At 58.8% G+C, this 57671-nt stretch carries 37 protein-coding genes; 10 read left to right on the top strand and 27 right to left on the bottom strand.

Features of this window, described 5'->3' with window-relative positions; translation table 11 throughout:
• The first annotated feature begins 167 nt into the window (after positions 1 to 167).
• The 6 genes from OK411_RS18260 to OK411_RS18235 are packed head-to-tail and all read left to right on the top strand — an operon-like array spanning position 168 to position 6120.
• The gene (locus tag OK411_RS18260; protein ID WP_016775291.1) at positions 168 to 1262 is read left to right on the top strand and encodes an ABC transporter ATP-binding protein; all 1095 of its coding nucleotides are present in this window, start codon (positions 168 to 170) and stop codon (positions 1260 to 1262) included.
• On the top strand, positions 1262 to 2374 hold the full coding sequence (locus tag OK411_RS18255) for an ABC transporter ATP-binding protein (protein WP_041477087.1): 1113 nt from the start codon (positions 1262 to 1264) through the stop codon (positions 2372 to 2374). The genes OK411_RS18260 and OK411_RS18255 overlap by 1 nt, the downstream gene beginning before the upstream one ends.
• Entirely contained in the window at positions 2371 to 3237 is an 867-nt protein-coding gene (locus OK411_RS18250) for a carbohydrate ABC transporter permease (RefSeq protein ID WP_007912484.1), read from the top strand. The genes OK411_RS18255 and OK411_RS18250 overlap by 4 nt, the downstream gene beginning before the upstream one ends.
• A gap of 9 nt (positions 3238 to 3246) precedes the next feature.
• On the top strand, positions 3247 to 4047 hold the full coding sequence (locus OK411_RS18245) for a carbohydrate ABC transporter permease (protein ID WP_003192012.1): 801 nt from the start codon (positions 3247 to 3249) through the stop codon (positions 4045 to 4047).
• 10 nt (positions 4048 to 4057) lie between these two features.
• A complete protein-coding gene (locus tag OK411_RS18240) occupies positions 4058 to 4330 on the top strand; it encodes a DUF2160 domain-containing protein (protein WP_125927402.1) in 273 nt (90 codons plus the stop codon).
• A gap of 47 nt (positions 4331 to 4377) precedes the next feature.
• Complete coding sequence (locus OK411_RS18235; protein WP_016775286.1) at positions 4378 to 6120, top strand: ABC transporter substrate-binding protein; 1743 nt, start codon at positions 4378 to 4380, stop codon at positions 6118 to 6120.
• Between the two features lie 154 nt (positions 6121 to 6274).
• Here OK411_RS18235 and OK411_RS18230 read toward each other — a convergent pair whose 3' ends face one another.
• From OK411_RS18230 to OK411_RS18215, 4 genes are read right to left on the bottom strand one after another with little or no spacing between them, the layout of a single operon-like run.
• Positions 6275 to 8956 carry an RHS repeat domain-containing protein gene (locus tag OK411_RS18230; protein ID WP_264365481.1) on the bottom strand — a complete coding sequence of 894 codons (2682 nt, stop codon included), beginning with the start codon at positions 8954 to 8956 and terminating at the stop codon, positions 6275 to 6277.
• Positions 8953 to 13584, bottom strand: coding sequence for a SpvB/TcaC N-terminal domain-containing protein (locus OK411_RS18225; RefSeq protein WP_264365480.1), 4632 nt, complete (start codon positions 13582 to 13584; stop codon positions 8953 to 8955). Before OK411_RS18225 ends, OK411_RS18230 begins: the two co-directional genes overlap by 4 nt.
• Positions 13581 to 18419, bottom strand: a complete 4839-nt coding sequence (locus OK411_RS18220; protein WP_264365479.1) for a neuraminidase-like domain-containing protein — start codon at positions 18417 to 18419, stop codon at positions 13581 to 13583. The genes OK411_RS18225 and OK411_RS18220 overlap by 4 nt, the downstream gene beginning before the upstream one ends.
• 9 nt (positions 18420 to 18428) lie before the next feature.
• Positions 18429 to 22064, bottom strand: a complete 3636-nt coding sequence (locus tag OK411_RS18215) for a Tc toxin subunit A (RefSeq protein ID WP_264365478.1) — start codon at positions 22062 to 22064, stop codon at positions 18429 to 18431.
• 442 nt (positions 22065 to 22506) lie between these two features.
• Between OK411_RS18215 and OK411_RS18210 the strand changes: the two genes are divergently transcribed.
• Complete coding sequence (locus OK411_RS18210; RefSeq protein WP_136493744.1) at positions 22507 to 26136, top strand: hypothetical protein; 3630 nt, start codon at positions 22507 to 22509, stop codon at positions 26134 to 26136.
• 133 nt (positions 26137 to 26269) lie between these two features.
• Here the strand turns inward: OK411_RS18210 and nuoN are convergent, their stop codons facing one another.
• The 22 genes from nuoN to OK411_RS18100 all read right to left on the bottom strand — a co-directional run bounded on the left by nuoN (position 26270) and on the right by OK411_RS18100 (position 52495).
• A complete protein-coding gene (gene nuoN, locus OK411_RS18205; protein ID WP_024013420.1) occupies positions 26270 to 27733 on the bottom strand; it encodes an NADH-quinone oxidoreductase subunit NuoN in 1464 nt (487 codons plus the stop codon).
• A gap of 7 nt (positions 27734 to 27740) precedes the next feature.
• Complete coding sequence (nuoM, locus tag OK411_RS18200; protein WP_016775285.1) at positions 27741 to 29273, bottom strand: NADH-quinone oxidoreductase subunit M; 1533 nt, start codon at positions 29271 to 29273, stop codon at positions 27741 to 27743.
• Positions 29274 to 29312: 39 nt separating this feature from the next.
• Complete coding sequence (nuoL, locus tag OK411_RS18195) at positions 29313 to 31166, bottom strand: NADH-quinone oxidoreductase subunit L (protein WP_024013419.1); 1854 nt, start codon at positions 31164 to 31166, stop codon at positions 29313 to 29315.
• Positions 31163 to 31471, bottom strand: coding sequence for an NADH-quinone oxidoreductase subunit NuoK (gene nuoK, locus OK411_RS18190; RefSeq protein ID WP_003180046.1), 309 nt, complete (start codon positions 31469 to 31471; stop codon positions 31163 to 31165). Before nuoK ends, nuoL begins: the two co-directional genes overlap by 4 nt.
• Positions 31472 to 31474: 3 nt before the next feature.
• Complete coding sequence (gene nuoJ, locus OK411_RS18185) at positions 31475 to 31975, bottom strand: NADH-quinone oxidoreductase subunit J (protein WP_007951462.1); 501 nt, start codon at positions 31973 to 31975, stop codon at positions 31475 to 31477.
• A 9-nt stretch (positions 31976 to 31984) separates the two neighbouring features.
• The gene (gene nuoI, locus OK411_RS18180; RefSeq protein WP_016775283.1) at positions 31985 to 32533 is read right to left on the bottom strand and encodes an NADH-quinone oxidoreductase subunit NuoI; all 549 of its coding nucleotides are present in this window, start codon (positions 32531 to 32533) and stop codon (positions 31985 to 31987) included.
• A gap of 11 nt (positions 32534 to 32544) precedes the next feature.
• Entirely contained in the window at positions 32545 to 33552 is a 1008-nt protein-coding gene (nuoH, locus tag OK411_RS18175; protein WP_016775282.1) for an NADH-quinone oxidoreductase subunit NuoH, read from the bottom strand.
• On the bottom strand, positions 33549 to 36263 hold the full coding sequence (gene nuoG, locus OK411_RS18170; RefSeq protein ID WP_264365477.1) for an NADH-quinone oxidoreductase subunit NuoG: 2715 nt from the start codon (positions 36261 to 36263) through the stop codon (positions 33549 to 33551). The genes nuoH and nuoG overlap by 4 nt, the downstream gene beginning before the upstream one ends.
• Positions 36264 to 36399: 136 nt before the next feature.
• Positions 36400 to 37755, bottom strand: a complete 1356-nt coding sequence (gene nuoF, locus OK411_RS18165) for an NADH-quinone oxidoreductase subunit NuoF (protein WP_024013417.1) — start codon at positions 37753 to 37755, stop codon at positions 36400 to 36402.
• Positions 37752 to 38249, bottom strand: a complete 498-nt coding sequence (nuoE, locus tag OK411_RS18160; protein WP_003223804.1) for an NADH-quinone oxidoreductase subunit NuoE — start codon at positions 38247 to 38249, stop codon at positions 37752 to 37754. The genes nuoF and nuoE overlap by 4 nt, the downstream gene beginning before the upstream one ends.
• A 2-nt stretch (positions 38250 to 38251) precedes the next feature.
• The gene (nuoC, locus tag OK411_RS18155; protein WP_264365476.1) at positions 38252 to 40036 is read right to left on the bottom strand and encodes an NADH-quinone oxidoreductase subunit C/D; all 1785 of its coding nucleotides are present in this window, start codon (positions 40034 to 40036) and stop codon (positions 38252 to 38254) included.
• Between the two features lie 69 nt (positions 40037 to 40105).
• Positions 40106 to 40780 carry a NuoB/complex I 20 kDa subunit family protein gene (locus OK411_RS18150; protein ID WP_016775278.1) on the bottom strand — a complete coding sequence of 225 codons (675 nt, stop codon included), beginning with the start codon at positions 40778 to 40780 and terminating at the stop codon, positions 40106 to 40108.
• A 10-nt stretch (positions 40781 to 40790) separates the two neighbouring features.
• Positions 40791 to 41204 (bottom strand): NADH-quinone oxidoreductase subunit A, encoded by a 414-nt coding sequence (locus OK411_RS18145; RefSeq protein ID WP_003223812.1) that lies wholly within the window; start codon positions 41202 to 41204, stop codon positions 40791 to 40793.
• Between the two features lie 647 nt (positions 41205 to 41851).
• The gene (gene aceA, locus OK411_RS18140; RefSeq protein ID WP_016775277.1) at positions 41852 to 43177 is read right to left on the bottom strand and encodes an isocitrate lyase; all 1326 of its coding nucleotides are present in this window, start codon (positions 43175 to 43177) and stop codon (positions 41852 to 41854) included.
• Positions 43178 to 43652: 475 nt separating this feature from the next.
• Positions 43653 to 44414 (bottom strand): secretin N-terminal domain-containing protein, encoded by a 762-nt coding sequence (locus OK411_RS18135; protein WP_073471299.1) that lies wholly within the window; start codon positions 44412 to 44414, stop codon positions 43653 to 43655.
• A gap of 233 nt (positions 44415 to 44647) precedes the next feature.
• Positions 44648 to 45073 carry a GNAT family N-acetyltransferase gene (locus OK411_RS18130; protein WP_016775275.1) on the bottom strand — a complete coding sequence of 142 codons (426 nt, stop codon included), beginning with the start codon at positions 45071 to 45073 and terminating at the stop codon, positions 44648 to 44650.
• Positions 45066 to 46235, bottom strand: coding sequence for a cupin domain-containing protein (locus OK411_RS18125; RefSeq protein ID WP_125918069.1), 1170 nt, complete (start codon positions 46233 to 46235; stop codon positions 45066 to 45068). Before OK411_RS18125 ends, OK411_RS18130 begins: the two co-directional genes overlap by 8 nt.
• Before the next feature lie 86 nt (positions 46236 to 46321).
• A complete protein-coding gene (purB, locus tag OK411_RS18120) occupies positions 46322 to 47692 on the bottom strand; it encodes an adenylosuccinate lyase (RefSeq protein ID WP_003223822.1) in 1371 nt (456 codons plus the stop codon).
• 126 nt (positions 47693 to 47818) lie between these two features.
• A complete protein-coding gene (gene hflD / locus OK411_RS18115; protein ID WP_016775273.1) occupies positions 47819 to 48442 on the bottom strand; it encodes a high frequency lysogenization protein HflD in 624 nt (207 codons plus the stop codon).
• On the bottom strand, positions 48439 to 49563 hold the full coding sequence (mnmA, locus tag OK411_RS18110; protein WP_264365475.1) for a tRNA 2-thiouridine(34) synthase MnmA: 1125 nt from the start codon (positions 49561 to 49563) through the stop codon (positions 48439 to 48441). The genes hflD and mnmA overlap by 4 nt, the downstream gene beginning before the upstream one ends.
• A 59-nt stretch (positions 49564 to 49622) precedes the next feature.
• Positions 49623 to 50069: an NUDIX hydrolase gene (locus tag OK411_RS18105; protein WP_016775271.1), complete on the bottom strand. Its 447-nt coding sequence runs from the start codon at positions 50067 to 50069 to the stop codon at positions 49623 to 49625.
• Positions 50070 to 50269: 200 nt separating this feature from the next.
• Positions 50270 to 52495 carry an NADP-dependent isocitrate dehydrogenase gene (locus OK411_RS18100; RefSeq protein WP_264365474.1) on the bottom strand — a complete coding sequence of 742 codons (2226 nt, stop codon included), beginning with the start codon at positions 52493 to 52495 and terminating at the stop codon, positions 50270 to 50272.
• 481 nt (positions 52496 to 52976) lie between these two features.
• Between OK411_RS18100 and icd the strand changes: the two genes are divergently transcribed.
• Complete coding sequence (icd, locus tag OK411_RS18095; RefSeq protein WP_024013414.1) at positions 52977 to 54233, top strand: NADP-dependent isocitrate dehydrogenase; 1257 nt, start codon at positions 52977 to 52979, stop codon at positions 54231 to 54233.
• A 77-nt stretch (positions 54234 to 54310) separates the two neighbouring features.
• Here icd and OK411_RS18090 read toward each other — a convergent pair whose 3' ends face one another.
• The gene (locus OK411_RS18090; protein WP_016775267.1) at positions 54311 to 54592 is read right to left on the bottom strand and encodes a cold shock domain-containing protein; all 282 of its coding nucleotides are present in this window, start codon (positions 54590 to 54592) and stop codon (positions 54311 to 54313) included.
• Between the two features lie 224 nt (positions 54593 to 54816).
• Between OK411_RS18090 and clpS the strand changes: the two genes are divergently transcribed.
• Together clpS and clpA are read left to right on the top strand one after the other, a co-directional pair.
• Positions 54817 to 55200 (top strand): ATP-dependent Clp protease adapter ClpS, encoded by a 384-nt coding sequence (clpS, locus tag OK411_RS18085; RefSeq protein ID WP_011334948.1) that lies wholly within the window; start codon positions 54817 to 54819, stop codon positions 55198 to 55200.
• A gap of 30 nt (positions 55201 to 55230) precedes the next feature.
• Positions 55231 to 57501 (top strand): ATP-dependent Clp protease ATP-binding subunit ClpA, encoded by a 2271-nt coding sequence (gene clpA, locus OK411_RS18080; RefSeq protein ID WP_016775266.1) that lies wholly within the window; start codon positions 55231 to 55233, stop codon positions 57499 to 57501.
• Positions 57502 to 57671 lie beyond the last annotated feature (170 nt).

Below are 57671 nucleotides of genomic sequence, written 5' to 3'. Positions count from 1 at the left end.
TATTGTTCATTGTCAATCACCCCGACTGTTCAAAAGTGTTCAGCTGTGAACGCCGCTTGCCCCCGTAAACACTGCTTCTCAAGACAAATCAAGCACTTGCCATTTCTGGCACGAATGTCGCTCTGTTGCTCCGGTCGCTTGACTCCAAAAATAACAAAGGCCGAGCCATGTCACTCACCCTGGAGCACGTCAGCCGTACCGTCGAGGGCCAGATCTGGATCGACGATGCGTGCCTGAAATTCGAACCCGGATCCTTCAACGTTCTGCTCGGGCGCACCCTGTCCGGCAAGACCAGCCTCATGCGCCTGATGGCCGGCCTCGACAAGCCCGACAGCGGCCGAGTGCTGATGAACGGCGTCGACGTTACCCAGCGCCCGGTGCGGCTGCGCAACGTGTCGATGGTCTATCAGCAGTTCATCAATTACCCGACCATGACCGTGTTTGAGAACATCGCCTCGCCACTGCGCCAGGCCGGCATCTCGAAAGAGATCATCCACAGCAAGGTGCAGGAAACGGCACGCATGCTGCGCATCGAGAAGTTCTTGCAGCGTTATCCGCTGGAGCTCTCCGGTGGGCAGCAGCAGCGCACGGCCATGGCCCGCGCGCTGGTCAAGGATGCTGAACTGATCCTCTTCGACGAGCCGCTGGTCAACCTCGACTACAAGCTGCGCGAAGAGCTGCGTCAGGAAATGCGCGAGCTGTTCAAGGCCCGCCACACCATCGCCATCTACGCCACCACCGAGCCCAACGAAGCGCTGGCCCTCGGCGGCACCACGACCATCCTGCACGAAGGCCGGGTGATCCAGAGCGGGCCGTCGACCGAGGTCTATCACCAGCCGCAGTCGGTGCTCGCCGCTGAATTGTTCTCCGAACCGCCGATCAACCTCATGCCGGGACGCATTGCCGGCAACGAAGTCAGCTTCGCCAACTTCGTACACTTTCCGTTGAACGTCGATCTGCGCCCGGTGGGCGAGGGTGAGTTCCGCTTCGGCGTGCGCCCAAGTCATATCTCGCTGGTGCCGAGCAACGATGACGATCTCGAATTGGCCGTGACCGTCGAGGTGGCCGAGATCAGCGGTTCGGAAACCTTCCTGCATGTGCGCAACGAGCATTTCCTGCTGGTGCTGCACTTGCCGGGTGTTCACGAATACGACGTCGATGCGCCGATCCGCATTTATATCCCGACCCACAAACTGTTCGTTTTCGATGCGCAGGGCCGTCTGGTGCAAGCACCGGGCCGGCGTGTCGCGAGGGTTGCCTGATGGCCGAAATCCGTTTGCAGCACCTCGCCCACAGCTACAGCAAAACCCCGAGCGGCGCCGAGGATTATGCGATCCGCGAGATGGATCACGTCTGGGAGCAGGGTGGCGCCTACGCCTTGCTCGGCCCGTCCGGTTGCGGCAAGTCGACCTTGCTCAACATCATTTCCGGCCTGCTCAGCCCGTCCCAGGGCCATGTGTTGTTCGACGGCAAAGCGGTCAACGACCTGACCCCGGAGAAGCGCAACATCGCCCAGGTTTTCCAGTTTCCGGTGGTCTACGACACCATGACGGTGTTCGACAACCTCGCCTTCCCGCTGCGAAATCAGGGCATGGCCGAGGCGAAAGTGCACAGCAAAGTGCAGGAAATTGCCGAGGTGCTCGACCTGCAGAATCTGCTGAGCAAGAAGGCGCGCAATCTCACCGCCGACGAAAAACAGAAAGTCTCCATGGGCCGTGGCCTGGTGCGCGACGACGTCTCGGCGATCCTCTTCGATGAGCCGCTGACGGTGATCGACCCGCACTTGAAGTGGAAACTGCGGCGCAAGCTCAAGCAGATCCACGAGCAGTTCAATATCACCATGGTCTACGTCACCCACGATCAGCTCGAAGCCTCGACCTTCGCCGACAAGATCGCGGTGATGTACGGCGGCCAGATCGTCCAGTTCGGTACGCCACGGGAGTTGTTCGAACGGCCGAGCCACACCTTTGTCGGCTATTTCATCGGCAGCCCGGGGATGAATCTGATCGAGGTGCAGCCGCAGCCCGGTGGCGTCGGTTTCGCTTCGACGCACTTGCCGTTGTCCGACGCCTTGCAGCGCCATATCGAGCACGGCCAGTGGAAAAATCTCAAGGTCGGCATCCGCCCGGAGTTTATTCACGTGTGGGACGAGCCGTTTGACGATGCGATGCAGGCCAAAGTCGTACATGTCGAAGACCTCGGCACCTACAAGATCATGACCCTCAACCTCGACGGCGCACCGTTGAAGGTGCGTCTGGCTGAAGACAAACCGGTGCCTCAGGGCACGGCTTACATCAGTTTCCCGGCGCAATGGCTGATGGTCTATGCCGATGAATTTCTCCTGGAAGTCAGCGACGAGGAGGTGCAGCCATGAACAAGGTGCAGAACAACAAGGCCTGGTGGCTGGTGTTGCCGGTGTTCCTGCTGGTGGCGTTCAGTGCGGTGATCCCGATGATGACCGTGGTCAACTATTCGGTGCAGGACATCTTCGACCAGTCCAGCCGCTACTTCGTCGGTGCCGATTGGTACAAGCAAGTGCTGCTTGATCCGCGTCTGCATGACTCGCTGCTGCGCCAGTTCATCTACTCGGCGTGCGTGCTGCTGATCGAAATCCCGCTGGGCATCGCCGTCGCGCTGACCATGCCGACCAAGGGCCGCTGGTCTTCGGTGGTACTGATCATTCTGGCGATTCCGCTGCTGATTCCGTGGAACGTGGTCGGCACCATCTGGCAGATCTTCGGCCGCGCCGACATCGGCCTGCTCGGTTCCAGCCTCAACGCGATGGGCATCAGCTACAACTACGCGGCCAACACCATGGACGCCTGGGTGACGGTGCTGGTGATGGACGTCTGGCATTGGACTTCTCTGGTCGCGCTGTTGTGTTTCTCCGGCCTGCGGGCGATTCCCGACGTCTATTACCAAGCGGCGCGGATCGATCGCGCCTCGGCCTGGGCAGTGTTCCGCCACATTCAATTGCCCAAACTGAAAAGCGTACTGCTAATCGCGGTGATGCTGCGTTTCATGGACAGTTTCATGATCTACACCGAGCCTTTCGTGCTCACCGGCGGCGGGCCGGGCAATGCCACGACCTTCCTCAGTCAGACGTTGACGCAGATGGCTGTAGGGCAATTCGACCTCGGTCCGGCAGCGGCTTTTTCGCTGGTGTACTTCCTGATCATCCTGTTGGTGTCCTGGCTGTTCTATACCGCCATGACGCACTCCGACGCCAACCGTTGAGGCCCGGCCATGAGCAAGAGAAAGCTTATTCCGTTGCTGGTGTACATCCTGTTCCTGCTGGTGCCGATCTACTGGCTGCTGAACATGTCGTTCAAGAGCAACACCGAAATCCTCGGCGGCCTGACGCTTTTCCCACAGGATTTCACGCTGGCGAACTACAAGGTGATCTTCACTGATCCGAGCTGGTACACCGGCTACTTGAACTCGCTGTATTACGTCAGCCTCAACACGGTGATTTCCCTGAGCGTGGCGTTACCGGCGGCTTACGCGTTTTCACGCTATCGTTTCCTCGGCGACAAGCATCTGTTCTTTTGGCTGCTGACCAATCGCATGGCGCCGCCGGCGGTGTTCTTGCTGCCGTTCTTCCAGTTGTATTCGTCGATCGGCCTGTTCGACACGCATATCGCCGTGGCCTTGGCGCACTGCCTGTTCAACGTGCCGCTGGCGGTGTGGATTCTCGAAGGTTTCATGTCTGGCGTGCCCAAGGAGATCGACGAAACGGCCTACATCGACGGCTACAGTTTCCCCAAGTTCTTCGTGAAGATTTTCATCCCGTTGATCGGTTCCGGTATCGGCGTCACGGCGTTTTTCTGCTTCATGTTTTCCTGGGTCGAGCTGCTGCTGGCGCGCACGCTGACCTCGGTCAACGCCAAGCCGATTGCGGCGGTGATGACGCGCACGGTGTCGGCGTCGGGGATCGATTGGGGCGTGCTGGCAGCAGCGGGGGTGTTGACCATCCTGCCGGGCATGCTGGTGATCTGGTTTGTACGCAACCACGTGGCCAAGGGCTTTGCCCTCGGTCGAGTCTGAGGAGCTGATGATGGAATGGATGAGCTGGACGACACCGACCGCCGCGTTCTTCATCGGCATCGGTCTGATTCTGGTGGGCATGACCACCTGGGAATTGCACTCGCCGAGCATTCTGCGGCGCGGGTTTCTGCCGATTGCCACGACCCGTGGCGATCGCTTGTTTATCGGTCTTCTCGGCAGCGCCTACCTGCATTTGCTGGTAATCGGCGTCACCGACTGGAGCATCTGGGTGGCGTCCGCGTTGTCCCTGGTGTGGCTGTTGGCTGTGATGCGTTGGGGCTAGTCGAATCGTTCGGCAACGCGGCTCCACAACTTAAACAGGAGGTCTCTATGTTCGATAAAAACAATAAGCTGCGACATAGCATTTCATTGGCAGCCATGCTGGCACTCAGCGGTTTGAGCGCATCTGCCTGGGCCGACGCCTACGAAGATGCTGCAAAAAAATGGATCGGCAGCGAGTTCAAGCCCTCGACCCTGACGGCCGAACAGCAGCTCGAAGAACTGAAGTGGTTCATCAAGGCCGCCGAGCCGTTTCGCGGCATGGACATCAAGGTCGTTTCCGAAACCCTGACCACCCACGAATACGAGTCCAAGGTGCTGGCCAAGGCCTTCAGCGAAATCACCGGGATCAAACTCACCCACGACCTGCTGCAGGAAGGCGACGTGGTCGAGAAAATGCAGACGGTGATGCAGTCGGACAAGAACATCTACGACGGCTGGGTCAACGACTCCGACCTGATCGGCACGCACTTTCGCTACGGCAAGACCGAATCGATCACCGACCTGATGGCCAACGAAGGCAAGAACTTCACTTCGCCGACCCTCGACATCAAGGACTTCATCGGCATCTCCTTCACCACCGCGCCCGACGGCAAGATCTATCAACTGCCCGACCAGCAATTCGCCAACCTGTACTGGTTCCGTGCCGACTGGTTCGAACGCGCCGATCTGAAAGCCAAGTTCAAGGAAAAATACGGCTACGAATTAGGCGTGCCGGTGAACTGGTCGGCCTATGAAGACATCGCCAAATTCTTCAGCGAAGACGTCAAGGAAATCGACGGCAAACGCGTCTACGGCCACATGGATTACGGCAAGAAAGACCCGTCGCTGGGCTGGCGCTTCACCGATGCCTGGTTCTCCATGGCCGGTGGCGGCGACAAGGGACTGCCCAACGGCTTGCCGGTGGACGAGTGGGGCATCCGCGTCGAAGACTGTCATCCGGTCGGCTCCAGCGTGACCCGTGGCGGCGACACCAACGGCCCGGCGGCGGTGTTTGCCACCACCAAATACGTCGACTGGCTGAAGAAATACGCGCCACCGGAAGCGGCCGGCATGACTTTCTCCGAGTCCGGCCCGGTGCCATCGCAGGGCAACATCGCCCAGCAGATCTTTTGGTACACCGCGTTCACCGCCGACATGACCAAACCCGGCCTACCGGTGGTCAACGCCGACGGCACGCCGAAATGGCGCATGGCGCCGTCGCCTAAAGGCCCGTATTGGGAAGAGGGCATGAAGCTCGGCTATCAGGATGTGGGGTCGTGGACGTTCATGAAATCCACGCCTGAGAAACAGAAACTCGCGGCGTGGCTGTACGCGCAGTTCGTCACGTCGAAAACTGTTTCGCTGAAGAAAACCATCGTCGGTCTGACACCTATTCGCGAGTCGGACATCAACTCGCAGGCCATGACCGATCTGGCGCCGAAACTCGGTGGTCTGGTCGAGTTCTATCGCAGCCCGGCCCGCGTGCAATGGTCGCCGACCGGTACCAACGTGCCGGACTATCCACGTCTCGCTCAGCTGTGGTGGAGCCATATCGCCGAAGCCGCCAGCGGCGAGAAAACACCGCAACAAGCGCTCGATGGCCTGGCCAAGGATCAGGACCGCATCATGGAACGCCTCGAACGCTCCAAGGCCCAGGCCACTTGCGCACCGAAAATGAACCCGGAACGCGATGCGCAATACTGGTTCGATCAACCGGGCGCACCGAAGCCGAAACTGGCCAACGAGAAGCCGAAGGGTGAAACCGTGAGCTATAGCGAACTGCTGAAATCCTGGGCGGATGCGCGCAAATGATGTTGGAAATGTGAGAAGCGAACGGCACCGGAAGGTGCCGTTTGCTTTTTCTCCCCATTTATTTGAATCGACAGCGGTCTGGCTCTCTTGTGTTTTGTGGTGCGCGCATTTCGCACACCGCGAATTCCCATCGAAGATTTGCGGGGGATTGCAATCAGCGTTTTACGTTGTTGGCAAATTGCTTCAGCAACGTAGTTTTCTTTCGTTCGTATACGTCTATCGAATACTGAGCAAGCTCAAAAGGGTGCGCCTCCATATCGACGGGGTAAACTTTAGTATCTTTCTCGGACCAGAGGAAATTATGGTCCTGTACATCCTGGTGATATAGGTCCTTTGCTTCCATTTCATTAAACATCTCCAAAAGTGCATTAGCGCCGTTTGCCGGAATGGAGCCTCTCTTGATGTCACCGAGGGGGATGCCATCGAGTTTTATCATCTTGAGGTAACTCTGATTGTCTTCAATAAGTGCCGTCGCCGAGCCTGCTCCATAGTAAGCATTGAAGCTCTCGGCTTCGGATTTTACATATTCCGGAATATTGTTTTTCTTGTTGGCTCCTCTGAACTTTTTATAGACATGTTTTCCGTCGGCGCTTTCGTATATTTCTCCTTCGCCCCCGCCGGCTATAGCAGGGCGACCACCAATATCATCTGCAATCGGGGTCGACTTATTCTTCAGCGAAGAATCTGTCAATTGCACTTTCTCCATCAACACTTCGATGGGGTGGCTTGCGCCCGGGACTTCTGGAGACAATGGTGGTGTCTCAGGAAATCTGAATCTCGTACTGTCATCAAATACCGAGTGTGCTGAAAATGGCGTTGATGATAACGGCGAAGGCGACGATCCGGGGGGCTCTTCAATCGGATAGTCCTTATTGACGCCTTCACGAATTCGCCCATCAATGTCGAAATAGGTCAACGGATTGTTTTTCACCATGCTGAACAGATTCAGACCATCAATCACCCCGGCCGGATCCGGATTCAGCCACCGCTGCCAACTGGCCATGTAATACCTGAACCCATAATAATAAAGCCCGGTCGCATCCCGCTCTTTGCCCGAATAGCGCAGCGTTTTATAACTTGCCTCGATTTCGCTGCGTCCGGCAAACCACGCGGTAGTGCCGAAAGGGTGGTATTGCTCCTGACTGATGAGCTGGCCTGTGGTGTCGAGCTCCATGGTGCAGGAACCCAAATGGTCGTTGAGGTTGTAACGCGGCTGATCGTTGTCATTACCTTTGGGCGGTTCGGATTCCCAGTGCAACACCTGCACGCTGCTGCGCCCGGCTCGAACACTGATTATTTGCAGCATTTCCCCCGTACCACTGTGGGTACGGATTTGCAGATTTGGCAGATAACGCACTTCGGCCATCAGCGTTTTAGCGTTGGTCTGTATCAGCCGCATTTTTTGCACGCGCATGCCGTCTGCGGCGTATCGGTATTGCTCGTTATCATCCGAACGGTCTTCACGCAAAACCAGCCGAACTTCACGCAATTGGTTACGCAAGTCCCAGTTGAAAGTCTGTCCTGGTTGCAAGCCAAGCAGATTGCCATTGGCATCGAAGCCGTTGCGCAAATCTTCCTCGCCTGGTTCCAAGCCATCGCGCACCGGCAAGCAGCGGTTACTGTGCTTGGCAGCGAGCAGGCGCTGACCGTGGCGTTGCGGGCCGTTGTGAGTCAATTCGAGCAGATTGCCAGCGCGGTCATAGCGATAGGTCTGGGTGTAATTGGCGATGGCTGCAGGATCTGCAATCAGTGAAAACTTCGATGTCTGACACGCCTCCCAACCCGTGGCCTCGATCAACTGATCGAGACTGTCATAACGGTAGCGGTTGACCGGCTCGATGCGCTGGTTGGCGAAGTATCGAATCGGGAGGGCGGCGTCTTCAACACTCAGCACATTGCCTACCGGGTCGTAGGCATAACGCAAGTCTTGCAGGATGTCGTTGCCGCGCTGGCGTAGCAGACTGATCAGCCTGCCATCCTCGGCGGCGTAGTCGAATGTGGTGAGCACGCCGTTGCCAGCGGTTTCCCGAAGGGTATGTCCTTGGGCATCGTACTGGATGGCGCCGACCAGCGTTTTCGGCGCGGAGCCCTTCAATTGCAGTCCAACCTCTCGCAACTGCCCGTCCACGGTCTGGCTGAAAAGCTGTCGGTGTTCTCTGGCGTCGATTTGTTCGATGATTTCCGAGAGCGGGTTGAAACGCGTGTAGCTCGTGGCGGCATGCGCGTCTTCGAGCAATTTGTCACGCTCGCTGAGCGATACCGGCCAGTCAGGAGAGTCGAATGAGCACAGAAAGCGTCGAGACTGCGTCCGGATTCCACCGGTCAGTCCGAACTGTTCGAACAACTGCGTGCCAGCCGGATCATCATGACGGATGAGCTGCCCGCACTGGTTACGCACGGCAAATGTCGGATCGCTGCCGGCATAAGCATATCGCTCCGCACACAAAGGTGCGCCGTCGCCGGCGTGTTCGAACACCGCCTGTGGTCGCAGCTGTTTGTCATATTCGATGCTGCGCAGGCTGCCCCGGCCATCCCAACCGTGCAGCGGTTGACGCGCCTCGCCCCACAGAGTGACGCGCCATCCGGCATCGACGCTGAGGGTGATCAGCACCTGACCGGTCAGTGAGTAAATGGTCCTGAGGTTGGCGGGGGCTGAGGCATCGGCGAACAATCGTGGATCGCGCTGCGCCACCGGTCGTCCACCAACGTCATGTTGAACCGCGGTGATGCGCGCTTCAGATTCGCTGCCATCTTCGCGCCAGTAGGCGACCTGCCGCACCGGCAAGCCTCGGGAGTCCGTGACGCTCAGATGGGGCGTCTGCGCATGCCTGCTCACCTCCCTGTCCACCAGTTGCGTCGTCGTTGTTCCGGCGGTGGGTCGAACAGATCGTTTTCATCGAAGGCGACGTTACACCAGATCCAGTACCAGACTTCCCGGCGCAAAGGTTTCAGCATCGGCGGATTGCCTTGCAGCATTTGTTTCGCCAGTACGGTTTCCGTCGGTCGGCCCACCGCGTCGTAGAACTGCTGGTCGTGAAAAGCATGCTTGCGCATCGAGCGATCATTGATATAACGCGGTTGATCGGCGAAGTAGGGTCGGTAAATCCGCACTGTTTGGCCTTTGTTGTTGTATTCGACTGGCTCGCTGACACGCCAGCGTCGCCGGGCCTCGGCGTCTATCGGTTTGCCATTGTCGTCGAGGACCAGCTCGCCGTTGTCATCGACCTGCCAGGCTACGCCGGGGGGGACCTCCTGTTTGGTCTGCAGGGTACGGCCTAAACCGTCCAGACAGGCAATGCTGACTCGCACTTGTAGCGCCGGGTCACCTGGGTAGCGGTCGGCCAGCAGGGCCACCGAATACACGGGCTCACGCTGTGCCGCAGCGATTTGCTGTTGCAGCACGGTTTCGTTCGGGTCGGGATTTTCCAGCTTGGCAACGTATTGCCAGGCGCGGTCGCAAAGGTGTCCGTCGGGCAGGATGAAACCCTGATTTTTCGCCCAGGCCAACCACTCGGGGGAGGGCGGGGACGAACGGGAGATGCGTCCCATCCAGCTGAAGGTGTCCCAGAAACTGGCGCTGGCGAAATTGCCAATCGCTTGTTTCGGATTGGCGATGGCTATGGCCGGGTCGCGGTCTGCGGGCGGGATGTAGGTTTGTAGCGGGTCAAAACCCACCGGCTCTCCAAGTTCGGTGCCATGGAAACTGCTTACCAGCGGTTCACCGAAGGCGTTATAGCGTGCTTCTTGCAGGTTGCGGTTGGCATCTTCGATGGTCGCAGGGAGGAAGGTGCGGTAATCCACGTCCAGGCTGCGGGTAGTGCAACCGTCCGGTAAGGTCACTGCGGTGGTCACACACCAATACGCGTCGTAGGTAATCAGGGTTTCACCGTGACTGCGGGTTTCACGGTATTTCTGCACGTTATGAAAGCCGTCAAGTGTGTGGTAGGTAGGGAACCCTCTGTGCACTGACCACAGATAATTCTTCGCGTCGTCAGGGTCGCCAGTCGGAGCGTGGTCTTGCTCGGGCAAAAACAGCGGCATGATGTGGTAACCCACCTCTGGCGATTCGAGTTTTTCTTTCAGGTTGAAGGGCATGCTGCCATCCACCGCGAGTTTGTCGTAAGCGCTGAGCGCGACAGCATCCAGTTCGGCCGTCTCCATGTAGGCGGGCAAGCCTTCGAAAGTCGACGCGCCCGGATCCAGGGTTGCACCGCTGCGAGGGTCGATGTAGCGCTGCAGCGTCAAAGCAGACAACACCGCGTGCTGCGCCCATTCGCCATCGTCGCGGCCCATTTGCAAGATGTGTTCATGATGGATCGTTGCGGCACTCAGCGCCGCTTTTTCCAGCACCAGAGAATTGCTGCGCAGGCGGCAGGACAATCCAAGGCGCCAAGCCTCGTTATTGGGCAAATGAATCGGTTCTGACTTGAGCTGCGTCAGGTACCATTTTTGTTGCGCATCGTCATGAGCATCCTTCCACCAGTTCTGGTGATGCTCCTCGTTGAACGGCGGCGTATCGCTGCTGGTCTTGCGTCGTGGGTAGTTGACACTGAACGCGTGCACTACGGTCCCGTATTGATCCCATTCCAGATTCAACTGGTGCTGGCACATTGGATCGTCGGCGATAGCGGGTTCGTATTGGTAACTGATGGATTCCACCTCCAAAGGCAATATCACCGCGTAAGGCTGATGCTTGCCCTTGGGACGCAGCACCCGCGCGCCATAGCGATGCTCCTGAACCACGTACGGCACGGCGGTCGCGGTCGCGGGATCGTCATCGGCAGCATGGATTTCCGAGCGCATTACCCGGCCGCTCAGCGTGCGAGCGATCTCCCGGACGCTGTCGTCATCGGCTACGGTAAAGGGTTGCGCGAGGCGATCATTGAAGTGGTAGTTCTGCAGCAGTGAGGGTCTGAGATCGATTGCCTCCGCGTCGCAGGTGTAATACCCGGCCCTCGGCGGGTCGATGGTTTCGCCGGTATGAAACCAGGTCTTGCTGAGGATCGGCGCTGTGAACCCCGCCGTCGCACGTTCGGCGGCCGACGCTTCGGTGTCGCTTTGCAGTAGCAGGCGGAAACCACGGAACTCGCGCTCGAAAAGATCGTAGTAACCGCCCCGGTATTTGAAACTCTGACTCAAGGTGGTGCGGGAAATCTCATCGCATTGGGTTTGCCGGCTGACCAGGTGCATCGCCATTGGCAACGAGGAAACCGGTCTGGCGACACCGGCCGCCTGCAACTCTTGTTTTTCGTCCAGCCATTCCTGAGCGGAGCTGCGGTAGTCCACGCCAGTGCTGGCGCCCATGTTGTTGCAACTGCGGTTGAGCAGATACGGCTTGGCTTGGACAAAGTCGTAGCGCCAGTGCTCTGGCGACATGTGCGGTAGCGTCACGACCAGGCTGGAGCAACCCAGGCCTTGCAGATCAGCGCTGCTGACCTGCCACAGCGGGTCGTAGGAATGGCCTTCGGGCCAGGACAGGTCGACTGAGGTCTGTTGAAAACCGCTGCCGGCATGGTTCATGAACACGCGCAGGCGCTGGGTTTCGAGATAGATCAGATCAGCGGCACCCGAACCGTCGAGATCAGCGAGCAAGACCTGTGACGCATTGAATTCGCTGTCATCGAAGGGCAGGGGGCACAGCACGAAGCCCTTGCCGAAGCGGCCACGGCCAAGATTCGGCCAGCATTTGACCTCGTTATGACGGATGCGTACCAGATGTTGCTGGCCGCTGCCGAGCACATCGGCGAACGCGACGATTTCGCTCGGGTTATTGCTGAGGACAGGCAGGTCATCGTAATCGCCAGAAGCATTTTCCTCTTTATGTGGTACGTCAATACCGTCGGCGAAACCTGCCGCGCGACGGTTGGCGTACAAGCGAACACTGCGCGGCCCGATCAGTGCCAGGTCGCTAAGACCATCGCCTACCAGATCGCTGATCTGTGCCATCGGGTGGAAAAACTCACCGGGAAACGCATCGAATGTCATGAAGCCGGACCAGTTACGATCCGGGTCAAGGGTGAAAAATCCGCACATGCCTGGCGTGGCGAGCACCCAGTCGAGCTTGCCGTCGCCGGTGAGGTCAGTCAGGGACTGGCGCACCGCCTTGCCATGGTCGGCAGGCGGTATTTGCTCAAGGCGTTGCCAGTCGCTGTAGCTAACGTCTTCACTGCCAGTTTCACCGCGCAGCGGCTCGCGGTAATACCAGCCCTGGTCATATCGACAGAGCACACCCGCCAGGCCCTCACCGTACAGGTCGACCAACTGATATTGATGACTATCGTTGAGCCCGGGCATGGCCGGGAATTCTTTCCAGCCCTGCGGTTGCGAGACGAGGTCGAACGTGTTGTAAGTGAACTCCATTGGCGGTCGGCTTTCGATCTGGCCGAGTCCGTCGTACGCCTGCTGATGAGCCGCGCTCAGGTGGTTGTAGCCCAGCGCACTGAGGCGATATCGCAGGAGCAGGCGTTGTACCAGAACCGGATCGTCACCCAACTCCTTGGGGAAGTGATGAAACATCAGCACTTGTCGGCACAGACGTCGATTACCCAACTCGAAACCGTAGGCATAGATCCAGTAAGGATCGCTGCGCTCGGGCCATGGTTGTTGTTCATTGAATGTCGGCACTTGTTCAAGGTCGGTGCTGCGCTCGCCATAGTCGAACACCAGTTGAAAGTGCCATAACTGTTTTTCCCAGCTGCCGGGGTCCCAGGCGTACAGATGCGCGCAGGCTTTTTCGTTGCCGTAACACACTCGTTTGAGATAGCGCTGAGCGCGGTAGTCGCGATACTGCGGAGCCACTGGCAGCTCGGTTTCCGCTTTGTACTCGTAGATGATGTGTTCGCCGCGGGTATTGAGGCTTTCTTCGATCAGCCAGACGCCCACACGCTGCGGGTCGCAAGGGTCGACCCGGCGTGAATTGGTTGTGCTGCCATAGATATGCAGGCTGCCGTCGGCACGGTGAATCAGCCAGAAGCCGGGTTTGTCGGTCTCGTTCGACCAATGTTCGATCAAGGCGAAAGCACCCTCGGTCCGTGGCCAGTGGCGAACGACGTCATACGCTGTCGTCAGGGGTAAGCCGTTGTAATCCTCAGCGGTGCGGGAAATCAGTTCGCCGGTGCTCTCATTGCGTTCGGGCATCCAGACATCGCCGTCAGGTCCCACGATCTGGTCAGTGCCGTCATAAGTCGGCACGCCTTTGACCGTGCGCAGGGTCACCGCGTCAACCGTCAACTGCCAGCCAAGTCCGCAAGGGCTGTTGCCCGTACCGCTGCTGTAAACGAGACCCAGCGGCGGGATAAAACCGCGCCCCAGGGAAATCGGCAACGGCAGTTCCAGCGACGCAGTGCCCTTGGTACCTACGCCGGCCGATCCCTTGCCGATGCTTTGGATAGCACCGCCGCCCTTGGGCAGGCTGGGGGTGTTGATCTGCATTGTCGATGGTTGCGGCTGCTGTTGTTCGCTCATAGCGAACCGCCTTCACATCTGGCGGTGTAGCACACATGCAGGATGATGTTGGAAAGGCGCTTGAGCATGGCCTCCTGGTCAGCATAGTTGGGAAATGTCAGGCTCCAGCGTGAGATTGCCCCGGTGTACTCGAATGGCAGATAGCGTTCATCCTGGAAGTTGAGCTGAAACATGCCGTTGTCTTCCAGTGATGAAGACAGGGCAATCTGCTGGCTCACCCGCAGGTTGTCCTTGGCATTGCCTGGCGTTGTGGCCATTTCAACTTTGCTGTAGGTCTGTTTCAGCACCGCTCGGATATCTTGATAGGGCCCGAGGATAGCCGGTAGCGTTACGCTGATAGTCTTGATCCGACGCAGATAATGATTTTGCCCGGCGTAATCATCGTCGAACATTTTCTGAGTCAGTTCGAACTCACACGTGCCGTTGCTGAGCAGCGATGATTTGATGTCTGCCCACGTTTTATTGATGGTTGAACTCGGGTCCTTGGCCATCAAATCCTGCAGTGACACGGTTTTCCTGATTTCCAGATCGCGGCGGTTGTGCTGCATGTACTGGCTGTACATCTGTTGCAGGCTCATCTTCAACTCTTCCCCGGCGCCGAGGCCGCGGTAGGTGGCATTCCATGCGCCTGGATGGACGAAGGTCTGAGTGAAATTGCCCATTTCGTATTGCCAGCAGGCTTCGGCGGCCTGGCACAGCGATTGTGCGGTGGTGAAGGCGGTGTGGTAGAAACCGGCGAATTTGCTGTTGAGCCAATCGTAGGTCTGTGATCGGCTGAAGCGGTTGTTGCTCAGCAGGAAGTCATGGGTAGCCCTGGCCTGCTCCAGAGCAGTTTGCGCCTGTCGCAGCTGCAGTTGGCTGGCTTTGTGTTGTTCTTCGTAGACGGCGATTTGCGCCTTGATCTGTTCGGCCTCAAGTTTTGCCTGGTCGCGGGCGTGGGTCCATTCCTGGGTGCGACGCCGATATTGTTCGATTCGCTCCATGGTTTGGCCTGCGGCATAGGCCAGTTGCGACCACGTTTGTGCATGGGACGCAAAGCTGAGAGCTGCCCCCTCCAGGCGTGCACCACCAACTGCCATGCCGACTATGTTGGGGGCTACTGTCAATGCGTGACCGACTCCCTGAGCAATGATTGCTGCGGTCTGGCCGAGATTTCCTGCCAGGTAAGCGGCTCCCGTAGCGATTTCCAGCGGGCTGACACCCTCTTTCAACAGTTTCTCGTAATAACCGACACGTCCCGTAATCAGGTCCTGACTCGCCAGCAACGCCTCCTTGTTTTTTTCGTCAATCTTGCCGGCCTGAACCTGTATATCCACTGCCATCTTCGCCAGGTTCCACGCCTGTTGCTGTTGCAATTCCAGATATTGCGCTTGCTCCTTGCGTTCGATAAGCGACATTAGCGTTGAACCGAACTGGATCACGCTGTCCACCGCGTTCTGCGCCAAGGCGAACATGAAACTGAAGCGGTAATCGGGAATTTGCGGATTCAACAGACGGCTGAGCGCCGCACCCGACAGGCCCTGGCCCCATGCGGCGAGCAACGCCCGCGGATCCAGCGGCGTGGCGAACAACGGCAGGTTCAGGGGCGTGCCGGCCATGTCGAGATTATGCCGCAGGTTGTACAAACGGCTCTCGGCGCGCTCCCAATGCATGATCAGTTCGGGATTGAAGGGGCGACGCAGATATTCGATATCAACGCTCGTCAGTAACGGGTCATCGCCCTTTGGCAGCAGGCATAGCAAGGGCGCCGACTCGCAGGCCGCAGCCTTTCCGATGCGCAGTGGCGGGTGTTGCTGAAGCTGCTGTTGCGTGGCGATCAGGCGCTGCTCGAAGTCACGCAATTGCGCATTTTTCGACGAACTCAATTCGTCGAGCGTGAGCGGCAACCAATCGTCGACCTGGCGCACATCCGGGCGCGGCCCCAGCAGGTCCATGATGTGCACGTAGCGCAACTTGGCCTCGGCCAGTCCATCCGGTGTCAGCTCGGCGTACGCCAGATCAGCCTGGCGGCTCTCGATCTCGATGAACAGTTTCCACAGCGCCTTGCGAAAATGCACGGGAAAACTCAGGGCAATCTGATGCGGATCGTCCGGGTACAGGATGCTCAGGCTGGGGTCGACCGGGCCAGGCCACACGGGTAATTCCAGCGGCACGGCCTGCCAGTAACCGGGGTGCCCCGGTTCGGCACTCTGTCGTGTCGGGTCATATAGATAGGCCAGCCACTGTTTCGCCTGATCGTACTGCTGCTCTTCGTTCAAGCGATAGGCCACCAGCCATGGCAAGTACAGAAACAGCTCGAGGAAATACAGATAGTAGGCGCCCGAGAAATCCATGGCTTGCGATCCCTGACCATCAGGGATGGGTGGTTCTGTGCGCTGGGTCTGTGTTTCCCAGCTTAGCAAGGGGGCCATACCGTTCTCGGCAAGGTTGATCAATTGCCGCGCAAAAGTGCTGTTCATGCGCACAGGCGCACGGAATGACTTTTCAGGTTGGCCCCCATCGCTGTACTCGATGCTGGAGCCGCTGAAGTCAATGAATTGGGCTGTGCCCAGCGAGGGATTGTCATCGTTGCTGATGCGCGGCGCGATCTGGTGTTCGGCTTCGAGTGCCTCCCCCCAGGTAATCGATAGCGCTTTCAGAGCTCCGCCGACGGGTGTATAGCCGATCGGACTGTCTCTATGGATCAAGACGCCATACACGAAAGGGATTTTCAGCGCTGCATCGGACTCAGGCCACTCGACCGGCCAGCCGTCGGGCAGATGTCTGACCTTGTCCAGAATCATCATATATCCGCCGCCGCCGTTGTTTTGGTTCAAGCTTTCAACGACGCCCGAGGTATATAAACGACGTATCTGGTCAAGCGATTCAGGAAATTCATCCACCTGTACGTCCAGAGGATGCCCTATGAACAGCTGATATCCGTAAGCCTCGAAAATGTGGTTACGAATGCTCGGTAGCAGACTGGTTGTAGAGCTTTCACCGCCTTTGGGGCTTCGCCAAACGTCGCCGACGTGGATGCTATTCGGGCTATCCCGCAGCAAACCAAGTATGTCCGAGCCGGCGACTTTGCCCGCGAGGGAAACGGTGCCACCCGGCTGTATGCGCGGGACGGTAAATTCCGTTCGGTTGTTGCTGTCGGAATCCGAAATCAGGCTTCTGATGCTGTCTGGAAAACCTCTGAAGCAATACGCTGTGTCCTGCATGTTCATGAATTCACCGACAGACGTGATCTCCGAGCCCTCAAGCAAGGTGCGCCAGCGACTTTCAGCTGTGTGATTGAACACCAGGGTCAAGTGAAAGAGTTCTTTGTCGTCAGCGCTGCCGATAGAAAATTTCAGCGTTGTGACATCTGGAAATCGCTCATCGAGTCTGAGCACCAACTCGAGGCTGGACCGGCCTGGTCGATAGTCAAGGTCGGTACCTTCGCGCATGGTCGCGATGCGCGATTGCCAGCCATTGAAGTTCCAGGTTGGTTTGTCTGCGTGCGGTACTTCGTGTTCTACGGCGCCGAACACAGGTGTAGTGGCGGGCAGCCAATATTGAAAACGTCCAGCAGCTTCCGGTTTCGCGAAGATGTGGCCTATGAGTCGTACGTGCTGTTCGCTTTTTTCGAAGATCCCGGCGGACGACGCTGGGATCATATTGCCGGCTGTTACTACGCCGGATGAAGGAAACAGTGGCGTCACATTGAAGTTCTTGTCGATTCGTATCGTACGCAGAAAATCGTATTTGTCGTTGTTGTGATCATCGCCGCCCTGGTACCCCGAATACATCAGGACTTTCATGGAGTCGGGCGAAGTCGAGTGGTCATACACCGCGATGGTCTGGGTTTGTTCAGCGATTTCTTCCAGAGGTTTCGCGACCAGCGTCTCTGTCTTGCAATAACTCTCGATATAGACCCGCGGAGTGCTCCAGGTGTCGTCGTATTTTTTGTAGCTGGCGTATAGACGGAACCTGGGATTGACCTTGACGCTCGGGTCAGCCTCGCCCGTGACCGGTGACTGTGTGGCGGTTGCATCCTGGAGTTCCAGCTCGGCCCAGATCACGAACAGTCTGTTATTGAACCAGCACGGGCGAACGGTGTGCTCCAGCGCTTTTTCGGAAATGGGCACATTGGCTTTTTGCCAATCCGACCAGGCACTGGGCAGCGGCTTGTCAAATTTTTCCGGGACCTCTTCTGGTTTCCCCGCAGGTACTTTTACCGCGCGCTGAGACATGTCGAGTGAGCGCCAGTACCAGGCATTTTCGGCCGGAGATTTGCCGATGAAATAATAGGTGCTGTTGGCAAAGTCTTCGCCGTCGATGTAGCCATTGCAGATTTTCAGATTGGCGACTTCTTCGAACCGGGCAAGGTAAGCCAGCACGGCGGTCTGTACGGTTTCTGGCTGTATTTGCGCTTGGTTGAGATCGTTCTCCAGTTGCTCGAAACTGGCGCTCTTGGTCAGGCGCAGGGTCGGGTCCAGATAGATGTCCGGGGAGCTCCGCAACTTCTGGAGAGCGCCCCAGATCGAGTAGCGATTGAGGCCATCGCGCCAGGTTCGGGTCTGTAGCGGAGTGAAGCTGTCATCGATGTAACCGGGTTCCAGGCTGAGCATCATGCTGTTGATTTGCTGCTGATAACTGGCGATGGCACAAGCCACAGGACTGGTTGGCACATTCTGGCTGACCAGTACGTCCAGCAACCAGAATTCATAAAGGTCGTTGGCGGTCTTGATCCTATGAGCCAGCCCCTGCTCGATCAGGTAGGGATCGTTGGGTACGGCTTCGTGCAGGTACAGGGCTAGCATCGCGTCACGCAGTGCTTCGTTGAGAGGCGCGTCGAAGGCAGTTGTCATGATCGTTCCTTAACCATTGTCACGTGAAGGGTCAGCGGCAGAGTGGGCGGCCATGACTGCCTCACCGACGGCTTTCCAGGCCTGCAGATCGCTTTGGTCGCCCAGCGCGGTGGCTTGCAATAGCGTCCCGGCAGATAAGCCGCTGGTCTGACAAGCGGCCTGGCAACGACGCACCCAGTCAACGTGAGCCATCGAGGTGGCGCAGTCAGCGGGGAGGGTGCTGGTCAGCGCGATGATTTGCGCTTGCGGCCACTCCAGCAAACGCGCAAGGGCAGCATTGGCCGTTTCACTGGCGAGCTGGCGCAGGACCTTGTTTTTCAATCGGGCCTTGGCTGGATTGGCGCTACTGAAATAACTCAACAGGCTGTCTTCGGAATGGCTCTGGCTGTGGAACCAGTCACTGAAGCGTTCGAGCAGATAGAGATCGGAAAGTGACGGCATGCTGTTGCTGCCTTCCTCGTATTCAGGACCACCCAGCCACATCGGATTGATCACGAACAAGCGCAGAGCGCTATTGCTCAGACGCAGTTCTCTGACGATCTCGGCGTGGCGAGCTACCCGTTGATAATCCTCGATCAACGCTTGGGGCAGAGGGGTCTTGAGCGCTTGCAGCAAGAGGCTGTAGGGCGTGGCCCAGGCCCAGTGGATGACGGCCCGGCAGCAATCCGGCGCCAGCTTGGCGGCTTCCTGGAACAGCCCTTCGAGCAACTGTGCCTGACGGTCATGTACGTCGAGTAGAAACTTGACGAGCTTGTCTGCACAAGCATCTTTGACAGGCTGAGTCAGACCGAGACCCTTGAGCGCTTCAACGACATCGCTCTGTAACCAGGCAACGGGTTCATCCACCAGAGTCAGTGGGCGGTCAAGGCCAGACAGCAGGCCATCAGCATTGATCAGCCTGTGTTCGATCAGTAACTGGAACCAGTCGATTTGTCCTCGCTTGCGTTTGCCATCGCTCTGCAGCGGCAGGCCCAACGCATTTATCTGGGCCTCGGTCACCAGGCTCCGGCGCGTATCGCTTTGCAGCCTCGTCAGACGCGCCCGCAACTCATCGGGCAGGGGAGCTTGCTCAGCCAATCTGATCTGTTGATCATTTTCCGGCTCTTCGTGATTTGGCGGGGCATCGATGCCCAGGCGTTGCAATACCTGAGTCACGGTCTGCTGACTGTCTTTGAGCCAGGTGAAAGCCCAATCCAGTTGCATCAGCACATCGAGGATGTCCGGATTTGCCGCTGTGGACGGTGCACTCAAGCGGCCGCTGGCGAGTGCGGTTTTGTACGACGAGCCTCCGAGAAGTCCCGCCAATGCCAGCAACTCTTCGACCGAGTGCCCGAACAACCTGGCGATCCGTGCCTGGCGGTACAGCGAGGAAATGGTTGGCAAGTCACGCTTGAGCGTGCCCACATGCTTTTCGGTCTGCCGGGCAATCAACAGAAGAGAGTCTTCGGTGGGCTGCACACCGAGCCCGGCACATAGTTGCAGCAGGGTTTTCTGCGTTGCGGCATCGAGGGAGATCAAATCTATGGGCGTTTGATCGAGAATCAGCGGTGTGTCGAACAGTTGCACACGGTTGAACACTTGATCGAACAACGGCACCGCGTCCTTGCCACTGGCATAGGGGCTGAGGTCGTTCATCAGCGCCGCGAACTCTTCAGGTTCGATGCTGTAGCGTCGGTTCAGGTAACGATAGACGCCCAGCGCACGCAAGGTATTTTCGTTCAGCTCCATGCCAAGGTTGGTTTCGCCCTCGGCGCGGATGGCACTGCAGATCAATGTGTCGAGTCTGGCGAAAGGAATGCCGCTCCAGCGTTGCAGGCGGATCATCCGTTGCAGGCGATCGAGACGATCAAGTGAGGTTTTGGTCAGACGCCATTGTTTGTTGTCGCCCGACGCTATCCGTTCCAGTCCTATGGCGTGGTCTGACTCATCGCTCAGGCCTGTTTCCGGGCCCGGTTCCGGCGCGTTGTCGGACAGTTCAGCACCGGGACCGATGCCATTGACGTAGCAGGCACTGTAGTGATTTGGAAAAGGCCCGGTCTGGGGGCCAATCCTGTTCGGGGCCGGCTGCAGGTATGGACAATTGGGCGACAACCGCACCGCAAAGCTGCGGCGGGCTACAAGCTGCTCGACCTGTTCAGCGTTGAGGCCAGTGTGTTGCATAAAGTCAGTCAGCAGGGTCAGTTGCTGCACGGGCGAATCGCTGGTGACTTCGACACCGTAGTTGCTTTTGAAAAAGTTCTTTTCTGTGGTTGTCAGGCGGTACTGGTCATCCAGCGTAAAGGCGAAGCGCTGTCTGGCCAGACGGACCGGTTGGTCCACGGTCCCGGTGGCAGTGATCAGATCGAATCTGGCTGTGTATCCCTGCTCCGTCGGCGGGGGAAGGCGGGCAGCCTGGAAATGCACAACGATGGGTTTATCTGTCGCAGCGTGCAGACGATTTACCAGCCAGCCAGTGCCGGTGAGGTCCGGCACGTTAGAGCTCAGATCGATACTGGCTGGCACGGTCTTGTCGTCTTTGCGAAAGGTCAGTGAAACAACGGTTTTTGCGCCGCCTTGATCTGTTGGTGCGTCCGCTGGCGGAGTCGCGGTCACGTCATCAGGCTGTCCTGACAGCAGCAAGTAACACCTGCTCCGTGTGGTATGTGGCCGCAGGTAGGCGGTGAGGGGGCTTTGCCAGCCGTCGAGGAGATTGCTGCGTGTCAGATAAAAATGGCTGAAGACCGGGGGGGCGATCAGCAATTGCTGTTGTTGTGGGCTCAACCCGCACAGCATCCGTTGTGCCTGTAGCACCGGATGCTGCAATTTCCCATAGTCGTTGATTGCTACCTGTTTGACCGGTAGCAACAGACTGGCCCGGTAATTCAACTCGCCCAGACGCGGCTTATTATCAGCGAGCCCAAGTTGGCATTGGTGATGATAGAAGTTGTAGGGCAGTTCGAAGGGGTAGCTCCGTTCGGCCAGTACCTGATAGGTGGATTTGCTTTTGTCGGGAAGATTGCCATCCAGATAGGTGCGCAGATGACTTTCCAATACCTGCGTGACAATTTCCAGCATTGGCCTCGGTGTGAAGGTGCTCTCCTGGCTGATCAACAGGTCCTTGAGGTCAGGACGGCGTTGATCCATCAACAGCCGCTTGGGATCCTCACTGGTGGCTTCCAGTTGCAGGGAAAATCTCCGCAGTTCAGTCAGGTAGGCCACCGGACTATCGTTGGCGGCAATGGCTCCGACCTTGGTGAACTCGTCCCAGTTTTCATTGAACATGCGTTGATAAGTAGCGCCCAGCGCAACCAGCGAGCTCACGCCACTGCGTTGAGCCAGTTGCTGCATCGCGCCGGAAGAGGTCTGGTATTCCCGATACAGGCGCGCAATCAGTGCCGCATACTTCATTGCATTGTCGTAAGCCCCATCGGCGTTCGCGTCGCTGTATAGGGCGAGCTGGCGAGCGAACGCTGCTTTGGATAGACGGACAATATCGAAGACCGAGGTGAAACCCATTTGCTGCATGGCGGTGGGGAAGTCGCTGCGGTCTTTTTTCAAAGATTCATCAGGTTTCACGAGAGCATTCAACAGTCTGTTGTTATCGGCCATGACTATGGATCTCCTGCTAAAAGGGTAACGGCCCGCAAAGAGGTCGCACAGGAGCAAGCTAACGGTAAATGCTTGTGACGTAACCTGTCAGAGCTGACAGTTGCCGGCGGTCTTATTAGAACAAGTTGCTATGAGTAATATTCTTATTGGATCTATTGGCTTGCTCTGTTTCTTATATCGAATCAGACGTTTAACTTTGAATAATAATTTCTAATTTGTCTAGGTGGCTGTCAGAAGTAACAGTTGTTTGAGTTTTTTTCTGGGCTTACCGTGCTTGGAAGCTGAGCTGGACGTCAATTTGGCGATTTTTTAATTGTTCTTCGAGTTGTTGAACAAGTTGATAGGTTCTTTCAGAAGTCAGCCACTCCGGTAAGTTCTGCTTCTCGGAAAAAGCCATGCGTTTGATGCTTATTCCTACGCAGGGTCGCTTGGCGGAAGATTCCAAAGTGGTAAGCGCTTAGTAAGTATCGAACGCAATAAATCGTCAGGGAGAAAAACAATGAATAATTATAGTTGCATAATGATGAATAGTTTTACTGAGATTGCGGATGGGATGGATAACATCGAAAGCGGACATTGTATCGAGGTTTCGGCAGATGATTTTACTGTTGACAATCTTCATAGCGAAGAAATCGGGACTTATACCAAGGCGGTTTTACAAGTACGCCATGAATTTTTTGGATTGTCAGCTTCTCTTGAGGTGGAATTTTCTTTTAACCCCTATGGTGCCGCATTTACTTGCTATGCAAAGCGCTACGCTGCAGTGAATAACGGTAGAAAAAGCGGGAATGTTATTTTTGACTTTTATTCGCAGTCCTCATTTGGTGAAAAGGAGGTGACTAATGACAACGCCATTCAGGATGGACAGTGGCATGAGATATTTGGCGCCGGAGGCACGGTAGCTGGGGATACCGAAAGAGCTTATATATATTTTAAATTCATATTTGATCTCCCCGGTCCCGATACATGGGCGTCAGTTCGGGTCAGGATTCCATTCTCTGTTGCTAGACCGAGTATCACTAATCCAGGAATAGTGAAGACTACTCGCCCGACGATAACCGGCACGGGTATAGGAGGTGCCAGCATTAAATTGTATGAGCACAATGTCCCTCAAGTCGTTCTGGCAACTACAATAGTGCAAAGCAATGATTTATGGGGCGTACAGCTGGAGCGAACCCTGGCAATGGCCGACCCGTTTCACATGACGGCCACTCAAACCTTGAACGGGTTACCCTCTGGATATACACCGCACGTGAGTTTTGCGGTCCTTTTCAAACCGGTTATCTTCAACGTAACCGTATCCGCTGACGGCAAACCAACAATCAGTGGCGCAGCCGGGCTCAAGGACGCCACGCTTAAAATTTTCAAGCACAATGAAGAGAGCGCTAGTTTAACGACCACTGTCTTAACGGACGGCACTTGGTCAGTTTCTGCCACCACAGCGTGGCCCCCAGGTAAACATGTGATCATGGCGGAACAAACGGCCAAGAACACCGGCGGGCGTTCTGATCGATCCGAGCCCCGATCGCTTGAAGTCAAGCCGCCCAAGCCCGCTATAACTCCGCCACCTAATCCGGCCGCAGTGAAACAGCCGCTGAGCATCACCCTCGTTTTTTCTGATGCCGTCACCCTGCAATTGTTGACTGAGGCCGGCGCACCGGTGGCTGGCAGTTTCACTGGCAGTGGCTCAGCTCGCACATTCATACCGACAGCGAACTGGGATGTAGGCTCCACGAAGGTCAAAGTTGTGCAGAGTGTGGGCGGCGTGTCCTCCGAACCAAGCGATCCAGTCACCATTCTGATAAATGCGAAACCGCCCAAACCTGTGATCACTCACCCTTTACCGCACACCGGTCATCATGCCGAGGTCAGGGTGCAAGGAACGTGCATCGCGGGAGCGACGATCACTTTGCAAAGTGCCGCTGGCGTCTCTCTGCAAGGCAACCTGACCTACAATGCAACGACATGGTTTTTCGAGTACCTCTGGCTGCCCGGTCCTAAACATATCAAGGCGCAGCAGAGCGTGAATGGAGATACGTCTGAAGCAACCGCTGTCCTCGAGTTTTACATCAAGCCAGCTACGCCTGACATCGAGCCGCCAACCGACCCGGCAACACCGAAACAGCCTTTGAAAATCACCGGTGTCGCGTCAGGCGCCGTCACCCTGCAAATGTTTACCAAACCCGATAGAGCCGTGCCTGGCCAATTCACCAGCAGCGGAGCCGACCGCCTCTTCACTCCGGCGGAGGACTGGACGCCCGGCGAAAACACTGTCTACGTCATCCAAACGGTAAACGGCGTGGACTCTGACCCCAGTGACTTGTGCACTTTCACCGTGGAGGTGGAGGACCGGCCCGACGCCCCTCAATTCCAGCAACCGCAGGCGGGGGGCATAACTTCAATATATCCCACCCTCAAGATCGCCGGCCTGCCAGGCGCGCTGCAAACCGTTCGCTTTGAGAACGGCGCTACGTTGCACGAAGACACCGCGGGCGCAGACGGGATCCTGACATTCACCGTGGTGAATCCGTTAGAGCCGGGCACCATTGTCCTTGAGGCTAAACAGGCCAGAGGGGGAATGGACTCGGATTGGAGCGCGCCGCATCGCTTTACGGCCAAGGCTGCGCCGTCAATCCCGGCTATCGAAGCGCCACGGGCGAACTCCGAGACATCACGCTATCCGAGGATTCGCGGCACAGGAGCAACGGGAGGTGAGATTGTCCTGCGTCATGCGCTTGATCCCATGGAAGAGTTTGCCATTGTCGACGGTTCAACCCGGTGGAATTGGACCGCAGAAAAAGCGTGGGCCCTCGGAGACTATGCCGTGCAGGCCCGGCAGACATTCGACGGGGAATGTTCCGACTGGACTGAGGCTCGCTCCTTCAAGGTGAGCGAATCGCGGTATGCCATTGGTGACGCCACCCCCGCCATCGGTACACCGGTGGTGGGCACCGAGCAGAGCGTGCTGTTGCGAATCCAGGTCATCTCCGGTGTCAGCGGGGAGGTAGCCGCTGGCGTGGAGGTGAAGTGGCGCGTCAATGGCGAGGAGGAGGTGCTGGCGACAACGCAGACCGACGTCAACGGCTGGACCGGTTATCGCTATACACCTGAAACAGTCGGCAGACATGAAGTTCTTGCAGACGTCACTCAGGACAACGCCGGTGTGATTTTGACCGAACTCTATGAAGTGAATGCGGTACTGGACGATGTCTGGGCGCAGGCAGCAGAGCTTTATCTGGACGGTGAGCGCGTCGACCCTGCACGCGAGTTCGTGCTGTTGAGAAAAGACCTGCCCTATAAGCTGGAGCTGAAGGTTGCCGACGACAGTGTTTTGATTGGCTCTACCGTCACTTTGCAGAACTTCTGGGGCGCGAAGGAACGAGGCCTGACTTTCAACCCTTATCTGGGGACGCCGCTGACGATAAACAAAGGATCGTCAATCCATTGGTATATTTCTGCCGAAGAGGCGAACAGTGGTTTTTACGGTTTGAGTCTGGCCAGTTCGATACTGCCCGACTGGGAGCTGCCCGGGCGAGTGGAGGCGGGGGATTTGGCTGACGCCGTGAGGTTTGATCTTGATGGGTTCCCACAGGTGTTCGGTGGCGCCCCGGCGTTCCCCTGCCTGGGGGCCACGCATACATTGACTTTGCGACCCCAGGACAGCAGTTTTCTGCTCGGCCAGGACGTAGTTCTGGAGTTGAGTGCGCAAGCGGCCGATCTAGGCGTGACCTTGAGTCCGAGCAGCCCGCAAACGCTCGGTGAAGACGGGGTGAGCTGGTTGCTGAACTGCGTCGACAGCACCAGTGCCGGCGATTTCGCAGTCTGGTTGAAGGTGCCGGCGCTGGAATTCAGTTCGCTGGAGTTGCCCATGTCGCTGGCGCATAACAGTGCTGAAGTATCTGAAAAATTCGGCCCTCAGCAAATGGGAGGTTCGGCCGCGTACTGGAGGTATGGCATTCGCGCGGTTTCCACTTTCACGGGACTGCCGGCGGGGGGAGTGCCGGTGACTGTCGCGGTGACTGGCAAGCCAACCGTGGAGAATTTTACTGCTCGCGATGGCTGGATATTTATCAGCTACTACGACGGAGAGTTTGCGAGTTTGTCCATTCGTAACCGCTATGGAAAGTAATGGCTGGGCAAGCGTCTGCAACTACAGGGCGGCGCGGTACTTGTCACGGGTTGTTGCTGCGCAAAAAATCCCGGACCAAAAAAACGGCACCTGCGAAGGTGCCGTTTCCATTTCAGCCAGATCAGCCGAGCAATCAGCCCGCCAGACCCGCCTGCTGTACCAGCACCAGCAATGGCTGCGGGTACACGCCCAGGAAGAATGCGACCAGGGCGATGGCCAGCAGCATCACGCCGCCTGCCTTCTGTTCCCAGTGCAGCTGGGCGTCGTGGCGACGCAGGTTAGGCTCGATCAGGTACAGGGTGACCATCACGCGCAGGTAGTAGAAGACGCCGATGGCGCTGCCCAGTACCAGTGCGCCGACCAGCCACCACTGACGCGTTTCGACGCCGCTGGCGATGATGTAGAACTTGCCGATGAAGCCGGCGGTCAGCGGGATGCCGGCCAGGGACAGCATCATCACGGTCAGCACGGCGGTCAGGTACGGACGGCGCCAGAACAGGCCGCGGTACTCGTACAGCGCGTCAGCGTCGCGGCCGTTGTACGGCGACGACATCAGGGTGATCACGCCGAACGCGCCGAGGCTGGTGATGACATAAGTCACCAGATAGACGCCGATGGCTTCCACCGCCAGACCCTTGCTCGCCACCAGCGCGATCAGCAGATAGCCGAAGTGCGCAATCGACGAGTAACCGAGCAGACGCTTGAGGTTGCTCTGGGTCAGGGCCAGCAGGTTACCGAACAGGATCGAGGCGACCGCGATCACGCTGAGCACATCGCTCAGCACACCACTGCTGGCAGCAGGGGAGAGCTGGAACAGACGCACCATCACCGCAAACACTGCGACCTTCGAAGCGGTAGCGAGGAACGCCGCCACCGGTGCCGGAGCACCTTCGTAGACGTCCGGCGTCCACAGGTGGAACGGTACCAGCGACAGCTTGAACGCCAGACCGATCAGCATCATGCCCAGGCCCAGTTGCGCCAGCGGGCTTGGCAGACCGGTTGCAGCCAGGGCCTGACCGATGCCGACGAAGCTCAGCGAACCGGCGTCGGCGTAGAGCAGCGCCATACCGAACAGCAGGAACGCGGAACCGGCGGCCGACAGCACCATGTACTTGATGCCGGCTTCCAGCGAACGCTTGTTGAAGAAGGCGTAAGCCACCAGACCGTAGACCGGTACCGAGAGCAGTTCCAGACCGATGAACAACCCGGCCAGGTGCTGCGCGCTGACCAGAACCAGACCACCGGCGGCGGCCATCAGGATCAGCAGGTACAGTTCTTCGCGATTGCCCGGGTAGCCCGAACCGCCATCACCCAGATAGGCGTGGGCGAGGGTGACGCAGGCGAGGGTGGCGACCAGGATCATCGCCATGTACAGGCAGGCAAACGCGTCGATCTGCAGCAACGGGGTCACGGCCAGAGGCGCGACTTTCAACGCAGGCAGGATCGACAGCAGGGCCAGGTTCAGACCCGCCACCGAAATCAGGAAGGTCTGCGAGTGGTTGCGGCGCCAGGCGATTGCCAGCATCACCACGATAATGGTGAGGCTGGTGATCAACAGTGGCGCAAGCGCAATAAAGTGTTGAATCGTGAATTCCATAGCGCTCTTACCGGGCCGAAGCGAGTTGAGAGAAGGCGGTGCCGAGCCACTGCTGCACGCCATGCATGGTGGCGGCAGAGGTGTCGAGGAACGGTTGCGGGTAGACGCCGAGGTAAATCAGCAACACCGCCAGACCGAGCACCATGATCAGTTCGCGAGCGTCCATGCCGTGCAGCACCGCGTCGGATTTCGACGGGCCGAAGTAGGCACGGTGAATCATGATCAGCGAGTAGACCGAACCGAACACCAGACCGGAAGTGGCAATCGCCGTGACCCATGGAGCGCTGGCGAAGGAGCCGATCAGGATCAGGAACTCGCCGACAAAGTTACCGGTGCCCGGCAAGCCCAGCGACGCCGCCGCGAAGAACAGGCTGATCGCCGGCAGGTAAGCGATACGCGACCACAGACCGCCCATCTCACGCATGTCACGCGTATGCAGACGCTCGTACAACTGACCGCTGAGGATAAACAGCGCCGCTGCCGACAGACCGTGCGCCAGCATCTGGATCACTGCGCCTTGCAGCGCCAGTTGGCTGCCGGAGTAGATACCGATCAACACGAAGCCCATGTGGGAAACGGAAGAGAAGGCAATCAGACGCTTGATGTCGGTTTGTGCGAACGCCAGGAACGCGCCGTAGAAGATCCCGATCAGACCGAGGGTCATGGCGATCGGCGCGAACTCGGCCGAAGCGTTCGGGAACAGCGGCAGGGCGAAACGCAGCAGACCGTAGGCCGCGGTTTTCAGCAGGATACCGGCGAGGTCGACGGAACCGGCAGTCGGTGCCTGGGCGTGAGCATCAGGCAGCCAGGAGTGGAACGGTACGACGGGCAGCTTGACCGCGAAGGCGATGAAGAAGCCGAGCATCAGAATGTACTCGGTGGTCATCGACATCTTGGTTTTCAACAGGTCGGCGTAGTTGAAGGTGATCACGCCGGTATTGTTGAAGTTGACCAGCACCAGACCGAGGATCGCCACCAGCATGATCAGGCCGGACGCCTGAGTGAAGATGAAGAACTTGGTCGCCGCGTAGATCCGGGTTTTCTTGCCGTCCGAAGAACTGTGACCCCAGAGCGCGATGAGGAAGTACATCGGCACCAGCATCATTTCCCAGAAGAAGAAGAACATGAACAGGTCGAGGGCGAGGAACACGCCGACCACACCGCCCAGGATCCACATCAGGTTGAGGTGGAAGAAGCCAACGTGACGTTGAATCTCTTTCCACGAGCAGAGTACCGAGAGGATACCCAGCAGCCCGGTCAGCAGGATCATCAACAGCGACAGGCCGTCGAGGGCCAGGTGCACGTTGATGCCGAAACGCTGGATCCAGACATGCTTGAACTCAAGCGCCCAGGTCGGATCGGCGCCCGGCGCCGGTGCGAATGAATAGTCACCGTGGGCCCACAGCCAGAGGCCGAGCGCGAGTTCCAGGGTCATGGTCAACAGCGCAATCCAGCGCGGGAGGGTAGCGCCGAAGCGCTCACCCATCCAGCACAGCAGGCCGCCGATGAAGGGGATCAGGATTAGCCAAGGCAGAATCATGACGGGCTCGTTTCCTTTCGCAAATTCGCAAGGTTCATATCAGACCGCTACCAGCACGATGGCGCCGATCACCAGCACGGCACCAGCAGCCATCGAGGCGGCGTACCAACGCAGTTGACCGGTCTCGGTGCGGCTCAGGGCAGTGTGACCACCCTTGGCCATACGCGGGATCAGACCGATGGTCTGGTCGAGCGGGTCTTTGCGCAGTACATGACTGATCGCAAGGTACGGCTTGACGAACAGTTTGTCGTAGATCCAGTCGAAGCCCCAGGCAGCGAACCACCAGGCCGAAAGGAAACGGCCGATGCCGCTGTTGGCGATCGCCGTGACGAAGCGACGCTTGCCAAGGAACAGCAGCGCTGCCAGCAGGATACCGGCCAGGGCGATGGCGCCCGAGGCGATTTCCAGACTGTGCTTGGCTTCGCCACCGGCATGGCCGACGCTTTGCGGCAGTACGCCGTGCAGCGGCGGCACGATCATCGCGCCGACGAAAGTCGACAGCACGATCAGCACCGACAGTGGCAGCCAGTGGGCGATGCCGTGGCCGGCGTGGGCTTCGGTCTTGGCTTCACCGTGGAACGCGATGAAGATCAGGCGGAAGGTGTACAGCGACGTCATGAACGCACCGACCAGACCTGCGTAAAGCAGACCCTGGTTGCCGCTGGCGAACGCTTCCCAGAGGATTTCGTCCTTGGAGTAGAAACCTGCGGTAACCAGTGGCAGAGCGGCCAGCGCGGCACCACCGACGATGAAGCTGGCGTAGGCCAGTGGCAGTTTCTTCCACAGACCGCCCATCTTGAAGATGTTCTGCTCGTGGTGGCAGGCAACGATCACCGCACCGGAAGCAAGGAACAGCAGGGCCTTGAAGAAGGCGTGGGTCATCAGGTGGAAGATCGCGCCTTCCCAGGCGCCAACGCCCAGCGCCAGGAACATGTAGCCGATCTGGCTCATGGTCGAGTAGGCGAGGATACGTTTGATGTCGGTCTGTACCAGCGCGGCGAAACCGGCCAGTACCAGGGTCACGCCACCGACGATGCCGACGAGGTGCAGGATGTCCGGCGCCAGCGCAAACAGACCGTGGGTACGGGCAATCAGGTAGACACCGGCGGTCACCATGGTCGCGGCGTGGATCAGTGCCGAAACCGGGGTAGGGCCGGCCATCGCATCCGCGAGCCAGGTCTGCAGTGGCAGTTGCGCCGATTTACCGACAGCACCGCCGAGCAGCATCAGGGTTGCCAGAACGATCCAGAAGTCGCCGACCTTGAAGTGCTCAGGCGCACGTACCAGCAGTTCCTGGACGTTCAGCGTGCCCAGTTGCTGGAACAGGATGAACAGGCCGATGGCCATGAACACGTCGCCGATACGGGTGACGATGAATGCCTTGAGTGCGGCGTTACCGTTGTTGCGGTTGCTGTAGTAGAAACCGATCAACAGGTACGAGCACAGGCCCACGCCTTCCCAGCCGAAGTAGATGAACAGCAGGTTATCGCCGAGGATCAGGAACAGCATGCTGGCGATGAACAGGTTGGTGTACGAGAAGAAGCGCGAGTAACCGTCTTCACCACGCATGTACCAGGACGCGAACAGGTGGATCAGGAAGCCGACGCCGACGACCACACCGAGCATGGTCACCGACAGGCCATCCAGGTACAGCGCGAAGTTCGGCTGGAAACCTTCCACCGACATCCAGCGCCACAGCACCTGGGTGTACACGCCACCTTCCGGCGGCGCGACGTTGAATTGCCAGATCACGTAAGCGGTGACGATAGCCGACAGGCCGATCGAACCGACACCGATCAGCGCCGAGAGGTTTTCCGAGAAGCGGCCGCGCGAGAACGACAGCAACAGGAACCCGATCAGAGGGAATACGAAAGTCAGGAAGAGTAGGTTCATCCGCGCATCTCACTGGCAGCGTCGATATCGAGCGTGTGGAAGCGGCGATACAGTTGCAGCAGGATCGCCAGGCCAATACTGGCCTCGGCTGCGGCAAGGCTGATCACCAGGATGAACATGATCTGTCCATCCGGCTGCGCCCAGCGGGCGCCCGCGACGATGAAGGCCAGGGCAGAGGCGTTCATCATCACTTCCAGACTCATCAACACGAACAAAATGTTGCGGCGGACCATCAGGCCGACCAGACCAAGGCAGAACAGGATGCCGGCGACGGCTAAACCATGTTCGAGAGGGATAGCAGGCATGTCTTACTCCTTCGCCTCGTTACGGCCCAAATGGAACGCCGTGACGGCTGCAGCGAGCAGCAGCATCGAGGCGAGTTCGACCACCAGCAGGTACGGGCCGAACAGGCTGATGCCCACGGCTTTCGCGTCTACGGTGGTGTGGCCGATGGCCTGGCCGCTCTGGTGAGCGAACAGCACATACAGCAGTTCGGCCAGCAGCAGCGCGGCAAGAATCACCGGTCCTGCCCAGATGCCGGGCTTGAGCCAGGTGCGTTCCTGCTGCACCGAGGCCGGGCCGAGGTTGAGCATCATCACCACGAACACGAACAGCACCATGATGGCACCGGCGTAGGCGATCACTTCCAGCACACCGGCGAACGGCGCGCCAAGGGCGAAGAAGGTCATGGCCACGGCGATCAACGAGATGATCAGGTAGAGCAGGGCGTGCACAGGGTTGGTGTTGGTGACCACACGCAGCGTGGACACCACAGCAATACCCGATGCGAAATAGAAAGCGAATTCCATCGTTCTTCCTTAAGGCAGCAAGCTCTTCACGTTGATCGGTTCGGCTTCGTTCTGCGCAGCGCCTTTCGGCTTGCCAGCGATTGCCATACCTGCAACACGATAGAAGTTGTAATCAGGGTTTTTGCCGGGGCCGGAGATCAGCAGATCTTCTTTCTCGTACACCAGGTCCTGACGTTTGAACTCGGCCATCTCGAAATCCGGGGTCAACTGGATCGCGGTGGTCGGGCAGGCTTCCTCGCAGAGACCGCAGAAAATGCAGCGCGAGAAGTTGATCCGGAAGAAGTCCGGGTACCAGCGACCGTCTTCGGTTTCAGCTTTCTGCAGCGAGATGCAACCCACCGGGCAGGCCACGGCGCACAGGTTGCAGGCTACGCAGCGTTCTTCGCCATCGGGGTCGCGGGTCAGGACGATGCGGCCACGGTAACGCGGCGGCAGGTAGACCTGCTCCTCGGGGTATTGCAGGGTGTCGCGCTTGCGAAAGCCATGGCCGAAGACCATGACCAGGCTGCGCAACTGGGTACCGGTACCCTTAACGATGTCGCCAATATATTTGAACATGGGTCAAATCCTCACTGAACCGCAACCGCAGGCGTGTTCATCAACACAACCGCAGCGGTCACCAGCAAATTGATCAGGGTCAGTGGCAGGCAGAATTTCCAGCTGAAATCCATCACCTGGTCATAACGCGGACGCGGGATGGAAGCGCGCAGCAGGATGAACAGCATGATGAAGAACGCGGTCTTCAGTGCGAACCAGACGAAGGACAGTTGCGGCAGGATGCCGAACGGACCGTGCCAGCCACCGAAGAACAGGGTGACCAGCAGCGCCGAGATCAGGATGATGCCGATGTATTCACCGACGAAGAACATGCCCCATTTCATACCGGCGTATTCAATGTGGTAACCGTCGGCCAGTTCCTGTTCCGCTTCCGGCTGGTCGAACGGGTGACGGTGAGTCACGGCGACACCAGCGATGAAGAAGGTACAGAAGCCGAAGAACTGCGGAATGATGAACCACAGGTTCTGCGCCTGGTACTCGACGATGTCGCGCATGTTGAACGAGCCAACCTGGACCACGATGCCCATCAGGGCCAGGCCCATGAACACTTCGTAGGACACGGTCTGCGCCGAGGCACGCAAGCTGCCGAGCAGGGCGAACTTGTTGTTGCTCGACCAGCCGGCGAACAGCACCGCGTAGACCGACAGACCGGCCATGGCGAAGAAGAACAGCAGGCCGATGTTCAGATCCGCCACGCCCCAGGTCGGGGTGATCGGGATGATCGCAAAGGCGATCAGCAGGGCGGACATGGCCACCACCGGCGCCAGGGTGAAGATCACCTTGTCGGCGAACGGCGGGGTCCAGTCTTCCTTGAAGAACATCTTCAGCATGTCGGCGGCGATCTGGAACATGCCGAACGGGCCAACGCGGTTCGGACCGTAACGGTCCTGCCACCAGCCCAGCAGGCGACGTTCGACAAAGCTGAGCAAGGCGCCTGCAACCACTACGGCCAGCAGGATCACGATGGCTTTGATGACCGTCAGGATCACATCGATCACTTCAGGGGTGAACCAGGTCATTGCGCTGCCTCCTGCAGACCGTCGACGGACACGCCGGCGAATGCCGGTGGAATGCCGGCGATGCCCGCAGGCAATGCCACCAGACCGGCGCCCAGTTCTTCATTGATGCGCAGCGGCAGACGCAATGTCTGACCGGCCACGTTCAGGCTCAGCAGGGCACCGTCGTTGACGCCGAGGCGATCCGCTTCGGATTTCGCCAGCGCGACGTAAGGTGCCGGAATGCGTTCCTGTACCGGGGCGGCTTTCGAAGAGTTTTCTTCGCTGCCGAACAGGTGGAAGAACGGCACGGCTTGCCAGGTACCCGGCGCCGGGTTGAACGCACGCGGCGCAGCAGCGAACCAGTTCAGCGAATCACCGGTGCTTTCGATCAGGCGGGTGCCCGGGTCGCCAGCACGCAGATGACCACCGACTTCGTCCTGGAACTTGTTCCACGCTTGTGGCGAGTTCCAGCCCGGCGACCATGCGAATGGCACTTGCTGACGCGGTTCGGCGGAGCCCGAGTAACCTTCCATGGAGAAGGCGAACGCGGTGTCCTGGTCTTGCGGGGTGCGTGGTTCGTGAACGCTGATGTCGGCGCGCATGGCGGTGCGGCCGGAATAACGCAGCGGCTCACGGGCCAGTTTCAGACCCTTGATGCGGAAAGCAGCCGACGGTGCAGCATCGACGATGCGCGCCAGTTGCGCGGTGCTCGAGGCAACGGCAGCGGTGACGTGGTCGAGTTGCGTCCAGTCGATCGGCTGGTTCAGCAGGGTCGCGCGCAGGGCATGCAGCCAGCGCCAGCCTTCGTGCACCAGAATGCTCGCATCCATGTATTGCGGATCGAAAACCTGGAAGAAGCGCTGAGCGCGGCCTTCCTGGCTGACCAGCGTACCGTCGCCCTCGGCGAAGCTTGCCGCTGGCAGCACCAGGTGCGCGCGATCGGTGGTGGCGGTTTTCTGATGGTCGGCAACGATCACCACTTTCGCGGCGTTCAGTGCGGCATCGACCTTGGCTTTGGCGGTGCGGGTGTACAGATCGTTTTCCAGCACGACGATAGCGTCGGCCTTGCCATCGATGACCGCTTGCAGCGCGGCGTCGACCGATTCGCCACCGAGCATGGCCAGACCGAGGCTGTTGGCTTCCGGCACGATCAGGCTGATCGAACCGTTCTTCTCGCGCAGCTTCAAAGCCTTGGCGATGTTCGCGGCAGCTTCGATCAGGGCTTTGGAGCCCAGCGAAGTGCCGGCGATGATCAGCGGACGCTTGGCGGCGAGCAGGGCATCGGCGATGCGCTGCGCCAGTTCCAGGGCTTCGGTGTCCAGACCTTCAACGGCCGGGGCACTGGCGTCCAGCGCGTGAGCCACGGCGAAACCGATGCGCGCCAGATCGTCGGGAGCTGCGTGTACGCATTCTTCAGCGACGTCGTCGAGCTTGGTTTCGGCGAGGCTGGCGATAAACAGCGGGTTCAGCGCGTGCTGGCCGATGTTCTTCACCGCCGCGTCGAGCCAAGGCTGGACGCGCATGGCTTCGGCCATGTCTTCAGCCTTGCCCTTGACCGACTGACGCAGAGCCAGCGCCATACGCGCAGCGGTCTGGGTCAGGTCTTCGCCGAGGACGAAAGTCGCGTCGTGGTCTTCGATGTCGCGCATGTTCGGCACTGGCAGCGGGCTGTCGTTCAGCACCTGCAGGACCAGACGAATGCGCTCCAGTTCGGAGGCTTCGATACCCGAATAGAAGTGCTCGGCACCAACCAGTTCGCGCAACGCGTAGTTGCTTTCGAGGCTGGCACGCGGCGAACCGATGCCGACGATGTTGCGCCCGCGCAGCAGGTCGGCGGCTTTGTCCAGCGCAGCGTCGAGGCCGAGCTTGGTGCCGTCGGCCAGCAGCGGCTGACGTGGACGGTCGGTGCGGTTGACGTAGCCATAACCGAAACGGCCACGGTCGCAGAGGAAGTACTGGTTCACCGAACCGTTGAAACGGTTTTCGATGCGACGCAGCTCACCGTAACGCTCGCCCGGGGAAATGTTGCAACCGCTCGAGCAGCCATGGCAGATGCTCGGGGCGAACTGCATGTCCCACTTGCGGTTGTAGCGCTCGGAGTGAGTCTTGTCGGTGAACACACCGGTCGGGCAGACCTCGGTGAGGTTGCCGGAGAACTCGCTTTCGAGGGTGCCGTCTTCAACGCGACCGAAGTACACGTTGTCGTGGGCGCCAAACACACCGAGGTCGGTGCCGCCGGCGTAGTCCTTGTAGAAACGCACGCAGCGGTAGCAAGCGATGCAGCGGTTCATTTCGTGGGAAATGAACGGGCCCAGTTGCTGGTTCTGATGGGTGCGTTTGCTGAAGCGATAACGGCGCTCGTTGTGGCCGGTCATCACTGTCATGTCTTGCAAGTGGCAGTGACCGCCTTCCTCGCACACCGGGCAGTCGTGCGGGTGGTTGGTCATCAGCCATTCGACAACGCTGGCGCGGAACGCCTTGGATTCTTCATCGTCGATGGAGATCCAGGTGTTGTCGGTGGCCGGGGTCATGCAGGACATGACGATGCGACCACGGGTGTCGTTCTCGTCGGTGTACTGCTTGACCGCGCACTGGCGGCAGGCCCCGACGCTACCAAGCGCGGGGTGCCAGCAGAAATATGGAATGTCGAGGCCCAGCGACAGACATGCCTGTAACAGGTTGTCTGCCCCGTCGACTTCGAGCGCTTTGCCGTCTACGTGGATAGTGGCCATGGTTCAAAGGTCTTCGTTGGCCCGGTGTCAGCGGGCGTGGCTAATGGAATCTTGTTATGCGTCCGAATCCAAACAGCCCCGAAGGGCGTCATCGGACGAAAGGCGAAGGGCACGGACCCTTCGCCTTTTTAAGCGTTTACGCGCCGACTACGATCGGCCTTGCCAGAGGCGGGACGGCGGCGCTGACAGGCGCGATACCGGCTTCGAACTCTGGACGGAAGTATTTGATGGCGCTGCCCAGCGGCTCCACGGCACCCGGTGCGTGAGCACAGAAGGTCTTGCCCGGGCCGAGGAAACCGACCAGACCCAGCAGGGTCTCGATGTCGCCCGGCTGGCCCTTGCCCTGTTCGATGGCCATCAGGAGCTTGACGCTCCATGGCAGACCATCGCGGCACGGGGTGCAGAAACCGCAGGATTCGCGTGCGAAGAACTGCTCCATGTTGCGCAGCAGCGAGACCATGTTGACGCTGTCATCCACCGCCATCGCCAGACCGGTACCCATCCGGGTGCCGACCTTGGCGATGCCGCCGGCATACATTTGTGCGTCGAGGTGCTCGGGCAGGAGGAAACCGGTACCGGCACCGCCTGGCTGCCAGGCCTTGAGCTTGAAGCCGTCGCGCATGCCGCCGGCGTAGTCTTCGAACAGTTCACGACCGGTGACGCCGAATGGCAGTTCCCACAGGCCGGGGTTCTTGACCTTGCCGGAGAAGCCCATGAGCTTGGTGCCCATGTCTTCGGAACCTTCGCGGGCCAACGATTTGTACCAGTCAACGCCGTCGGCAATGATCGCCGGCACGTTGCACAGGGTTTCGACGTTGTTCACACAGGTCGGCTTGCCCCACACGCCCACGGCGGCAGGGAAGGGCGGCTTGGAGCGCGGGTTGGCGCGGCGGCCTTCGAGGGAGTTGATCAGTGCGGTTTCTTCACCGCAGATGTAACGTCCGGCGCCGGTGTGGACGAACAGCTCGAAATCGAAACCCGAACCGAGAATGTTCTTGCCCAGCAGGCCGGCCGCCTTGGCTTCTTCCACGGCACGGTTGAGGTGCTTGGCGGCGGTGGTGTATTCGCCGCGCAGGAAGATGTAGCCACGGTAGGTTTTCAGCGCACGGGCACTGATCAGCATGCCTTCGATCAGCAGATGGGGCAGTTGCTCCATCAGCATGCGGTCTTTCCAGGTGTTCGGCTCCATTTCATCCGCGTTGCACAGCAGGTAGCGGATGTTGATGGATTCGTCCTTGGGCATCAGGCCCCACTTCACGCCAGTGGGGAAGCCGGCGCCGCCGCGACCCTTGAGGCCAGCGTCTTTGACGGTCTGGACGATCGCGTCCTGATCCATCTCGGCGAAGGCTTTGCGCGCAGCGGCGTAACCGTTCTTGGCCTGGTATTCGTCGAGCCACACGGCTTCGCCGTCATCGCGCAGACGCCAGGTCAGCGGGTGAGTCTCGGCCGAGCGCTGGATGCGGTTGGCTGGACCAAAAGATGTCAGGGTCATACGTAGCCCTCGAGCAGTTTGGCCACGCCAGCAGGCTGCACGTCGCCAAAGGTGTCGTCGTCGATCATCAGCGCCGGTGCCTTGTCGCAGTTGCCGAGGCAGCAGACAGGCAGCAGGGTGAAACGACCGTCGGCGGTGGTCTGACCCAGGCCGATGCCCAGATTGTTCTGGATTTCGCTGACCACCGACTCGTGGCCGCCGATGTAGCAGACCATGCTGTCGCAGACGCGAATGATGTGGCGGCCGACCGGTTGACGGAAGATCTGGCTGTAAAAAGTCGCCACGCCTTCAACGTCGCTGGCCGGGATACCGAGGATCTCGCCGATCGCGTACAGGGCGCCATCCGGCACCCAGCCGCGTTCTTTCTGTACGATCTTCAGGGCTTCGATCGACGCCGCGCGCGGGTCTTCGTAGTGATGCAACTCGTGCTCGATGGCCGAGCGCTCGGTTTCACTCAAAGTGAAACGGTCTGTCTGGATAAGCGTGCTGTTCATGCTTAGCGGTCCACGTCGGCCATAACGAAGTCGATACTACCCAGGTACGCAATCAAGTCCGCGACCATGCTGCCTTTGATCACCGAAGGGATCTGTTGCAGATGCGGGAAGCTTGGAGTACGGATCCGGGTACGGTAGCTCATGGTGCCGCCGTCGCTCGTCAGGTAATAACTGTTGATGCCCTTGATCGCTTCGATCATCTGGAAGGATTCGTTGGCCGGCATGACCGGGCCCCACGAAACCTGCAGGAAGTGCGTGATCAGGGTTTCGATGTGCTGCAGCGTGCGCTCTTTCGGCGGCGGCGTGGTCAGCGGGTGATCCGCCTTGTACGGGCCTTCCGGCATGTTGCGCATGCATTGATCGATGATCTTGATGCTCTGGCGCATCTCTTCGACGCGAACCATGCAGCGGTCGTAGGCATCGCCGTTGACGGCCAGCGGCACTTCGAATTCGAAGTTCTCGTAGCCCGAGTACGGACGCGCCTTGCGCAGGTCGAAATCGCAACCGGTCGAACGCAGGCCGGCACCGGTGACGCCCCATTCCAGGGCCTCTTTGGTGTTGTAGGCAGCGACGCCGATGGTACGACCCTTGAGGATGCTGTTCTGCAGGGCGGCCTTGGTGTATTCGTCCAGACGCTTGGGCATCCACTCGACAAAATCCTTGACCAGTTTTTCCCAACCGCGCGGCAGGTCGTGGGCAACGCCGCCGATGCGGTACCAGGCCGGGTGCAGACGGAAACCGGTAATCGCCTCGATCACCGTGTACGCCTTCTGGCGGTCGGTGAAGGTGAAGAACACCGGGGTCATGGCGCCGACGTCCTGGATGTAGGTACCCAGGAACAGCAGGTGACTGGTGATCCGGAAGAACTCGGCCATCATGATGCGGATGACGTCGACCTTCTGCGGCACCTTGATGCCGGCGAGCTTCTCGACCGAGAGCACGTACGGCAGGTTGTTCATCACGCCGCCGAGGTAGTCGATGCGGTCGGTGTACGGAATGTAGCTGTGCCAGGACTGACGCTCGCCCATCTTCTCGGCGCCACGGTGGTGGTAACCGATGTCCGGGACGCAATCGACGATCTCTTCGCCGTCCAGCTGCAGGATGATGCGGAACGCACCGTGCGCCGAAGGGTGGTTCGGGCCCAGGTTGAGGAACATGTAGTCCTCGTTGGCACCGGAACGCTTCATGCCCCAGTCTTCCGGACGGAAGCGCGCGGCTTCCTCTTCCAGCTGCTGCTTGGCGAGGTTGAGGCTGTACGGATCGAATTCGGTGGCGCGCGCCGGGAAGTCCTTGCGCAGCGGGTGACCTTCCCAGGTCGGCGGCATCATGATGCGCGACAGGTGCGGGTGGCCTTTGAAGTCGATGCCGAACATGTCCCAGACTTCGCGCTCGTACCAGTTGGCGTTCGGCCAGATGCTGGTGACGGAAGGCATGCTGAGGTCGCCTTCGGACAAGGCCACCTTGATCATCACGTCACTATTACGCTCCAGCGACATGAGGTGATAGAACACGGTGAAATCGGCGCCGGTCGGCAGCCCTTGACGCTTGGTGCGCAGACGCTCGTCCACGCCGTGCAGGTCATAGAGCATGACGTACGGCTTGGGCAGGTTGCGCAGGAAAGTCAGGACTTCAACCAGTCTGGCACGGGCCACCCACAGCACCGGCATGCCGGTGCGGGTTGCCTGCGCGGTGAACGCTTCGGCGCCAAAACGGTTGTTCAGTTCGACGACCACATCCTGGTCGTCTGCCTTGTAAGGCGGGATGTACAGAGCACTGCCTGTAGTCATGGTTATTTTTTCGCTTTCGGTCAACGTAAAGAATGAAGCCAGCTTCTCGTTACTTGGAACAGAACTGGATCAGACTTCGTCAGGGCTGCGCAGATTGGTGACTGCGATTCGCTGTTCGCGGCGCTGTTCCTTCTGCGATGGCATGTCGGCGCGATACACGCCTTGATCACCAACGACCCAGGAAAGCGGACGACGCTCCTGTCCAATCGATTCCTGTAACAGCATCAAGCCTTGCAGAAATGCTTCCGGACGGGGCGGGCAGCCAGGTACGTAGACGTCCACGGGCAGGAACTTGTCCACCCCTTGAACCACGGAGTAGATGTCGTACATGCCGCCGGAGTTGGCACACGAACCCATGGAGATAACCCATTTAGGCTCGAGCATTTGCTCGTAGAGACGCTGAATGATCGGCGCCATCTTGATGAAGCAGGTACCGGCGATAACCATGAAGTCGGCCTGACGCGGCGAGGCCCGGATCACTTCGGCGCCAAAGCGCGCGATGTCGTGGGGCGCCGTGAAGGCGGTGGTCATTTCCACGTAGCAGCACGACAGGCCGAAGTTGTACGGCCACAGGGAGTTCTTACGTCCCCAGTTGACCGCGCCACTCAGCACGTCTTCCAGCTTGCCCATGAAAATGTTTTTGTGGACTTGATCTTCTAACGGATCGGCAACGGTTTCCCGCTGGCCAATCGGATACTGCTCGTTAGGAGCATCGGGGTCGATCCTGGTGAGATTGTATTGCATTGCCAAAGCCTCATTGTTTCAGCTTCGCCTGCCGCTTGCGACGAGCTTCCGGAGCCCAGTCAAGGGCGCCCACTCGGAACAGGTAGACAAGACCTGCCAACAGAATTGCTATGAAAACGAGAGCTTCGACGAATCCGGTCCAGCCGCTTTCGCGGACGGACACAGACCATGCAAAGAGAAAGAGGGCTTCGATATCGAAGATCACGAAGAGCATCGCGACCAGATAGAATTTGGCTGAGAGCCGCAAGCGGGCGCCACCGGTAGGTAGCATGCCCGACTCGAACGGTTCGTTTTTGCTGCGACCCCAAGCTTTTGACCCGAGGAGGCTGGAGACGCCAAGCATGAAGGCACACAGGCCGACGACACCCAGAAGGAAAATGGCAAAGCCCCAGTTGTGGGCCATGAGTCCTGTCGCTTCGGGCATGCTGGTAATCCTTAACAGAGAGCAAAGGTCTCTGAGCTTGATAAAGAAATAAGGCAGTGACGATATGTCGCAGCAATCAATCGGGCTGATTTTATGGCTAAACACCCGGCAAGTAAAATTCCAAAGGCGAAATTATTTACCGGATTAAGGACATAGCGCTTCCTGAAGGCGCTGCGGCCCATGCGTTGCGGGCATTAGCCGGGTTTCCATCAATTATGTTTTGTAGAGTTTGTAACGAACATAGTTGCGGCTAAATGATAATTGATATCGTTTGGCGTGGTTTTGTAACTGTTTAACGAGTGAGTGGCTGGGAAGTTGTCTTACTTGCGCGTTACTGCAAGTAGCGAAGCCTACCGTTTTAGCGGAAATTTCTGACGCTTGTAGCGCTTCAGATCAATGTTTCGTCTCGCGGCTGACGGTAACCCTGTGGGAGCGAGCCTGCTCGCGAAAGCGAAGGATCAGCCTCCAGATGTGCAAGCTGACTTATCGCCTTCGCGAGCAGGCTCGCTCCCACAGGGGATTTGTAGTGTCTTTGAGATTCCAACAGGCAAAAAAAACGCCCCGATCCAGTCGGGGCGTCAGTCTTGCGGCTCTGCGGTTAGCTTTTTATTCGATCCGCAAAGGCCGTTTGCTCAGGTGAGGCCGAATCAGTGGAACTGTTCTTCTTCGGTCGAACCGGTCAGCGCGGTCACCGAGGACGAGCCGCCCTGGATCACGGTGGTCATGTCGTCGAAGTAGCCAGTGCCCACTTCCTGCTGGTGCGCAACGAAGGTGTAGCCCTTAGCGGCGTCAGCGAATTCCTGCTCTTGCAGCTTCACGTAGGCAGTCATGTCGTTGCGGGCGTAGTCGTGCGCCAGGTTGAACATGCTGTGCCACATGTTGTGAATGCCGGCCAGGGTGATGAACTGGTGCTTGTAGCCCATGGCGGACAGTTCGCGCTGGAACTTGGCGATGGTCGCGTCGTCCAGGTTCTTCTTCCAGTTGAAGGAAGGCGAGCAGTTGTACGACAGCAGCTGGTCCGGGTATTCCTTCTTGATCGCTTCAGCGAAGCGACGGGCTTCTTCCAGATCCGGTTTGGCGGTTTCGCACCAGATCAGGTCGGCGTACGGTGCGTAAGCCAGGCCACGGGCGATCGCTTGATCCAGGCCGGCACGTACCTTGTAGAAACCTTCCTGAGTACGCTCGCCGGTCACGAATGGCTGATCGTACGGGTCGCAGTCGGAAGTCAGCAGGTCAGCCGCGTTGGCGTCGGTGCGGGCCAGAATGATGGTCGGCGTGCCGGCAACGTCAGCGGCCAGACGGGCAGCGGTCAGCTTCTGCACGGCTTCCTGGGTTGGCACCAGAACCTTGCCGCCCATGTGGCCGCATTTCTTCACCGAAGCCAGTTGGTCTTCGAAGTGAACGCCAGCGGCGCCGGCTTCGATCATGCTTTTCATCAGCTCGTAGGCGTTGAGTACACCGCCGAAACCGGCTTCAGCGTCGGCCACGATTGGTGCGAAGTAGTCGATGTAGCCATCGTCGCCCGGGTTCTTGCCGGCTTTCCACTGGATCTGGTCGGCACGACGGAACGAGTTGTTGATGCGCTTGACCACGGTTGGCACCGAGTCCACCGGGTACAGCGACTGGTCCGGGTACATCGATTCGGCGGAGTTGTTGTCTGCAGCAACCTGCCAGCCGGACAGGTAGATCGCCTGGATACCGGCTTTAACCTGCTGAACAGCCTGGCCGCCAGTCAGGGCGCCCATGCAGTTGACGAAATCTTTCTCTGGACGGAAGGACGGCTTGGCACCCTGGGTGACCAGGTTCCACAGCTTCTCGGCGCCCATCTTCGCGAAGGTGTGCTCTGGCTGAACCGAGCCACGCAGGCGGACCACGTCGGCAGCGGAGTAAGTGCGAGTCACGCCTTTCCAGCGCGGGTTCTCGGCCCAGTCTTTTTCGAGGGCTGCAATTTGCTGTTCGCGTGTCAGTGCCATGGAGATAAACCTCGTCGCGTCTTTTATGAAAAGTTGTTCTGCGGTGGAAAATTCCTGCGCTCGCTGACCAGAAGCTTAGGTGGTCAAGTCGGATTCGGCGGGGTAGGCGACGGGATGAACGATGGGCTCGAGGGGAAGTGAGCAGGTAGTGGCGGACTGCGGGGCGCATGCGGGCGTCGTGGGCCTTTATACGGACAACAGCGTGAAGCCGGGTTACCTAAATACGCTTCCGTCCCTCGGGACAACTTCGTTCCAGTCGGCAACCTCGTCAAACACACCTTGTGGGCGGTACAGACACGAAACGGCTCGCGGGGTAGGTGCGAGCGGCGCTTCGAAGGCCCTTGCCAGGGCCTCTGATTAGCGGGAGCGAGGCCATCATGCCTTCGCTTTTTTTTCGCGTCAAACGTTTTGTAGTGCTTTTTTTCAAGCACTACATCTTTCGTCTAATACGACTAATCAGTCAGTTTTCGGTGCTTTAGTCCAGCGTGTCGACTTTCACCCGCAAGGTCATGTCATCCCGGCCTTGAGTCGAGTAGCTGCGGGTCAGGCCCTGTTTATCGGCCTGAGTCTGGCTGTTGACGCCCGCCAGAGTGATCCACTCACCGAGGCGCCCGGTGACGGTTGTGTCGGTGCTTTGCACGTTCACTACATCGGGACGTTCCTGGCTCATGCGGTCACGGTTGGTACTGATCGCCAGATGAACGGTCTCGCCGGTGACGCTGGCGGTGACGTAGAAACCCTGGGTGACGTTGCGGTATTGGGTCTCGCTGCTGTAACCGCCGTAGGAATCGCTTTGGGTGTTGGTGATCGGCACGCTCTGGCCAACCTGAATCAGCGCCGGAGTGCCTTCGCTGGTCTGCACTTGCTGAACGCCGCCGTTGCGGCTGGTGGTGCTGCGGCTGATGATCCGGGTCTGGCTCGGCTGGGCGCCATTGACCGCATAACCTTCGTCGCCACGGCCGTTGTTTTCGTTGGTGTCGACGGTGATCAGCAAGCGCTTCGGTGCGGTATCGAGTTGCGCCAGCAGATCCTTCAACTCCTGAATCTTGCCCGGCTCGGCCTTGACGATCAGCTGATTGCCGTAAGCGCTGACCTGACCGTCCTGGCCGATGAAATCCTGCGCCACTGGCAACATGTCAGCGCTGGTGTGGTATTTGAGGGGGACGATTTCTGTGGCTGCCAGCACCGAAAAACTGCAGCCGAGCAGCAGGGTGGTGAGCAGGGTGCGTAGGGACATGTCCGTTATCTCCGCGTTCGAAAGGCTTGATATTGCCAGTTTGTCGGCCCGGGGTGGGGCAAGTTGAATCGTAGACAGCAAAACGCCCCGGCATCGGTGGATGGCGGGGCGTGATCGTTCCCACGCTCTGCGTGGGAATGCAGCCAGTGACGCTCTGCGTCACATGCCGCAAGGGACGCGGAGCGTCCCGAGAGGCATTCCCACGCAGAGCGTGGGAACGATCAGGGCGGGGCTCAGGCCGAATGCCGAACCATGTCGACATGCGGAATCCCGGCTTCGAGGAATTCCTCGCTGACCAGGCTGAAACCCAGGCGCTCGTAGAACGCCGTGGCTTGCACCTGAGCGCTGAGCTTCTGCTGTTTCAGCCCGCGCGCTTCAGCTTCGGCGATGACCGCTTGCATCAGCGCATCACCGACCTTCATTCCGCGCCAGTCTTTGAGTACTGAAACGCGGCCGATGTGCCCGTCGGGCAACAGCCGCGCCGTGCCGATCGGGAAGTCGCCTTCGAACGCCAGAAAATGCACGGCGGTCGCGTCATCGGCGTCCCACTCAAGCTCGGGTGGCACCGATTGTTCGGCGATGAACACCGTTTCACGAATGCGCCGGATCTCGGCGATATCCTTCTGCCAGTCTGCGACACGAACGCGAATTTTATTCATCGGCGAACCCCAGGCTTCCTTGCTTGACCAGTTCGCAGAGCAGGCTGCGGCCGTCTTCGTCGCTCAGCCACTCGCCGAGGTTATCGGCGTGCAGGGCGTCAGCGGCGCAGATCAGCTTCAGCAGTTCGCGCAGCTTGCCCGGCAGGTAGCGGCTCTGGCCACTGGCGAACAGCAGGAGATCGTCGTCGACTTCCGACCAGGCCAGGCGCGCGCTCGGGTTGCGGATCAGCACGGCGCCGTCCTGCAGGGCGGCGAGGAAGTCTTCTTCTTCGACGTCTTCCGGGCCGACCACCAGTTCCGGGTAGCGCGGCTCGGTCATGTACTGGCCGAACCAGGTCAGCAGCAGACGCTCGTCGCTCATGTGCTCGGCGAGCAGGCTTTTCAGGCGATCCAGCGCATCGTGTTGAATCTGGTGCGGATCGACTGCCGGCTTGGCGTCGGCATCGGTGTAGCGCTCTTCGTCGGTCAGGAACTGGCTGAGGAAGTCGGTGAAGTGGGTCAGCACTTCAGCGGCACTTGGCGCGCGGAAGCCGACCGAGTAGGTCATGCAATTGTCGACCGCAACGCCGCAATGGGCCAGGCGCGGCGGCAGGTAGAGCATGTCGCCCGGTTCCAGCACCCATTCTTCGGTTTCGTGGAATTCAGCGAGGATGCGCAGGTCGGCGTGTTGCAGCAGCGGGCTCTCGGAATCGCACACCTGGCCGATTTTCCAGTTGCGCTTGCCGTGGCCCTGCAGCAGGAAAACATCGTAATTGTCGAAATGCGGGCCGACGCTGCCACCCGGTGCGGCAAAGCTGATCATCACGTCGTCGACACGCCAGCTCGGCAGGAAGCGGAAGTTTTCCAGCAGTTCGCTGACTTCCGGCACGAACTGGTCAACCGCCTGCACCAGCAGCGTCCACTCTTTCTCTGGCAATTTGCTGAACTCGTCTTCGGCAAACGGGCCGCGACGCAATTCCCATGGGCGCTCGCCATGTTCGATGACCAGGCGCGATTCGACTTCTTCTTCCAGGGCCAGGCCGGCCAGTTCGTCGGCGTCGATCGGGCTTTCGAAGTCAGGAATCGCCTGACGGATCAGCAGCGGTTTTTTCTGCCAGTAGTCACGCAGGAATTCGCGTGCTGTGAGGCCGCCCAGAAGTTGAAGAGGAATATCGGAATTCATATGTAACCTATTGAAAAAAAGCACTTTTCAGACGGGAATAAAAACGCCCGGCGCGGCCGGGCGTCTCAAACGGGGCAAACGGTCGATCAGATGCGTTTGGCTTGTGCCACAGCGTTGCCGATGTAGTTGGCCGGGGTCAGTTGCTTGAGCTCGGCTTTGGCTTCGGCTGGCATGTCCAGGCCATCGATGAAAGTCTGCAGCGCTTCAGGGCTGATGCCCTTGCCACGGGTCAGTTCTTTCAGCTTTTCGTACGGGTTTTCGATGTTGTAGCGACGCATCACGGTCTGGATCGGCTCGGCCAGGACTTCCCAGCAAGCGTCGAGGTCAGCGGCAATCTTCTGCTCGTTGAGCTCGAGTTTGCTGATGCCTTTAAGGCTGGCTTCGTAAGCGATCACGCTGTGGGCGAAGCCGACACCGAGGTTGCGCAGGACGGTGGAGTCGGTCAGGTCACGCTGCCAGCGGGAGATCGGCAGTTTGCTCGCCAGATGCTGGAACAGTGCGTTGGCGATACCCAGGTTGCCTTCGGAGTTTTCGAAGTCGATCGGGTTGACCTTGTGCGGCATGGTCGACGAACCGATTTCGCCAGCGATGGTGCGCTGCTTGAAATAACCCAGGGAAATGTAGCCCCAGATATCGCGGTCGAAGTCGATCAGGATGGTGTTGAAGCGCGCAATGGCATCGAATAGCTCGGCGATGTAGTCGTGCGGTTCGATCTGCGTGGTGTACGGGTTGAAGCCCAAGCCCAGTTCGTCTTCGATGAAGGCGCGGGCATTGGCTTCCCAGTCGATCTGCGGGTAGGCCGACAGGTGCGCGTTGTAGTTGCCGACGGCGCCGTTGATCTTGCCCAACAGCGGCACGGCAGCGACCTGAGCGATCTGACGCTCGAGACGGTAAACCACGTTCGCCAGTTCTTTACCCAGAGTGGTCGGCGAAGCCGGCTGGCCGTGGGTGCGCGACAGCATCGGCACGTCGGCGAAACGGATGGCCAGTTCGCGGATGGCGTTGGCGGTCTGGCGCATCAGCGGCAGCATCACGTCGTCACGGCCTTCGCGCAGCATCAGGGCGTGGGACAGGTTGTTGATGTCTTCACTGGTGCAGGCAAAGTGGATGAATTCGCTGACCTTGGCCAGCTCCGGCAGCTTGGCCGCCTGCTCTTTGAGCAGGTATTCGATCGCTTTGACGTCGTGGTTGGTGGTGCGCTCGATCTCTTTGACGCGCTCGGCGTGCTCCAGCGAGAAGTTTTCAGCCAGTTCGTTGAGAACGGCGTTGGCCTCGGCGGAGAAGGCTGGCACTTCAGGGATGCCAGCGTGGGCGGCCAGGCGCTGGAGCCAGCGCACTTCAACCAGAACGCGGGCACGGATAAGGCCGTACTCGCTGAAAATCGGGCGCAGGGCCTGGGTTTTGCCGGCGTAGCGGCCGTCAACAGGGGAAACCGCAGTGAGCGAAGAGAGCTGCATGGGGTGTTCTCGGACAGTCGGGCAACGAAATGGGGCGCGTATCATACATGAAAAAATCCGCCGGTCCGTCGCCAACTGACCGGCGTATTACGCGTTACAGACTACAAAGCCTTCATGACGCGGCGCTTACTCGCTGCGCATCAACGGATAAAGCTCTTTGAGCAGCTTGCGGCGGCTGATTACCAACTGCCAGCGATGACCACCGAGCTGACGCCACAGGCGCGCCGAGCGGATACCCGCGAGGAGCAGGGCGCGGATTTTCGAGGCATTGCTCGGCTGCTGCAGGTTGCGCATGTCGCCGTGCACCTGAATGCGCTGGCGCAGCGTGCTTAACGTGTCCTGATACAGCGCACCGCAAGCGGCCACGACGTTCTCGTGGGCGGGGCCAAAATGCTCCACCTGCGCCTGAATCTGCGGCAGGCGTTTGGCGATCGTTTCGAGCATGTCGTCACGCTTGGCCAGTTGCCGCTCCAGACCGAGCATCGACAGCGCGTAGCGCAATGGCTCGCGCTGCAAGGTGCTTGGATCGCGCTCCAGCGCGCCAATCAGCGCGCGATAACCCTCGCGCAGATTGATGTCGTCGCCGCCGTACACGTCCAGCGTATCTTTCGGATCCCGTACCAACAGACTGCCGAGCATGCAGCTCAGGCCGGCTTCGTTGGTCTGGCCAGTCTTGGCAATGCGGTCGACCAGCACGGCGGCGAGAAACACACCGCCCAGCGCTGTCAGTTGCTCCTGAGTCGGGCTCATGCCTGGCCGCTCCACGGCTCGGCCACTTCGATCACGCCGCCGCCGAGGCAGATTTCGCCGTCATAGAACACCACCGATTGGCCCGGCGTCACCGCGCGTTGCGGCTCGTCGAACACAGCGCGATAACCGCTGGCGGTTTTTTCCAGAGTGCAGGCCTGATCGCTCTGGCGATAACGCACTTTCGCCGTCAGGCGCAGCGGCTGGCTCAGGTCGATCGGGTTGACCCAGTAGATTTCCGAAGCGAGCAGGGCGCCGGAGAACAGCCACGGATGGTTGTTACCCTGACCGACGATCAGCTCGTTGGTCTGCAGATCCTTGCGCAGCACGTACCACGGCTCGTCACCGGCATCCTTCAAGCCGCCGATGCCGAGGCCCTGACGCTGGCCGATGGTGTGATACATCAGGCCGTGGTGACGGCCGATGACTTCGCCTTCGGTAGTCTTGATCTCACCCGGTTGTGCCGGCAGGTACTGCTTGAGGAAATCGCTGAAACGGCGCTCGCCGATGAAGCAGATCCCGGTGGAATCCTTCTTCTTGGCGGTGGCCAGTTCGTATTTCTCGGCAATCGCGCGCACTTGCGGCTTTTCCAGTTCGCCGACCGGGAACAGGGTCTTGGCGATCTGTTCGCCACCAACGGCGTGCAGGAAGTAGCTCTGATCCTTGTTCGGATCGAGGCCCTTGAGCAGTTCGGTGCGGCCATCGATGTCGCGGCGGCGCACGTAGTGACCAGTGGCGATCAGGTCGGCGCCGAGCATCATCGCGTAGTCGAGAAACGCTTTGAACTTGATCTCGCGGTTGCACAGGATGTCCGGGTTCGGCGTGCGCCCCGCCTTGTATTCGGCGAGGAAGTGCTCGAACACGTTGTCCCAGTACTCGGCGGCAAAGTTGGCGGTGTGCAGCTTGATGCCGATCTTGTCGCAGACAGCCTGAGCATCCGCCAGGTCGTCCATGGCGGTGCAGTATTCCGTTCCGTCGTCTTCTTCCCAGTTCTTCATGAACAGGCCTTCCACTTCATAACCCTGCTCGATCAGCAGAAGGGCAGAAACGGAAGAGTCCACGCCGCCGGACATGCCGACAATGACGCGCTTCTTGGATGTGTCAGAAGGGGCTGGATCACGCATAGGGATTCAATGAGTGTCTTGGAAAAGGGCGCGATTCTATCAGGCTCACGGCCGCAAGGCTAAAGAGAAGGGCGGATCAGTTCGAGGCTGAAGTGATGACCGGCCAGATAATCGTCGATGCAGCGGATGATCAGCTCGCTGCGCCAGTTGTCGCGCTGGGCGATTAATTCGTCGCGGGTCAGCCACTTGGCGCCGACAATGCCGTCGTCGAGTTGGTAATCCGGGTGATGCTGCACGGCTTTGGCGCTGAAGCATATGCGCTGGTAAGTCACGCCGTTGCTCGGTGCGGTATACAGATAAATGCCGATCACGCCGGTGGGTTCGACGTCCCAGCCGGTTTCTTCGAGGGTTTCGCGAATCGCCGCGTCGATCAGGGTTTCATCCGGGTCGAGATGACCGGCGGGCTGGTTGAGCACATTGCGCCCGCCCTTGTGCTCTTCGACCATCAGGAAGCGGCCGTTGTCCTCGACGATGGTGGCAACGGTGATGTGGGGGAGCCATTCCATAAAACCTTCCTCAATATCCAGGTTAAAACCCGACCCCCTGTGGGAGCGAGCCTGCTCGCGAAAGCGGTGGGTCAGTCAACGAAGGTGCTGAATGATAAACCGCATTCGCGAGCAGGCTCGCTCCCACAAGGGATTTATGTTGTCAGTAAAAACACAAACCCCGGCACAAGGCCGGGGTTTGTGATGTTCCCATTACAACCTTAAACCAGCGCAGCAATCGCCGCGTTGAAGGTTGCGCTTGGGCGCATGGCCTTGCTGATCAGCTCGGCGTCGGCGTGGTAGTAACCGCCGATGTCGACTGGCTTGCCCTGCACGGCGTTGAGCTCGGCAACGATGGTCGCTTCGTTCTCGGTCAGGGTTTTGGCCAGAGTCGCGAACTGCGCTTGCAGTGCAGCGTCTTCAGTCTGGGCGGCCAGGGCCTGAGCCCAGTACATCGCCAGGTAGAAGTGGCTGCCGCGGTTGTCGATGTTGCCGACCTTGCGCGATGGCGACTTGTTGTTGTCGAGGAACTGGCCGGTGGCCTGGTCCAGGGTCTTCGACAGCACCAGCGCTTTCGGGTTGTTGTAGTTCACACCCAGGTGCTCGAGGGAGGCGGCGAGGGCAAGGAACTCACCCAGCGAATCCCAGCGCAGGAAGTTTTCTTCAACCAGTTGCTGCACGTGCTTCGGCGCCGAACCGCCGGCGCCGGTTTCGAACAGACCACCGCCGTTCATCAGCGGCACGATCGACAGCATCTTGGCGCTGGTGCCCAGTTCCATGATCGGGAACAGGTCGGTCAGGTAGTCGCGCAGTACGTTGCCGGTCACCGAAATGGTGTCCTTGCCTTCGCGGGTGCGCTGCAGGGTGTACTTCATCGCGTCGACCGGCGCCATGATCTGGATGTCCAGACCGCTGGTGTCGTGATCCTTCAGGTAGGCCTGAACCTTCTCGATCACCACGCCATCGTGAGCGCGCATCGGGTCGAGCCAGAAGATCGCCGGCGTGCTGCTCGCGCGAGCACGGTTGACGGCCAGTTTGACCCAGTCCTGGATCGGCGCGTCTTTGGTCTGGCACATGCGGAAGATGTCGCCGGCTTCGACAGCCTGTTCCATCAGCAGCTTGCCTTTGCTGTCGGTGACGCGAACAACGCCGTCAGCCTTGATCTGGAAGGTCTTGTCGTGGGAGCCGTACTCTTCGGCTTTCTTCGCCATCAGGCCGACGTTCGGCACGCTGCCCATGGTGGTCGGATCGAAAGCGCCGTTGGCTTTGCAATCTTCGATCACAGCCTGGTAGATGGTCGCGTAGCAACGATCCGGGATCACAGCCTTGGTGTCGTGCAGCTGACCGTCGGTGCCCCACATCTTGCCGGAGTCACGGATCATCGCTGGCATCGAGGCGTCAACGATGACGTCGCTCGGTACGTGCAGGTTGGTGATGCCTTTGTCGGAGTTGACCATCGCCAGCGACGGACGAACGGCGTAGACCGCTGCGATATCGGCTTCGATCTGCGCTTGCTGCTCGGCCGGCAGGGCCTTGATGCGTGCGTACAGATCGCCGATGCCGTTGTTCAGGTTGAAGCCGATCTGGTTCAGCACGTCAGCGTGCTTGGTCAGTGCGTCTTTATAGAACTCGGCAACGATCTGGCCGAACATGATCGGGTCGGAGACCTTCATCATGGTCGCTTTCAAGTGAACCGAGAGCAGCACGCCCTGGGCCTTGGCGCTTTCGATCTCGGCAGCGATGAACGCACGCAGGGCGTTTTTGCTCATCACGGCGCAGTCGAGGATCTCGCCAGCCTGAACGGTGGTTTTTTCTTTCAGAACGGTGGCAACACCGTCCTTGGCGATCAGTTCGATCTTCACAGCGTCAGCGGCGTCGATCAGGACAGCTTTTTCGCTGCCGTAGAAATCGCCGGTGCTCATGTGCGCGACGTGAGACTTGGAGTCCTTGGCCCAGGCGCCCATTTTGTGCGGGTGCTTGCGCGCGTAGTTCTTCACCGACAGCGGAGCGCGGCGGTCGGAGTTGCCTTCACGCAGAACCGGGTTCACGGCGCTGCCCTTGACCTTGTCGTAACGCGCCTTGGCGTCTTTGTCGGCGTCGCTGGTCACGGTTTCCGGGTAGTCCGGCAGGTTGTAGCCCTGCGCCTGCAGCTCTTTGATCGCGGCTTGCAGCTGTGGCACCGAAGCACTGATGTTCGGCAGCTTGATGATGTTGGCTTCAGGCGTAACGGCCAGGTCGCCCAGTTCGGCGAGGTGGTCGGCTACGGCTTTGTCGCCCAGTTGCTCGGGGAAGCTTGCCAGGATGCGCGCTGCAAGAGAGATATCGCGGGTTTCCACGGCGATATCGGCCGAGGCGGTGTAAGCCTCGATGATCGGCAGCAGGGAATAGGTGGCGAGGGCAGGAGCTTCGTCGGTGAAGGTATAGATGATCTTCGAGCGGGTGGGCATATTCGGATTAACTCTCTCTTCTTTGCTAAAGCGTGCGCAGAAACTCGAGGGGCGCCGGGTAAGCGCGTTCGTTCAAAGTCATCCATGAACCGAATGTCGAGATTCTTCGCGGTGATGTTGGGTGCATCAGTAGAGCGTCAAGCAGTCAGGCTGCGGTAACAACCCGACCAATCAGGCGGAAAGTCTCGTGCTAGAGAGGCCAGCCGTCGTGACCCTGTGGTCAGCGGGCGGCATTATACATAGGTAGCTGGCAATCTGCCGATGGTTCATATGCAACGATTCTCGTCCATTGGTCTAAAGGTCGCAGGGCGCGACCGGGCAAAGACTCGTTACGAATGCTGGACTTTGGCGCTTTTCCCTTTGCTTTCAGGCTTGTAGGAAACGAGATGTGCGCGGCGCAGGAACATAGGGTTTGCGTGTTGATTCAACTGGGTTACGCTCGAAGCAAGCCAGGTGTTCAATCCAAACAATGGAGTTCAGCATGGGTTACAAGAAGATTCAGGTTCCAGCCGTCGGTGACAAAATCACTGTCAATGCAGACCATTCTCTCAATGTTCCTGATAACCCGATCATCCCCTTCATCGAAGGTGACGGTATTGGTGTCGACATCAGTCCGGTGATGATCAAGGTTGTCGATGCTGCTGTTGAAAAGGCCTACGGCGGCAAGCGCAAGATTTCCTGGATGGAAGTCTACGCCGGCGAAAAGGCCACTCAGGTTTATGACCAGGACACCTGGCTGCCGCAGGAAACCCTCGACGCGGTCAAGGATTACGTGGTCTCCATCAAAGGCCCGCTGACCACTCCGGTCGGTGGCGGTATCCGCTCGCTGAACGTGGCACTGCGTCAGCAACTCGACCTGTACGTCTGCCTGCGCCCGGTGCGCTGGTTCGAAGGCGTGCCGAGCCCGGTGAAAAAGCCCGGCGATGTCGACATGACCATCTTCCGCGAAAACTCCGAAGACATTTACGCCGGTATCGAATGGAAGGCCGGTTCGCCGGAAGCCACCAAGGTCATCAAATTCCTTAAAGAAGAAATGGGCGTTACCAAGATCCGTTTCGACGAAAACTGCGGCATCGGCGTCAAGCCGGTATCGCGTGAAGGCACCAAGCGTCTGGCGCGCAAGGCCCTGCAATATGTGGTCGACAATGACCGCGATTCGCTGACCATCGTGCACAAAGGCAACATCATGAAGTTCACCGAAGGTGCCTTCAAGGAATGGGCCTACGAAGTGGCGGCCGAAGAATTCGGCGCGACGCTGCTGGACGGCGGTCCGTGGATGCAGTTCAAGAATCCGAAAACCGGCAAGAACGTTGTGGTCAAGGACGCCATCGCCGACGCCATGCTCCAGCAGATCCTGCTGCGCCCGGCCGAATACGATGTCATCGCCACCCTCAACCTCAATGGTGACTACCTGTCGGACGCGCTGGCGGCGGAAGTGGGTGGTATCGGTATTGCGCCGGGCGCCAACCTGTCCGACACCGTGGCGATGTTCGAAGCGACCCACGGTACCGCGCCGAAATATGCCGGCAAGGACCAGGTCAACCCGGGCTCGCTGATTCTCTCGGCCGAGATGATGTTGCGTCATATGGGCTGGACCGAAGCGGCGGACCTGATCATCAAGGGCACCAACGGTGCGATCGGCGCCAAGACTGTTACTTATGATTTCGAGCGCTTGATGGATGGCGCGAAGCTGGTGTCGTCTTCCGGGTTCGGGGATGCGTTGATTTCGCATATGTAAAAGCTGCAGGTACGCAAAAACCGCCTGACTCAATGGGTTGAGTCAGGCGGTTTTTTATGACCGAATGTTTTGAGGCTTCAACTGGTTGCCGTTTGTTTTTTCGTGGCAATCGAGCTTGGCGTCGAAGCTGCTTCGACCGGAGTTATCTTCACGGCATGCAAGCCTTTGGGGCCTTGAACGATGTCGAATGTGACTGCCTGACCCGCTTTCAGGGTCTTGTACCCTTCCATTTCAATGGCCGAGTAGTGGGCAAAGAAATCAATGTCCTTGCCATCCTCATCGCGACCTTCCCGGGCATCGGTATTGATAAAGCCGAATCCCTTGGCATTGTTGAACCATTTCACCTTGCCGACAGCCATGCTCAAATCCCTCTGCAACAGACTCCATCGCTGGAGTATCATCCACGACATCCGCAATCGAATTCGATAAAAGAATTGACTCCGCGGATCTTTTTTACCCACTGTGGGCTCTATTGGTTGTAACACCGTTTTCCCGATAGTCAAGGTGACCGGGCAGTCGTAGTTGAAAACGTGTGCAACCGCCCCCACCACTGTATTCGCACAACTGACGAACCTTTTTTTCCATGCATGCAATCAGCCAGATTCGACTAACATTCAATCAGGATCGCCCGCTTCTCCAAAAGGATCTTCCACAGGAGCACGACGACGATTCGGCAGGCGTTGCTGTTCAGGAAGCAAAGCCCGCTTTACAGGCGCCGCCGATGTACAAGGTGGTTTTGTTCAACGATGACTACACACCGATGGATTTCGTCGTCGAAGTGCTCGAGGTGTTTTTTAACCTGAATCGCGAGCTGGCGACCAAGGTCATGCTGGCCGTCCATACAGAAGGACGAGCAGTATGTGGAGTGTTTACCCGCGACATCGCCGAGACAAAGGCCATGCAGGTCAACCAGTACGCCAGGGAAAGCCAGCATCCGCTACTCTGTGAAATCGAGAAGGACGGTTAATCGCCGACCACTTGGGTATGAGGTGAAGCTATGTTAAACCGCGAGCTCGAAGTCACCCTCAATCTTGCCTTCAAGGAGGCTCGTTCGAAGCGTCATGAGTTCATGACCGTCGAACATCTCCTGCTGGCCCTATTGGATAATGAGGCTGCCGCCACCGTTTTGCGTGCCTGCGGCGCAAACCTCGACAAACTCAAGCATGATCTGCAGGAGTTCATCGACTCCACCACGCCATTGATCCCCGTGCATGACGAGGATCGCGAAACCCAGCCAACCCTGGGCTTCCAGCGTGTCCTGCAGCGTGCTGTTTTTCACGTACAGAGCTCGGGCAAGCGCGAAGTGACCGGCGCCAACGTGCTGGTCGCCATCTTCAGTGAGCAAGAGAGTCAGGCAGTGTTCTTGCTGAAACAGCAGAGCGTTGCGCGCATCGATGTCGTCAACTACATCGCCCACGGCATTTCCAAAGTACCGGGGCACGGCGATCACTCTGAAGGTGAACAAGATATGCAGGACGACGAGGGCGGTGAGTCTTCTTCTTCAGGCAATCCTCTGGATGCTTATGCCAGCAACCTCAACGAACTCGCGCGCCAGGGTCGCATCGATCCGCTGGTCGGCCGTGAATCGGAGGTCGAGCGTGTCGCGCAGATCCTCGCGCGCCGGCGCAAGAACAATCCGCTGCTGGTGGGCGAGGCAGGCGTGGGTAAGACCGCGATTGCCGAAGGCCTGGCCAAGCGCATCGTCGACAATCAGGTGCCGGATCTGCTGGCCAATGCGGTGGTTTATTCGCTCGATCTTGGCGCTCTGCTCGCGGGTACCAAGTATCGCGGTGATTTCGAGAAGCGCTTCAAGGCGCTGCTCAATGAACTGAAGAAACGTCCGCAGGCGATCCTGTTCATCGACGAGATCCACACCATCATCGGTGCGGGTGCTGCGTCCGGTGGCGTGATGGATGCGTCCAATCTGCTCAAGCCGCTGCTGTCGTCTGGCGACATTCGCTGCATCGGTTCCACCACATTCCAGGAATTTCGCGGCATCTTCGAGAAGGATCGTGCCTTGGCGCGTCGCTTCCAGAAGGTCGATGTCGTCGAGCCGTCGGTGGAAGACACCATCGGTATCCTGCGCGGTCTGAAAGGGCGTTTCGAGCAGCATCACAATATCGAATACAGCGATGAGTCGTTGCGTGCCGCTGCCGAACTGGCGTCGCGCTACATCAATGACCGGCACATGCCGGACAAGGCCATCGACGTGATCGACGAAGCGGGCGCCTACCAGCGTCTGCAACCGGTAGAGATGCGCGTCAAGCGAATCGAAGTGCCACAGGTCGAGGACATCGTCGCGAAAATCGCGCGGATTCCGCCAAAGCACGTGACCAGTTCCGACAAGGAGCTGCTGCGTAACCTGGAGCGTGACCTGAAGCTGACGGTGTTTGGTCAGGACGCGGCGATCGATTCGCTGTCGACTGCGATCAAGCTGTCACGCGCTGGCCTCAAATCGCCGGACAAACCGGTCGGTTCGTTCCTGTTTGCCGGGCCTACCGGTGTCGGTAAAACCGAGGCCGCGCGACAACTGGCCAAGGCCCTGGGCATTGAACTGGTGCGTTTCGACATGTCCGAATACATGGAGCGGCACACCGTATCGCGTCTGATCGGTGCGCCTCCAGGCTATGTCGGTTTCGACCAGGGCGGTCTGTTGACCGAAGCCATTACCAAGCAGCCACATTGCGTATTGCTCCTTGATGAAATCGAGAAGGCGCATCCGGAAGTCTTCAACCTGCTGTTGCAGGTCATGGACCACGGCACGCTGACCGATAACAACGGGCGCAAGGCGGATTTCCGCAACGTGATCGTGATCATGACCACCAACGCCGGTGCCGAGACGGCCGCGCGGGCTTCGATCGGTTTCACCCATCAGGACCACTCGTCCGATGCGATGGAAGTGATCAAGAAGAGCTTCACGCCGGAATTCCGTAACCGTCTGGACACCATTATCCAGTTTGGTCGCCTCAGCCATGAGGTCATCAAGAGCGTGGTGGACAAGTTCCTCACCGAGCTTCAGGCGCAGTTGGAAGACAAGCGTGTGTTGCTTGAGGTTACCGATGCGGCGCGCAGCTGGCTGGCAGCGGGTGGTTACGACTCGGCGATGGGCGCACGTCCGATGGCGCGTCTGATCCAGGACAAGATCAAGCGTCCGCTGGCGGAGGAGATTCTGTTTGGCGAACTGGCCGAGCATGGCGGTGTGGTGCACATCGACATCAAGGATGGGGAGTTGACGTTCGACTTCGAAACTACTGCGGAAATGGCCTGACGGCTGTGGATCAAGAGGGCGCCTTCGGGCGCCTTTTTGTTGCTCGTTGCTTGATGGTTTTGGGTGTAAATCCGTTGCTGCGGTTACGGCTGCTTAGGGTTTCGCCCTTACGGCGACTCACTTTTTTTACAAACGCCTAAAAAAAGTAAGCAAAAAAACGCTTGCTCCTA

Origin of the sequence: Pseudomonas sp. RG1 (assembly GCF_025910115.1) — a bacterium.
Lineage (GTDB): Bacteria > Pseudomonadota > Gammaproteobacteria > Pseudomonadales > Pseudomonadaceae > Aquipseudomonas > Aquipseudomonas atacamensis.
The sequence above is the reverse complement of the archived record's forward strand: the minus strand, read 5'-3'. Positions and strand labels throughout refer to the sequence as shown.

What these genes read in the sequence shown, in the direction of transcription:
- OK411_RS18260 (WP_016775291.1), top strand. Translation starts at nt 168, where the DNA reads ATGTCACTCACCCTGGAGCACGTCAGCCGTACCGTCGAGGGCCAGATC.
- OK411_RS18255 (WP_041477087.1), top strand. Translation starts at nt 1,262, where the DNA reads ATGGCCGAAATCCGTTTGCAGCACCTCGCCCACAGCTACAGCAAAACC.
- OK411_RS18250 (WP_007912484.1), top strand. Translation starts at nt 2,371, where the DNA reads ATGAACAAGGTGCAGAACAACAAGGCCTGGTGGCTGGTGTTGCCGGTG.
- OK411_RS18245 (WP_003192012.1), top strand. Translation starts at nt 3,247, where the DNA reads ATGAGCAAGAGAAAGCTTATTCCGTTGCTGGTGTACATCCTGTTCCTG.
- OK411_RS18240 (WP_125927402.1), top strand. Translation starts at nt 4,058, where the DNA reads ATGGAATGGATGAGCTGGACGACACCGACCGCCGCGTTCTTCATCGGC.
- OK411_RS18235 (WP_016775286.1), top strand. Translation starts at nt 4,378, where the DNA reads ATGTTCGATAAAAACAATAAGCTGCGACATAGCATTTCATTGGCAGCC.
- OK411_RS18225 (WP_264365480.1), bottom strand. Translation starts at nt 13,584, where the DNA reads ATGAGCGAACAACAGCAGCCGCAACCATCGACAATGCAGATCAACACC.
- OK411_RS18220 (WP_264365479.1), bottom strand. Translation starts at nt 18,419, where the DNA reads ATGACAACTGCCTTCGACGCGCCTCTCAACGAAGCACTGCGTGACGCG.
- OK411_RS18210 (WP_136493744.1), top strand. Translation starts at nt 22,507, where the DNA reads ATGAATAATTATAGTTGCATAATGATGAATAGTTTTACTGAGATTGCG.
- nuoN (WP_024013420.1), bottom strand. Translation starts at nt 27,733, where the DNA reads ATGGAATTCACGATTCAACACTTTATTGCGCTTGCGCCACTGTTGATC.
- nuoM (WP_016775285.1), bottom strand. Translation starts at nt 29,273, where the DNA reads ATGATTCTGCCTTGGCTAATCCTGATCCCCTTCATCGGCGGCCTGCTG.
- nuoL (WP_024013419.1), bottom strand. Translation starts at nt 31,166, where the DNA reads ATGAACCTACTCTTCCTGACTTTCGTATTCCCTCTGATCGGGTTCCTG.
- nuoK (WP_003180046.1), bottom strand. Translation starts at nt 31,471, where the DNA reads ATGCCTGCTATCCCTCTCGAACATGGTTTAGCCGTCGCCGGCATCCTG.
- nuoJ (WP_007951462.1), bottom strand. Translation starts at nt 31,975, where the DNA reads ATGGAATTCGCTTTCTATTTCGCATCGGGTATTGCTGTGGTGTCCACG.
- nuoI (WP_016775283.1), bottom strand. Translation starts at nt 32,533, where the DNA reads ATGTTCAAATATATTGGCGACATCGTTAAGGGTACCGGTACCCAGTTG.
- nuoH (WP_016775282.1), bottom strand. Translation starts at nt 33,552, where the DNA reads ATGACCTGGTTCACCCCTGAAGTGATCGATGTGATCCTGACGGTCATC.
- nuoG (WP_264365477.1), bottom strand. Translation starts at nt 36,263, where the DNA reads ATGGCCACTATCCACGTAGACGGCAAAGCGCTCGAAGTCGACGGGGCA.
- nuoF (WP_024013417.1), bottom strand. Translation starts at nt 37,755, where the DNA reads ATGACCCTGACATCTTTTGGTCCAGCCAACCGCATCCAGCGCTCGGCC.
- nuoE (WP_003223804.1), bottom strand. Translation starts at nt 38,249, where the DNA reads ATGAACAGCACGCTTATCCAGACAGACCGTTTCACTTTGAGTGAAACC.
- nuoC (WP_264365476.1), bottom strand. Translation starts at nt 40,036, where the DNA reads ATGACTACAGGCAGTGCTCTGTACATCCCGCCTTACAAGGCAGACGAC.
- OK411_RS18150 (WP_016775278.1), bottom strand. Translation starts at nt 40,780, where the DNA reads ATGCAATACAATCTCACCAGGATCGACCCCGATGCTCCTAACGAGCAG.
- OK411_RS18145 (WP_003223812.1), bottom strand. Translation starts at nt 41,204, where the DNA reads ATGCCCGAAGCGACAGGACTCATGGCCCACAACTGGGGCTTTGCCATT.
- aceA (WP_016775277.1), bottom strand. Translation starts at nt 43,177, where the DNA reads ATGGCACTGACACGCGAACAGCAAATTGCAGCCCTCGAAAAAGACTGG.
- OK411_RS18135 (WP_073471299.1), bottom strand. Translation starts at nt 44,414, where the DNA reads ATGTCCCTACGCACCCTGCTCACCACCCTGCTGCTCGGCTGCAGTTTT.
- OK411_RS18130 (WP_016775275.1), bottom strand. Translation starts at nt 45,073, where the DNA reads ATGAATAAAATTCGCGTTCGTGTCGCAGACTGGCAGAAGGATATCGCC.
- OK411_RS18125 (WP_125918069.1), bottom strand. Translation starts at nt 46,235, where the DNA reads ATGAATTCCGATATTCCTCTTCAACTTCTGGGCGGCCTCACAGCACGC.
- purB (WP_003223822.1), bottom strand. Translation starts at nt 47,692, where the DNA reads ATGCAGCTCTCTTCGCTCACTGCGGTTTCCCCTGTTGACGGCCGCTAC.
- hflD (WP_016775273.1), bottom strand. Translation starts at nt 48,442, where the DNA reads ATGAGCCCGACTCAGGAGCAACTGACAGCGCTGGGCGGTGTGTTTCTC.
- mnmA (WP_264365475.1), bottom strand. Translation starts at nt 49,563, where the DNA reads ATGCGTGATCCAGCCCCTTCTGACACATCCAAGAAGCGCGTCATTGTC.
- OK411_RS18105 (WP_016775271.1), bottom strand. Translation starts at nt 50,069, where the DNA reads ATGGAATGGCTCCCCCACATCACCGTTGCCACCATCGTCGAGGACAAC.
- OK411_RS18100 (WP_264365474.1), bottom strand. Translation starts at nt 52,495, where the DNA reads ATGCCCACCCGCTCGAAGATCATCTATACCTTCACCGACGAAGCTCCT.
- icd (WP_024013414.1), top strand. Translation starts at nt 52,977, where the DNA reads ATGGGTTACAAGAAGATTCAGGTTCCAGCCGTCGGTGACAAAATCACT.
- OK411_RS18090 (WP_016775267.1), bottom strand. Translation starts at nt 54,592, where the DNA reads ATGGCTGTCGGCAAGGTGAAATGGTTCAACAATGCCAAGGGATTCGGC.
- clpS (WP_011334948.1), top strand. Translation starts at nt 54,817, where the DNA reads ATGCATGCAATCAGCCAGATTCGACTAACATTCAATCAGGATCGCCCG.
- clpA (WP_016775266.1), top strand. Translation starts at nt 55,231, where the DNA reads ATGTTAAACCGCGAGCTCGAAGTCACCCTCAATCTTGCCTTCAAGGAG.